This window comes from Mesorhizobium argentiipisi (SeqCode) (assembly GCF_037179585.1).
Lineage (GTDB): Bacteria > Pseudomonadota > Alphaproteobacteria > Rhizobiales > Rhizobiaceae > Mesorhizobium > Mesorhizobium argentiipisi.
Genome location: NZ_JAPYKO010000026.1, coordinates 1 through 57,097, shown reverse-complemented (window position 1 = coordinate 57,097; position 57,097 = coordinate 1). Strand labels below are relative to the sequence as shown.

Below are 57,097 nucleotides of genomic sequence, written 5' to 3'. Positions count from 1 at the left end.
GGCGCGGTGGTGAAGACGATCGGTGATGCGGTGATGGCGACCTTCGCGACCCCTGATCGTGCGATTGCCGCGGCCCTCAGGATACGCGATGCCATGCGTGCGCTCAACGACAAGAGCGGGCGCGAGGATCTGCTGCTCAAGATCGGAGTCCATGCCGGCCCCTGCATCGCCGTGTCTATGAACGAGCGACAGGACTATTTCGGCCAGACGGTCAACATTGCTTCGCGGGTCCAGAACCTTGCCAACGCGCAGGCGATCTTCGCCACCCGTGCGGTGGTCGACGACAATCTCACCGCCGATCTGTTGCGCAGCAAAGCGCTGAAGCCGGAGCCCCACGAGGTCTCGCTGCGCGGCATTGAGCGAGAGATAGCAGTATATACGATCCCCTGAAGACCTGGGCCGCTCCGACCCGTCAGACGCGCCTACAGAGAAAATAACGATCGGCGGGCTCCGAAGTCGGCGCCGGCAGGCGTTGCAGCTGCGGGTGATCAAGCGGCGTGCCGCTCACCGCGAAGCCGCCGACGCGAAGCAGACCCGCAATCAGATCGGGAAGCCAGGTGGCAGTTACTGCATCGCGATCTTCATAGCCGGTGCCGATGTCGGCATGGACAAGAGCGGCGTCGATGCCAATGAACCTCCTCGCCGTCTCGCGTATTTCACCGAGCACGAGGTTTTCAGCTTCGGGAATTGAGCTGGCGTGTGCGCCAACTTCGCGGTCGAACGCCACGATCCGGCGTCCGGGGAGGCGCTCGCGCAGGTGGTGGAACGTCCGGCCATTGCCGAGGCCGAGTTCGAGCACAAGCCCCTCCATCTTCGCCACCTCGACGCAGACATGATCGAGAATGTCGCGCTGTGCGGTCATCCTGCTGATGAAACTCTCGAGGCGACTCATCCGCGTTTGTGTGTCCTGAACCAGCTCTAGAGACCGACGATGCCCGCGACCAGGGTGGAAACCCAAAGTGGCGTGTTAAGCTTGGTCCCGGGCTCGCCGCATATAGAGGCGAATGGTGAGAACTGCAACAACCGGACAGGCCGACGGCAAGCCGGTTGGAGGCCGGCGGGCGGCGCAATGGTGATGTCACCTGTAGGGGTCCGCCGCGTCCCGCAAGCCGTCGCCGAGGAAGTTGAACGCCAGGATGACAAGAATGACGGGGAGGATCGGCAAAAGCAGCCAAGGATAGAACGCGATCACGCTGACGCTGCGTGCCTCGGTGAGCAGGATGCCCCAGCTGGTAGTCGGCGCCCTCAGCCCGAGCCCGAGGAAGCTCAACGCCGTCTCGCCCAGGATCATGCCGGGTATGGAGATCGTCGCTGTTGCGATCAGATGGGACATGAATCCGGGAATGAGATGCCGCCGGATGATGCGGCTGCTCGAGGCGCCCATCAATTGCGCGGCCAGAACGTAATCCTCCTCACGCAAGGCCAGAAGCTTTGAGCGCACGGCCCGCGCCAGTCCGGTCCAATGGAGCAGCCCGAGGATGACGGTGATGCCGAAATAGATCAGGATCGGACTCCAGGTTATCGGCATGATCGCCGCCAGAGCCAACCACAGCGGAATGCTGGGAATCGATTGCAGAACTTCGATTACCCGTTGAACGATCAAGTCGAAGACACCGCCATGATAGCCGGCCAGCCCCCCGATGACGATGCCAAGGACGAAGCTGAAAGCGATGCCGACGAGGCCGATCGTCAGTGAAATGCGTGCGCCGTAGATGATGCGCGAGAGCACATCGCGCCCCAGCCTGTCAGTGCCGGCCAGAAAGAGCTGGCCGTTTTCGGCAGGGCAGACAAGATGCCTGTCACCTTCGATCAGGCCCCAGAATAAATAACTGTCGCCCTTGCAGAAGAAACGGATCCGCTGAACATCATCCTGCTTGTCCATGTAGTTTCGCTTGAGCGTGTCCATATCGAGCGTCATCTGGCGGCCATAGACGAACGGCCCGACAAACTGGCCGTTGTGGAACAGATGCACCCGCTGCGGTGGCGAATAGATGTAGTCCATGTTTCGCGTGTGCAGATTGTAGGGCGCCAGGAACTCGCAGATCAGTATCCCAAGATAAAGCGCTGCCAGGAATATGCCGGATATAAGGGCAAGCCGGTGCCGTCGGAATTTCCACCACATCAGCCGCAACTGCGACGCCTGGAAAACTTTCGACTGCTCAGGCGTCATCGCCTCGACCGACTGCAGGTCGAAGGGCGCAATGGAAACGTAGTGTTGCAGTGGAGCACCCGGAGCGGGCAGCGGCGATTGCGTGTTCATTTGGTGCTTCCGCCCTGCAAGCGAATTCGTGGATCAAGCAGCGCCAGCGCCAGGTCGGAAATCAGAACACCGATGACCGTCAGGAAGGCGAGGAACATCAGGAACGACCCTGCCAGATACATATCCTGGCTTTGCAGCGCCTTGATCAGCATCGGTCCGGTCGTTTCCAAGGACAGCACTATCGCGGTGATTTCGGCGCCGGAGATGATGGCGGGCAGGATGGAGCCGATGTCTGAAATGAAGAAATTGAGCGCCATGCGCAGCGGATATTTGACCAGCGCCTTGAAGGGATGAAGGCCCTTGGCGCGCGCGGTCACGACATATTGCTTGTGAAGCTCATCGAGCAGATTGGCGCGCAGCCGCCGGATCATGCTTGCCGTGCCCCCGGTGCCGATGATCAAGACCGGGATCCAGAGATGGGCGAGGATCGACTTCGCCTTGGCCCAGCTCATCGGCTCGCTGAGATATTGCTGGTCCATGAGATGGCCGATGGACGTGCCGAACCAGATGTTGGCGAAATACATCAGGATCAGCGCCAGCATGAAATTCGGAATGGCAAGGCCGAGAAGGCCGAAGAAAGTGAGGCCGTAGTCGCCCCAGCTGTATTGATGGGTGGCTGAGTACATGCCGATCGGAAAGGCGATGAGCCAGGTGAACACGATCGTGACGAAGGAAACCAGCACCGTCAGCCACATTCGGTCCCCGATGACGTCGCGAACCGGCAGCTCATACTCGAACGAATAGCCGAAATCGCCATGCAGCATCCCGCCGACCCAGTAGAAGTAGCGAATGACCGGCGGCTTGTCGAAACCATACTCCTTGCGCATCATCTCGATGCGATCGGAATCCACCGCCTCGCCCTGAGCGCGCAGCTCGGAAACATAGCTGTCGAAATAGTCGCCCGGGGGAAGCTCGATGATCGTGAAAACCAGCGCCGATATGATCAGCAGCGTTGGAACCATCACAGCAATGCGCCAGACAATGTATCGAAGCACGCTCAGGACTCTCCAAGCCAGAATGTGTCCGGCATGTAGACCCCGAAATAGGCGGTCGGGTCGTAGCCGTAGAGCGCCTTGTCAGGCAGATTGCGCAGCCGCGAGGACGCCAGAACCGGCTGATACGTTCCATTCACCGTGCCGATCGAAAACACCTGATCCGCGTAGATCGACAGCATTGAATTCCAGATTTCGGCGCGCTCAACGGCTCCGGTCGAAGCGTTCCAGCGCTTGAGCAAAGCCATCAACTCGACGACAGGCGGAAGATCGGGCGCCTCGCCGAGCGTGCCATGAGACAAGTAGTGAGCACCCCAGAGCGGCCATTGCAGCTGGTCGTCGATGGTGGGGGCCAACTGGTACGGATTCATGTCGGCGGTCGGCACGCCATTGTCGATGCCCGACCATATCGACATCATGATCTGGCCGCCAAGCGCGCGGCTGCGGAAGATGTCGCGCTGCGAAGTCCGGACGAACAGGGCGATGCCGATCTGGCGCCAATGATCCGTGATGAGTTCGAGCGCGTCGGTTTCCAGTGTGCTTTCGCCGGCCGTTTCCACGATAATTTGCGCCGGGCGTCCGTCGGAAAGTATCCGCAGGCCGTCATCGTCACGCGTCTGAAGCCCGACGTCATCGAGCAGGGCATTGGCCTGGTCGGGATCATGGGCGACCCAGGCTTTTGCGAATTCCGGCCGGTAGAGCGGGCTCTCCGGCAGGACCGTATCGCCGCTTTCCTGCGCCAATCCGTAGAACACCGCCATATTGATCTCGCGCCTGTCCACAGCAAGCGAAAGTGCGCGACGCACGCGCACGTCACGAAAAAGGCCACGCCACACCTGGTCGGCACAATTCAGATTGGGCAGTAGCGCCAGCCGCGAACCCTGTGTGCGTTTCCACAGATGCATCTTCACCGGGTAACGCTTCTCCGCATCCTTCAGGAACGAGTAATCGGCAAAGTCAATTCCCATGCATTGCAGGTCGCTCTCGCCGGCACCGGTCTTGGCGGAAATGATCGCCGACGAGCTGACATTCATGACTACCCGGTCAACATAGGGCAGTTGCCGGCCATTCTCGTCTACTCGATGAAAGAACGGGTTCCGCTCGAAGACGAACTGCTCGGCCGGCGGCTTGGTCCGGTTCTGCCAGGGATCGAGTGTCGGCAGTTCCGGGTTCTCAGGGCGATACTGCCGCGACATGCGGATATGCAGGAGCGTCCATTTCCTGGCTCTGTTCTGCTCCATCAGGCCGGCGAGCCGGAATGGATCCTGGTATTTCTTGTGGAACTGCTTGAGGTAGGCGGCCGGCAGGACAAGCGATAGCGGCGAAGCGGCAGCGAGCTTGGGCAGGAAGTCGGGATTAGGCGCATCCCAGCTATAGCGGATCGTCAACGGATCGACGATCTCGAAGCGTGGCGGCTTGCCGCCCGCCAGCAGGGTCGGGACGAGCCCGCCTTGCGTAAGCTCATCGTTCAGCCAGACATCTTCCCAGCAATAGCGAAAATCCTCCGGCGTCAGCAGGCTGCCGTCAGACCATTTATGTCCTTCCCGTATCTTGAAAGTGAAGACGCGATCGTCCACCACGTCGAAACTTTCGAGAATGTCGGGTTGCAGGTTGAGCTTTTCGTCATAGCCGACCAGGCGAGCATATCCGTAGATGGTCATCATCCGGATATCCTTCTGGCTGCCGATGATCGTGCGCAGCGTGCCGCCATACTGGCCGGGCTGCCGGCCCATCGCAGCGAGGTTCAACACGCGCGGGCTCTTGGGTAGGCGTTCGGCGAGTGCCGGCAGCGCCAGGGCCTTCAGCCACGGCTGAAGAAATTCCGGCTCCAGATCGCCGGCGCGCAACGTGCTCGGCACAAATGCCGAAGCCATGAGTCCAAGGACGGCGCGCCGGCTGATCAATGGCGCAGCTCGCTGACATCGGCCGAACGTCGCGCCAGAACGAGGTGGCCACCGCCAAGATCGAGTGGCGACAGCATATCCTCTTCGCCCTCGTCGCGGAATTGCGGCCCCCATGCGCTGGTGTCGGAAGCGCCGCCGAGCTTCAGCGTCTTGAAATCCATCGGCCTGTCGAGATCGGGGAAAGGCACTGCGGCGACCAGTGAGCGCGTGTAGGGGTGGACCGGTTTCCTAAGCAGAATTTCGCGCGGCGCAAGCTCGACGATACGCCCGCCGCACATCACCGCGATGCGGTCTGCCATGTAGTCCACCACCGCCAGGTTGTGGGATATGAACAGGTAGGTCAGGCCCAGTTCCTTCTGCAGGTCCTTCAGAAGGTTCAGGATCTGCGCCTGGACAGAGACATCGAGCGCCGAAACCGGCTCGTCGCAGATCAGGAGTTCAGGCCCCAGCGCCAACGCGCGCGCGATGCCGATACGCTGACGCTGCCCGCCGGAGAAACTGTGCGGATAACGCTTGATGAAGCGCGGATCGAGCCCGATTGCCTGCATAAGGCTCTTGACCGTGGCGAGTCGGGACCCTGCATTGCCACGTTTATGGATTTCCAGCGGCTCGCTCAGGATGTTCTCAACCGTCATGCGAGGTGAAAGCGACGAAACCGGATCCTGGAAGACCATCTGGATTTTCGCGCGTAGGATGCGCAGGGCGTCTCCCTCTGCCTCTAAGACGTCGATCGGTCTATCGCGACCGTTGAAGACCACAGAGCCGCCGCTAGGGGTGACAGCCCGCATGAGGATCTTGCTGACAGTGGTTTTGCCGCAGCCGCTTTCGCCGACCAGACCCAGGCACTCACCCCGCCTGATATCGAAGCTCACGCCGTCCACGGCGCGAATAGAGGTTTGATGATCCCCGCCGAACCATCCGGACTTGCGGACGGTGAAGACCTTTTTCAGATCCCTGACCGACAACAGGATGTCGTTTGGCCCCCTCGATGCCGGCGCCGTCTGCTTGCCCAGCAGATTCCCGACATTCACCGGCACCTCGCGGAGCGCCTTTAGCCTTTCGCCGGGCTTCAGGTCGAAATGCGGAACGGCTGCCATCAGGCCCTTCAGGTAAGGGTGACCTGGCCGGCGGAATATCGCCTCGACAGGTCCCGCTTCCATGATCTCGCCATGGTACATGACCACCACCTCGTCGGCGACATTGGCGACCACGCCGAGGTCGTGCGTGATCAGCAGCATCGCCATGTTCAGCTTGGTCTGAAGCCCGCGCAGCAATTGCAGGATTTGCGCCTGGATGGTGACGTCCAACGCCGTCGTCGGCTCATCTGCGATCAACAGGGCGGGCCGGCAGATAAGCGCCATGGCGATCATGGCGCGCTGACGCAATCCTCCCGAAAGTTCAAACGGATACATGTCGTAGGCGCGCTTAGGACTGGGAAAGCCGACAAGGCTCAGCATTTCCTCGGTCCGTGCCTTTCGCTCCGCCCGAGGCATGGGCGTATGAATCTGCAAGGACTCGCTGACCTGGTTGCCGATCGTGTGCAGCGGCGACAGCGATGTCATCGGCTCCTGAAAGATCTTGCCGATGCGGCTGCCTCTCAACGCCCGGATTTCGGGTCCATCACGCGGCATCTTCAGGATATCTTGCGTCGTGCCGGGCTCTTCAGGATCGGAAAACAGGATACGGCCGTGAACATGGGCCGAACTCGGCAAAATGCCCATCACAGCCTGGCTCAGAACCGATTTTCCGGAACCTGACTCGCCCACAAGCGCGGTAACCTTGCCGGGCAGGACGCGAAGATTTGCACGCCTGACGGCATGCAACGGTCCCCCGATAATGGCAAAAGAGATGCCAACATCCTCGATCCGCAGCAGATCAACGCTCGAATTCATTCTCACACCAGCCCCACTCTGGCAGGTCCAGAAAGCGAGACTAGCGCATTGTCAGCCTAGAGCAACTTGGATTTGAACGGTCGCCAGTGGCGGAACTGGCGACCGGACTGCCTATCAAAGGCGTTGGGATCAGATCGTGGCGGTTACTGGAGCTTCCTCGGGTCGCCCGCCGGCAGCCGCGCGGCATCGCGGTGAAGCAGCATGACCTGCTCGGCGTCTGATCTTCGGTCGTAAATCGGCTCCAGCGCACCATCTTCATCGAGTGCGAGAGCACCCGACAGATCGGGTGAAAGCACCGTCAGTTTCTGCTTGATGCCCGCCAGTTCCTCGTTGCCGAGCGTCAGCCAGCTGTTGGTGCCGCAATAACTGGCGAAGTCCTTACTGGCGAGAACGCTGTGCGGATATTTCTTAGTTAGGGTCTGGAGGCGCTGGACCTCGTTTACAGCCGAGCCGAAGACAGAGAATGTGAGCCGGTCGGTAAGCCCGACATTTCCGAACATCACATTGCCCACATGTAGGCCGATGCCAAATTTTATGGCGGACAACCCCCTTTCCTTTCTTCGCAGGTTGAGATCCGCCATGCGCGCGGTGGCCTTCTGCGCTGCCGCAAGAGCAGCCTGGCAGGCGATCTCGGACTGCGAGCGGTGCCTTTCGCAAGGGTAGACGGCAATGAAGCCATCCCCTATGAAACTCATGATCTGCCCGCCCTTGCGATTGAAAGGTGCAGCAACGGCGTCGAAAAACTGGTTCAGCGTATCGATATAGATTTCGCGGCCGGAGGTTTCGGCAAGCCTTGACGACCCACGCATATCGCCCATGACCAATGCGGCCCGGATTGTATCGCCCTCGCCGCGCTTGATTTGACCGTCAAGCACGCGCCTGCCAGCGTCGCCGCCGAGATAAGTCGTCATCATGTTGTCGGCGAGCTTGGTGAGCACCGCCATCTTGGTTGCGATGGCGAGATGGCTCTGGATGCGCAGCAGCGCCGAAATCATGTTGTCGCTGAAGCCTCCAGCACTGTCGGTGGACCAAGACCCTAGCATGCCCTGACTGGTGTTGCCGCTGAAGTGATGAACGAAAGCCATGTAATCGCTGACGCCCATAAGACGAAGCTCATCGAAAACAGGAAACTCCGACGGCACCGACGGGTCGAGCCGGCGCCGCAGATGGTCGAGCTTGTTGCTGAGCAGATAGTAGTATGGGCTGGTCAGGAATCTGTCAGAATGAACGCCGTTCTCACTGCGGAAGCCTTCCACTTCCAGCCCCTGGCCGCGAAGCCAGGTGAAGCCAAGCGCGTCATAAAGCGGATGAAGCATCGAAAAGCTCAAATGCACCCGCTTCAGCGGCAGGCCGGCAGCAGCCAGCCGTTCACAAAAGCCTTTTACCAATGTTTCCAGGTCGTTGCCCGCTAGCGCCGATTGGGTCAGCCAATCGGCAACCTTGTCCATTAGAACGGTGGAAACTTCTGCTTGCGCTGTGCTCATGCTATCTCGAAACCGTTGAAGACGGAGCCATTATCCTTTGATCCGCCATAACACAGTCCGCCAACAACCCAAAGATAAGACCCTCGAAGTTAATGAAACCGGCTTCGGCGGCAGAAGCGGCGAAGAATTTCTCGAATGACTGTCCTTGCAGGCAAGGAGTAGGCGCAACTGCATCTATGTCCTGTGGCGTTATGTGGCGAGGCTGCCGGCGGAGTGCAATCATGATCCTGACATCGGGCAAAAAGTTCCCCAACTCAGACGCCGTCAGGCCTTCAAGACCGTCTCTCGGTCCAGCCCGAGGCGGCCAAAAACATTGCGTGTGTCGATGATCAGAAGGGCGTGATCAGCGATCGTCTGATAGTCGATCGCGTCGTGGTCAGTTGCAACGACGACAGCATCGAAATCCTTCAAGGCCGCCTCGGTCAGTTCGACCGAGCGGCGCCCCTTAATCGCCATATGCTCCCGTGTGGTCGGGATCTCGGTAATATGCGGATCGTGGAATTCCGCCTTGCCGCCCCATTCCTCGATGAGTTCAATGAGCCGCAATGAGGGGCTTTCGCGGATGTCGGGCACATTCTTCTTATAGGCGAGCCCGATAATGAGAATGCGCGAGCGGCTGAGCGCCTTGCCGCAGCGCCGGTCCAGCGCCTTCGCCAGTTCATCGACCACATGGCGTGGCATGGCCGTGTTGATCTCTGCCGCCAACTCGATGAAGCGAGTCGGCAGTTCGTATTCGCGCGCCTTCCATGTCAGGTAGAAGGGATCGATCGGAACGCAGTGCCCGCCAAGTCCGGGGCCAGGATAGAAAGGCATGTAGCCGAAGGGCTTGCTCTTTGCCGCCTCGATCACCTCCCAGATGTCGATGCCCATCGCGCCGAGCACGACCTTCAACTCGTTGACGAGGGCTATGTTGACCGAACGGAAGATGTTCTCCGTCAGCTTGACCGCCTCGGCGGTCGCCGTGGTGGAAACCGGAACGACGGTCTTGACCACGCCCTGGTAGAAAGCCTGGACGAGCGTCGCCGCTTCAATGCCGTCGCCTGCCACGACCTTGGGGATCGTCGCGACTTCAAAGCTGCGGTTGCCGGGATCCTCGCGTTCGGGCGAGAAGCCGAGGAAGAAGCCTATCTTCGACTGCAAGCCGGTTTCTTCTAGTATGGGCTTGATCACGTCGTCGGTGGTGCCGGGATAGGTGGTCGATTCCAGCACGATCAACTGGCCGAGACGCAGATGCTTCGCGATGGTGCCTGCCGTGTTCCTGACAAAGGAGAGATCCGGCTCACGGTGTTTCGTCAGCGGTGTCGGAACGCAGATGATGATGACATCGCAGACGGCCAGTTCGGCAAAATCCGCAGTAGCGCGGAACCGTCCGCTCGCCACCTGGCCGGCAAGGCATGTCGACGTCACCGCCTCGATGTAAGATTGGCCGTTGTTCAGGCTCTCGACCTTCTGGGCTTCGACGTCGAAGCCGAAAACCGGGAAGCCGGCGCGTGCGATCGCAACCGCCAGCGGCAACCCGACATAGCCTAGTCCGATCACACCGACTTGCGCGGTGCGCGTCGAAATCCGGTTTAGAAGACGGTCATATGTCGATCGTGAGGCGTCCAAAAATCTGCTTTCCCGTCAATTCGGACAGGCTGTCCGTTTCCATGGCGAGGCTCACTTGGTCCCAAGAACCATGGCCGAGGGATATTGCGGAAAACCAATTTCCGCAAGCTGTCATCAAAGCGGCACCTTCGCCTTCAGGCTTGCGGCAGCCATCGCATAGCCGCCAGCCGCACCATCGATGAAATGAAGGTGATCGCGCTGCAGCGGCGAAGCGACGAGGCATGTCATCAAGGCCGATTTCTGGCGGTGCAGGCCATAGTAGCAGATGCCAGCCTCTTCCGCCTGTTTCAGCCGGTTCTCGATCCGTTGCAACACATCCGCGTCAACGTCGATTGTCATCTTCAAGCCGTCGTCGAACTTCCGGAAATCCGAATTGCTGGCCACGTCGCGTTTGTAGATCTTCGGATCGAAACTGCCGATCGTCCAGCCATATCTATCGGTGACGGCCGTAAGCGTCATCAGGAACACTATCCACAGCTTCGACAGCCACCGCCGTCCTGCCGGCGCCACGGCCCGCGCCTCAATATCGATGCCGGCGGGCAGAAGACTGTAGTCCGGCCCATTCACCGGCACCGGGTGGCCATCGCGTTCCTGCCTGCCGGCAAGGGCGATGATGTCGGAAGTCAGAAACTGAAAACCGCGCAAGTCGCGCGACGCCCCCGGTATGGCTATGATCGAGACGATTTCGCCATGCCGGGCTTCGATCGGGTTCCAGCGGCAGGAGAGGCCGGTCAGATCCGGCCGCGCCCCGGCCGGTGCAGGATCGATGCGGTAGCGCCCCGCTTTCATCTCGGCTTCCGCCCAACTGCCGCCGCCGCCGGCGAACATGGCATAGAAGACTGCTTCGGAGGCTTGGAACCTCGCCACGCGAACGTCGAGGCCTTGCGCTCTTATATCTATTATCGGCACGATTGCGGCACGCAAGGTCAGGTCCAGTTCGTCCGCCACCCATCTCTGGACAGCCGCCAGCGCGTTGCGGGTGATCTCCAGCGCCGAGCCGGGAAACGCCACGAGCGCGCCGTCGCCGCCGAAAACAAAGGGAAAATCTTGCCGACCCAGCGCATTGAGCAGCGCCGAAATAACACTGGCACCGGCCATATTTACGGTTTTATAGCGCCCAGCCTCGATCGCCTTGGTCGAGCCGACGATGTCGGCGGTGGCCAGCGCCCAGCCATCGGGGAGAGGGCGATAGTTGTCGATATCGGCAACACTTTCGAACTTTGCGAAGACCGGCAGAGAAGCGACAAACGGGTCGGACGCGGCAGCTGTTTCCATGAGCATGAGATAGCACATTCCACTGCTTGAAGGTGAGGTCGATCACGCTTCGAAATTGACTTGCCCTGGCTTTCCGATGATAGGGTCCGGCGATGCGAATTGCCTTCTACGCGCCGCTGAAGTCACCCAATCATCCCGTTGCCTCCGGCGACCGCCAGATGGCACGGACGCTGATCAAGGCGCTAAAGCATGGCGGGCATAGCGTCGAACTGGCATCCGAATTACGCTTCTATCTACGCGAACCGGAGTCGAAAAGTTTCGATGCGCTCAAGATCGAGGCCCGAGAGGAGGCCGCGCGGCTGACAAAGCTTTGGGATCGTGACGGCAAGCCCGATCTCTGGTTCTCCTATCATCCCTATTACAAGGCGCCCGACCTGATCGGGCCCCAACTGGCGTCGGCCTTCGCTGTCCCCTATGTGACAGCGGAAGCCTCCTATTCGAGACGGCGCAACGCCGGTTTGTGGGCCGATACGCAAGCGTTGGTGGTGCGAGCCATCGAACAGGCGGCGCTGAACATCTGCTTCACACAAAGGGATCGTCAGGGACTGGCAGATGCGATACCCGGCGCCGCTCTCGGCATGCTTTCGCCCTTCATCGACACATCCCTATTCCGGGAAAAGCCGGCACGGGGTTGTCCGACGCGCCTCGTTACCGTCGCCATGATGCGCCCGGGCGACAAAGTCGAAAGCTATCGCATGCTGGCGCAGGCGCTCGGTTCGATCGGCCACCTGCCCTGGACCATGTCGGTCGTCGGGGACGGGCCTGCCCGTGAACAGGTCAAAGCGCAATTCGTCGGCTTGCCCGCCGACCGTATCGAATGGCTCGGAGCGATTGAGCCTGCCGCCGTGCCGGATGTCCTCTATGGTGGGGGAATTTACGTCTGGCCGGGTTTCGGCGAGGCCTATGGCGTTGCCTATCTTGAAGCACAGGCCGCCGGCCTTCCGGTGGTGGCTCAGGACATCGCCGGCGTGCCGGAGGTAGTGCGGGATGGCCAAACCGGGTTTCTCACCCCGCCGGGCGATGTGGCGGCGTTCGCTTCTGCCATTGAGCGGCTTCTGGTCCATAGCGACGAAAGAACCGTCATGGCCGCAGAAGCCAGACGTTTCATCCTCGAAGAACGTTCCCTCAGTGGTGCACCGGCGCGTCTGGCCGAACTTCTTGCGAAGATCGCGATTTCATGACATCCGATCAGATCTGGCAACCCTTGGTGGAAGAACTGGCGGCCCGGCAACGGGCGGGCCGTAAGGCAGAGTTCTGGCTGCGCGACGATGACGCCGTGGATCCGACGCTTGCGCTTGATCGGCTGCTCGACCTCACCGGTGAATTCGCGGTTCCCGTCGCTCTGGCCGTCATTCCGGCCCTGACTGATGAGAAGCTTGTCGCCCGGCTTGACGAGGCGCCGCATGCCACGGTCGCCATCCATGGCTGGGAGCACCGAAATCATGCGCCCGATGACCAGAAAAAGCAGGAGCTCGGCCCGCATCGGCCACGCGAGGCGGTGCTCGATGATCTGGCTCGCGGGCTGGCGCACATAACCGGCCTGCACGGCGCACGTGCCGTTCCGATGCTGGTGCCACCCTGGAACAGGATCGACGCCGGCTTGGTATCCGACCTTGGATCGATAGGATTTGCGGCATTGTCGGTCTATGGGCCAGCGAAGCCGGCTTCGCTGGCGGTCATCAACAGCAATGTCGACATCATGGATTGGCATGGCATGCGCGGTTGCCGCGATCATGGCCTGTTGGTCCAGGCTATCATCGCACAATTGCAGCATGCATTCGACGGCGGCGAACCCGTCGGCCTGCTCACCCACCATCTCGTACATGATGAATCGGCCTGGCTTTTCCTCGAACGGCTGTTCACAGTCACCGCACATACTGAAGCCTGCGCATGGCTTCCGATCAGAACATTGATCGGGCGCTACACCGGCAGGGGAAAATAACTCAGCGCTTTTTGTGCAATGAGACTGGAAATTTGAGCGTCTGGCCCTCCCGCGCGGCAAAAGCGCCGGCAAACCTGTCTTTGGCCAGTTTCTCGATCTCGTCCAGTTCCCGGTCGGTGCGTGTCGGATCGTGGTGGAACAGCGCAAGTCCCCGCGCACCGGCCGCCTCACAAAGCTTGGCGCCCTGTTGCCATGTCGAGTGCCCGTCACCGCGGTGGCGTTCCATTTCCCCCTCGGTGTAGGTGCAGTCGTAAATGACGAGGTCGGCATCTTCGATCAGGCCGAGCACCGCCCGATCGAGTTTGTCCGGCTCATGCTCCGTGTCTGTGATCATTGCCACGACACGGCCGCCCCATTCCACCCGGTAGCCTATGCAGCCGCCCGGATGGACAAGACTGCCGGTTTGGACCACTACCCCTTCGCGCGGCCGAAGCACGTCTCCGGATACGAAATCGCGGCAGTCGAGGCTTGCCTTACAGACATCCAGTTTCACCGGAAACCACGGCGGCCGCATGAACTCGTCGACCATCTGCCGAGTCGTCATACGTCCTGCAAGATGCCCAGACCAAAGCGTAACCTTGACGCTCCGGTCATAGATCGGCACAAAAAACGGCAGCCCGATGATGTGATCGTAATGGCAATGGGTGAAAAGCAGGTCGAAATCGGTTACGCCGGACGCCCGAAGCGCTCGGCCGGCAGGCCGCAGGCCGGAGCCCGCGTCGAAGAGAAGCGTATGCTTACCGCATCGCATCTCAATGCAGATCGTGTTGCCGCCATAGCGGGAGAATTCTGGCCCCGATACCGAAATGCTGCCGCGCACCCCCCAAAACCTGACCAGGAAAACGTCGTCCTCCATGCTGCTCCTTCGCGGTCCAGTCGCCCATGCTAGCCGGAGCCATCACGACGGCGAGGATTAAGTGCGCGTCACTGGTTACTTGGCGCTCCTTGCGTCGATCAGATCCGCGGTCGTATGGCTTAGGCGATCGGCGAGGACCCGCACCATTTCGATGGTCATTTCCGGGAACTCCTTCATAAGCCTTAGGAAATGATCCTTGCGAATTCTCAAGGCTTCCAACGGACTGGCGGCTCTGACGGTGGCCGTGCGGGAGCTGTTGCACAATATGGCGATCTCGCCAACGATCGAATTTGGCAGCAGTTCGGCAACTTTTATCGGTCCGCTGTCGGAATCGACCAGAATATCCGCCTTGCCTGAAAGGATGACATAGGCGGCGTCTCCCTCGTCCCCCTGCCGGAAAAGGATCTGGCCGGCGCTGTAGCTTACGCGATCGGATGTGAACGCAAGCAGCTTGAGCTTTGCCGACTCTATGCCGGAGAACAAGGGAACGCGTTGCAGCATTCCAACCTCATCCTTGAGCAGCATTGTCGCAAACCTCCCAAAATTCACGTCTGCCAGACTAGAACAACCGACCCCCAGATGAAATCAATTCCGTTTCCAGGTGGCAATACGAACCGCTTGAGGTGGCGAGCCCAACCAGCCGGAAAGCTCAATCCCTTGACCTTTGCAGCAAGGTCCCACCGGCGGAATGATCCCATCTGAATGTCCAATGCTCCTATGACAGCAGTTCCTTGAACATACCGCTCCCGGCCAAAAGCGTCTCGTGTGTTCCGTCTTCCACCAAACGACCCGAGTCGAAGACGACAACGCGATCGAACATCATCGCCATTGCCGGATTCGTCACGACCCACACAATTGCCGGCGAACGGCCGTCGCGTCTGGCTTCCTCGAGCACGTTTCGCAGCACCTTCTCCTGTACGCGCTGGTCGAGTGCCGACAGCGGCCGGTTGAGAATGAGAAAATCGGGCCGCTTGAGTAGGGCTCGGGCAACATCGAGCTTCTGTCGCTGCCCAGCGGTCAGCCGCCTGCCGCCGGCGCCGACGTTGAAGTCCAAACCGACATCCAGCAGTTCGGCATAAAGCCCCAATTCATCAAGAATGTCATAGACGATGGAGCGTATGCGGTCCGGCGCGTCGGGATGGTTGCTACCCAGACGCCCGAACAGGACATTGTCCATGACCGTAGCCGCGGCAATGTATTTGGCAGGATCGTAGCGTTCGACCGCATTTTGCAGCTCCGGAGGCAGGCCTTCATAGAACCGGTTGCGTGCGGCGACGATCTTGTTCATCAATTCGTCGCCCAGCAGGCCGAAGCGATGCCGGGGCTCGATATAGGCAAAGCTCAGGGTGACGATCATGGCGCGGTCGTTCTCCGAGACCGTCTCGTAGGGACGGTTCTTGAGCCGTTGCAGCAAGGTTTCGTAGGCGGGTATCTCCTCGGCGCTCATGAAGGCGAGCTGCTGGAAGAACTGGTGATCGGGCGGCAGATCGGCAAACAGCTCGATCGCTTGTTCGGCGATCTCCAAGCCCATTTCGTAGAGCGTGCGATCGAGGCCGGCTTGCCTCAGCACGGAAGCAAAATAGGGATTTGCCGCCAGAGCCCTGTCGGCCAGCTCCGGGCCGGCGGCAGCGCCGAAGAGCAGGTTCTGGCCGATCGTTGCTTCCTTATTGTAGGCGCCCGGTTCGAAAGGAACCACCAGTCCGCTCAATCCTTCGTGTTCCAGCCGGGTTCGCAGCGCCGCACGCAGTTCGACGATCCGCCCAGCAAGCTCCGTGTGACGCGTGAGGTCGGCCGAAGAACGCAAGCCTAGATCCAGAATGTCGCGCGAGAGAAGAACCGCGTCGAGCACCTGGCGCACGGCTTCAAAGAGGTCGTGCGGGCCGGTAGCCCCGACGGAAGCGTAGTCGATCCAGTCGCTGTGGATATCAAGGTCCGGGTTGCCCGACCGGCGCGCCTCGTGGATGTTCCAGCGGTGCTGGTCCGCCGCGGCACCGTCATAAGTCACCGATGTCAGCGGCGCATGCTTCAACCCGTAGAGCAGATTGTCGCGGAGGCTTGCCTGGAACAGGAAAACGTCCGACGAGGCATAGGACATCCGCCGGCCGGTCACTGCTTCGGGGAGTTCAAGCAGGTCGTCGGCACCCGAAGCGACCTTTCCGCTTTCCGGCCAGTTCAGCCGCGCGAAGGCCTCTGCAAGCGCCTCCGCTCCACCTGTTGAGGTGCTGACCAGCGCCACCGTCTCCCCCGGCTTGACCTGGAGAGAGATACGGTCGAGGAGCATTGCACCGCCATCGTCTGCCATGGACAGACCGATCGCCGACAGGGGGTTGGTCATCGGACCGGGATCGTCGATCGTCAGTGCCCCGATTCGCGGCGCAATGAGACCCTCGACGGTGAATTGTTCGACGACCTGCTGGTATTTGACCTGGACATCCTGCCGGTCCTGATCCCAGTCGATCAGTTCCTTCATCGGTCCGGGCAGGTCCTTGTAGGCGCCGATCACGGCCACGAGCTGACCGACGTCCAGCCGCCCCTGAATGACCAGATACCCGCCGACCATGTAGAACAGAAAGGGCGTGATCTGCGCGAGAAAATTGTTGAGGAACTTCACCATGAATTTCCATTGGTAAAGATCGAAGCGGATCTTGAAGATGAGCCCGAGCCGGGCGGCTATGTCGGCGCGCTCGTAGTTTGACGTATCATGGACGTGGACCGCGCCGATGCCGTCGACGATTTCGCCGACGCGGCCCGATAGCGCGCGCGCCGTCAACTGCCGTTTGCGCCCGAGCACGATCAGCCGCCGCCGCATTCGCGGGATCAGCACGATCTGGATCAAGACGATCACGGCGGCGATCATTCCGAGCCAGAAGTTCTGGACCACGATGAACAGCATGGCCGTCACCGCCTGGCCGCCGAGCAGCACCGGCTGCAGGAAAGCATCGCCGATGAAACCGCCCAGCGGCTCCACCTCGTCCTTCACCATGGTCGCCACCTCGGCGGATTTCACGCGCTTGAAATAACGCGGCGGAAACCGCAGCACACGATCGACCAGTTCGAAGCGGATACGGCGCAGCATGCGTTCGCCGAGGCGGCCCTTGTAGGTGTTGATGTAGAATTTGAACAGGCCGTTGATGATGACCAGCAGGAGGAACACAAGGCTCAGGGCAAGCAGCGTCGTCGTGCGGTCGAGCTGAAAGCCAGGAAAGAACTGGACCTCTCCGATGAACGGCAGGTTATAGTGTAGCCTCATGAATGGCTGGGTCGCGCCCGGTTGCTCGAAGCCGCGACCTTGGATCGGGCCGTTGACAATCAACTTCGGCAGGTCAAAGGACATGAAATACGGGATCATCGAAAGCAAGACGATAACCAATATCCAGAGCTGCTGCTTCTTGGTGTGCGTCCAGATATAGCGAGCCAGGCTGGGTTCCATATGCGACTGTGGACCTTCAGTTTAAAGAACAAAGTAAAAGCATCAGCTGGTGGACGGCGCATCGGCAATCATCGCCGGCGACATGTTCGAAGCCTGCGAGGCGGCTTGGCGGGGCAAGATTGCGTTGTGTCGCCCGAAATCCCAACGTACAAGGCGAATATGATGGATGTCACGCAACCGCGCAATGCCGGCATGGACGGGCACGAGCAGGCCTTGGACCTCGCGCGGGGAATTGCTGCCTATGTCAACCACCCTCTCGTGGCAGGGCTGGCGCGCGTCATCGCCAAACATCCGAAGGCCGACATCGCCAACGCCTTCAACAACAAGCAGGTGGCCTGCAAGATGTGGGCGCTCGACAGGCTGTTCGAAAGCTGCGGCGGGCGCTTCGGGCGCATATGGGTTCTGGGCGGATGGTACGGCATATTGCCGGCAATGCTTTTCAACGACCCCCGCTTCGATATTGCGGCAGTCGATAGCATCGACATCGATCCCGAAGTCGCGCCGGTTGCCCGGACCCTCAACCGGGAAGCCGGCGGCCGGTTCCGGGCGCTAACAGCAGATATGTACGCACTCGACTATGCGGCCGGGCCGTCCGATCTGATAGTCAATACGAGCTGCGAGCACATAGCCGATCTGCGCGCCTGGCTTGCCCTGCTTCCGCGGGGCACGACTGTACTGCTGCAATCAAATGACTATTTCAGCGAGCCGACGCACATCAACTGCGTGGCTTCACTTGCAGCCTTCGAAGCAATGGCGGCGCTGCGGGAGATACGATTCTCTGGCGAACTACCGACAAAAAATTATACGCGCTTCATGCTAATTGGGACTGTTTGATGCATTTCGCCCAAAAGCGCGTGGCGGCTTTAGGACAACGACATGCATCAAAACAAAGACTTAAAGCGCGGCGCCTGAATCCGGTTCAGCGCGACGCGCTTTAGGCCCCGCCATCTGCTTGATCATGTCCTATTCCGAGACCGGGCCCCATTTTAGGGACCGTGTTCGATGCCGCTCGCACAGGATTTGCGCCGAGTGACGCGCCCCTTCCAGATCGAGACGATGCGCGGACGGCCTCGGTGCCACAAGCGCCTGTTCGATCGCCTGCGCTAAACCTTCAGGCGTCAGGTCCTTTTCCATCAGCACCGTTGCAAGCCCGAGTTCTTCGAGCATCAGGGCGCGAACTGTTTGTTCGGTTTCCCCGCCGGCTGCAAACGGCACGAGCAGGGAGCGACAACCCGCGCGCAGGACATCGCAGACCGTATTGTAACCCGCCTGCGAGACCGACAGACGGGCGCCGGTCAGCAAGCTGGCAAAATCCTCGCGGAAGCGGAAGATGGACAGGCCCGGCGTGGCATCGCGTCCGATGGCGTCAAACTCGTCTTTCGGCAGGTTGGGGCCGGTGATCAAACACCATTTCCAGCCATTGTTGGCATTCCGCGCCGCTGCGATGGTGGAACCGACAAGGCCCCTTCCGGCAGCCCCGCCGCCAACCGACACCAGAATGTCGAAGCGCTCGGTGGCCGCGGGCGATGGCGGCGCGGCAACGAGCCCTGTGTAGGTGACCTCGGCCCTGATTGCCCCAGCCAGCGGAAATGTCTTGTCGATGGTTGCGAAAGCCGGATCGCCGTGGACCATGACAAGGTCGAAATGCCTGTTGATAAGATTGACCGTTTCCTCGTTTCGGCCCGGCTTGACGCGCTCCTGAAGGATATCACGGACGGACGTCACCAGCAGCGGTCTGGGCGACGTCGCGTCGATGGCCTCGATCAGCGGCAAGAGTTCGAACCGCATCTGCCGGCGTCCAAATGGAAACGCCTCGACAATGACGATATCAGGCCTGCAATCCAGGAATGCCTGCAGCAGCATGTCTGAACGCCGTTTCTTGAAATCATCGTCGATGGGTTTGCCCTGCAGGTCGACAAGTCCGGAAAATCCTTCATCACCGGAGGTGATAGGTGGCAGGGCCACAGATTTTACACCCAGTCCTGGAAACCCCGCGATCGGCGCTCCGCCAGTCACCACGGTTACGTCAAACCCGTCATCGACCAGAGCCACCGCAAGGCGGCTGGCGCGCGCGAGATGGCCGATACCGAGGAGGTGCTGGACATAGAAGAAAGCGCGCAGTCGCTTCATTCGGCGGCCCGCCACTCCCGCTCGAACAGTTCCTTGAGCTGTCCAATGCTAGCCATATGGTCGAAATTGCAGCGCACGCACTGCTCCGCGGCGTCGCCGAGGCGGGCGCGCAGCACGGGATCACGGATCAGGCGCTCGAGCGCCTCGGCCAGTGCAATTGGGTTTTCCGTCGGAACCAGCAGCCCGGTTTCATCCGGCGATAAAAGCTCCGGCACGCCGGAAATATCGGTCGACACGCAGGCAAGCCGCTGGCTAGCCGCCTCCACCAGAACATTCGGCAGACCGTCCCGGTCGCCATTCGCAGTGATCCTGCAGGCCAGGGCGAAGATGTCGGCGCGGCGGTAGTGCTCAAGCACCTCCTCCTGCGCAAGCGCGCCTTTCCAAGAGACACGACCATCCAGGCCGAGCTTTTGCGCCAGCGCCTTGAGCCGCTCCAGCTCCTCGCCGCCACCGATATGCTCGAAACGCCACGCCAAATCGCCAGGCAAGAGGGCAAGCGCCTGCAGCAAGGTATCGTAACCTTTCTTTTCAACGGCGCGCCCGACACTCAGAACGATAACCGGTTCGTCCGGTGCCGAGCCGTCATGCTGTTTGCGCGCCTCGCCGAAACTGCCGAAGCGATCAAGGTCGAGCCCATGGTAGCTCAGATGCACAGGCGACTTGCCGTTGGCGAGTTTTTTCAGGCGGTCGAAGCCGGTCTTCGTGCAAGTGACAGTCCAGCGCGCCGAGGAAAGCTTGCCAGCCAGATCCCAGTCCGCCGAAGTCCAGATGTCCTTGGCATGGGCCGAGCAACTCCAGGGCAGGCCACGAAGCTGGCTGGCATAGCGCGTCACCGATGCCGGTGTGTGCGCGAAATGTGCATGCAGCCAGGCCGCGTCTTCCGGCCATTCGGCCGCCAAGACGAGCGCTTGCCCGAAGCGGCGCACGCGATTGCGCGTAAAGTCGCGGGGGATATCGGTAGCCAGCGATCCGAGCGCCCGCCAGAAACCCGGGCGCAGCAGATAAGCACACAGCGAGCGAACCACGCGCAGCGGCTCTTCATGCAGATATTCCGGCAGATAATGGACGGGCGCTTTGATCTCGTCATGCACGGGGTGGCGTTTTGCGTCGGTCGGCCGCCTAAGCGCGACGAGCATCAGGTCGAACCCCGCACGCTCCAGACCGAGCAGTTCCTGCGCGATGAAGGTTTCCGACAGCCGCGGATAGCCCTTCAGAACCACGACGATCTTGCGATGCTGCAACTCAGTTCATGCCTTCAATGACCGAAAGGTGATGGCCGGTCCGCCGGTCGAGCAGTTCCGCGACGATTTCGGAAATATGAGGCAACCCTTCCAGCGTCAGATGCGGATTGCTCTGCGATGGGCGGGGCCGATCCGGCAAAACCTCCAGTGCATCGGCAAACCGCTGGGAATCCTGGGCTTCCTCCGGCAAAAGCATCTCGATGAGGCCGAGTTCGGCTGCGCGCCGTGCTCGGATCAGCTGTTCCTCGCGGGGCTCGACGCGCGGCACGATCAGCGCCGGCTTGTCAAAAGACAGTATCTCGCAATAGGTGTTGTAACCGCCCATCGCCACTACCGCCCTGGCGCCGGCAATCAGCTCTTCCATGCGGTTGTCGAAGTCGATGATCTTGATATAGGGGATCTTGGCCCCCTTCTTGCGCAGCTTGTTGCGCTTGCGCGCCGGCATGTAAGGCCCAAGCACGATCAGCGCCCTATGTTGCAATTGCGGATCCTGCTGATAGGCGTCTATGACGTTGTGGATCAGTTCGGCGCCGTCACCGCCGCCACCTGTGGTAACGAGGATATAGTCGCCCTCGGGCCGGTGGCCGGGCAACTCGTTTTGCGGCAGGCTCCGTTGCAGGAAGCCGACGAACTTCATCTTTGCCCCGACCGCCGGAGGGACATCCAAGCCAGTCAACGGATCGTAGAAATCCGGCGGACCATAGACCCAGACCTTGTCGTAGAATAGGCCTATCTTGCGCATCACATCTTTGCGTTCCCACTCTGCTTCGAGCAGATGCGGCGCGTCCATCACCTCGCGCAGGCCAAGCACGAGCGTGGTGCCTCGCGTTTTGAGGTAGGACAGCGTGTCCTCGATCTCACCGCGCAGGCCGAGCGGTTCCTTGTCGACGATGCAGATATCCGGCCGAAAGGTCTCGGCTGTGTGGCGGATGATCGACTGGCGCATCCTCAATGTCTCATGCAGATCGATATCCTTTTCCAGCGAGGTGTATTCGCCGTTGCGCAACTTTATGACGCTGGGAATCTTCACGAAGTCGACCCGGGCGCGGTAGTCGAAGGCGCCAGCGATAGTCGCACCCGAAATGATAAGCACCTGAAGTCCATGAAAATCCTCGACCAGCGAATGCGCGATCGTCCGGCAGCGCTGCAAATGGCCGAGCCCGAACGTGTCGTGGCTGTACATGAGAATTCGAGCGTTTTGTGCGTGCTGGGTCATTGTTGAACGTCTCTTAGAATTCTCGCTTTGAGGACCGTGGGCGAATCGAAGGGGAAAGCGGTGTCCAAGAGATCGGCAGAAGCCATCCCTCTTGATTCCAATGAGCTCCGGGCTCTCCGAACTTCATTGGTTTCTGAGCGGTGAAGGCGAATTCCGCCATCCTGTCAATATACCTAATTGCTTGATCGGCATACGAAAGGACAAGGTCGCCAGGCGTCGCACGGCGCATATTGTCGTAGAACTCACTTCGCGCGCCATTGCTCTCGGTCCTGGGGGACCAAAGGTGCTGCCCATCAATCTCTTGACGTGCGGTCTGTTTATGATTCACCCACCAGAACTGAGCCATCTATCGCCCAGGCTAGCCGGAAATTCGGTAGGAATCGAGTGGATGCCAGCGCTCACAACACACCCCCTGCGGCAGAGGTGTGCACACCGGTTGCTTGTCGATCTCTATTGCCTCTGGCTAATGCCTTAGCTGGGGCGGTGACGGTACTTTTTGAGATGATTTGGGCGCGGCGTCGAACGCCGCAAGGTGCAAAAAAATTGGCCGATTGGTTCCCGATGGTTGGTGAAACGTCAAAATTTTTTTGCGGCGATTTTCTATTTAAAATCCAAAGCGTAACTTTTTGACGGTTTTGATGACGGAGTTTGCGTGACGTTGAAGAATATTTGATCCTGATTTCAATTAGTTATCAGTTGTTTGAACGATCGAGTGGGAGTGACAGGGAGTGCCGTGGAGTAGCATGGGGTAGGAGAGGATGTGTAAGCGAATTGGTGGCCAGCGATAAGTCGAGCGACGCGGTTCCGCAGGCGGTAGTCGGCTAGGTCGTGTTCTCATCAGCCGACGGGCCGACTGTTGGCCGTGATCCCAATGCCAAGGAACCGGATTCGCATTGGCCGGTTCACTTTCTACGGTGAAAGGAGCACGGACCATGGCATCCATCCGATACATTGTGAGAGACATTGACAGTTCGGTCGCGTTTTATCACGATAAACTCGAGTTCAAGGTTGACATGCACAACCCTGGCAAGTTCGCAGCGCTCATTCGCGATGATCTCACGCTTTACCTTAGCGCTCCGGGCGCAGGCAGTGGAGGAACTGCTGGCGGTAAACCAGAGCCCGGCGGATGGAACCGGTTCATGATCGTCACAAAAGACATAGACGCCCTCGTCGGCCGGTTGAACGATGCAGGCGCCAAATTCAAAGGAGAAATCAGCGAGGCGGGAGCTGGTCGCGCCAGACTTCTGGAAGATCCGTCGGGCAATCTGGTTGAACTGTTTGAGTTCAAGAAGAAATGAACGGGCGCGCAGATCGTCAAGAACGACGTTCATGTTCATGCGCCTCGCAAAGCCCGACCGAATGCAGCTGTGACGGTCCGTAGAGGAATTGCGCTCATAAATCAGCGCCAATGCATAGAGACAATCGAGTACGGTGAAGTAGTGTCGGATGGCAGAGGACACTCCAGCCAATCCAGGCCATCGATAGAAGTCGACAGATTCTAGGCGACCTGCAGATCTGCCGCTCTGTCGAGCATTAGCGGTGCCGAAAGCAGCTAGGGGAACTTTCGCTCCGCTGGCGATTTTGGATATGCTGCAGGTCTCAATTACCCGGAAGGTCGCTGCTATGACGAAGTATTTTGCAATCGCCGCGCTCATGCTTGTCACAGCGGCCATGATGGCGGGCCCGGCTGCCGCCGGCGAACAGCATCGCTACCGCGTCGTCAAACACGAGCGTTATGTTCCGGCCAGCGACGACATCATCGAGACGCTGTTCGGCGGTCCGCGCTATTACGATCAGCAGATGACCACCACGGCGGCGGGCGCCTGCGCGTATCACCGCGTCGGACCGGACGCGAATGCGGTGAACTACATCAACGATAACTATTGCGGGAAGTAGGATTCCCTGGGGGCGGCGTTCCTCGGAGCGTTTTCGACAAGCCTCGACCCTCTTTGCGTTATGGTCTCTGCGAACTATTGGAGTTCGCCGGGGTGGCTGTGGTTGGCCGGACGTGGCCTCTTTTGAATACAAATCCTCTCGCGGGTCTGCGGGTCATCGCACACAGTCGATCCAGATATTGTATACAATAATAAAGAAAGATGTTGACAATCGACGTTGGCCGGTTTCCCTTACGCTATACGCGCAGCTTGCGAGCAAAACACAAAGCGCGATAACCAAGGGGAACTGAAGCTATGATCAACCGTCGCTCGACTCTGAAATCAATGGCGCTCGGCGCCGTCTCGACCCTGGCGCTTGCCGCTCTCGGCATTTCGTCCGCGCAGGCTGAAAACAAGGAACTGAAGATCGGCTTCGTCGGCGTTACCAGCGGCCCCGCTGCCGCCTGGGGCACGTCGAACGTGCGCTCGATGCAGACCCGCGCCGCCTGGATCAACGAGACAGGTGGCGTCAAGATCGGCGACGACACCTACAAGATCAATATCGTCACCTTCGACGACCAGAAGGATCCCAAGCGCGCCATCGCCGGCATGGAGAAGATGGCGCAGGAAGGCATCCACTATGTCGTCGGGCCGAATGTCGATGACGGCGCCGCCGCGGTGCGCCCTGTCGCCGAGGCCAACGGCATCATTTATTTTCCCTACGCTTTCCCCAAGGCGCTCTACCAGAAGCCCGCTTCCAATGCCGTGCTCGGGATGATCGCCAACTATCAGTCAGGCCCTGCGATCTACAAATATCTCAAGGAAAACAAAGGCGTGAAGAAGATCGCCTTTGTCGCGGCCAATGAATCCGACCCGCTCAGCCAGCGCGACAGCGGCGTCGAGGCGGCGAAGGCACTTGGACTGGAAGTCGTCGCCCAGAACGACACCTACCAGAATGACACCCGCGACTTCACGCCAGTGCTGACGCCGATCGTCGCCTTGAAGCCCGACCTGCTCGTCCTGTCCGGCGTGGCGCCGGCCAACGCGCCCCTGCTCATCCGTGCCGCCCGCGAGCTTGGCTATGAAGGCCTGATCTCGACGGAAACCGCGCAGGACGCCAAGGTCCTGGAAGAGGGCGCCGGCGAATACGCCAATGGCTTCATCTCCGTCGGCGGCGCCTCCACGCCGGAGATCGCCTCGGACGCGATGAAGGAATTCGTCGCCCGCTACACCAAGATGTTCGGCGAATACAACGACGAGTCCAACACCAAGGTCTATGCGCTCGAATACATCATCGAGACCTTGAAGGCCAATCCGGCGGCCATCAACGACGTCGAGGAATTCAAGAAGACCATGGACACTTTCTCGGCGCCCAATCCCTTCCTGAAGGGCGACGCGAAGCTCAGCTATGTCGGCATGACCTCCTTCGGCCAGAAGCGCCAGCTTTCGGTGCCGATGGTGGTCAACGAATATAAGGACGGCGCTTTCCAGACCTTGTTCGTCGGTTCCGTCGACTAGCGCCACCTTCGAGCGTCATTCCTCCAGCTTGCCGCGGGGTCCGATAGACCGGACCCCGCGGAAGATCGAAGGTATCCATGGAACAGGTCATCGCCAACGGATTGTATCTCGGTGCCCAATACGCGCTGATCGCGCTGGGCTTGACCCTGATCTTCGCCCTGATGAACGTGCTCAATTTCGCCCACGGGCAGATGTATGTGCTGGGCGGCTTCATCACCTACACCGTCTACGGCCAGCTCGGCCTGCCTTTCGTGGTGGCGCTGCTCGCCTCCGGCGTCACGCTCGCTATCATCGGCGCGCTGATGGAGAAATTCCTCTTCCGTACCGTCATCAGGCGCAGCCATCGCGAGGAAAGCACGATGCTGCTCGCCGCCGCGACGGCCTTTTTCTTCGACGCCGTCATCCTGCTTCTGTTCGGCGAAAAGCAGCGCGGCGTTCCCAAGATCGTCAAGGGCGTCTTCAACGACGCCGGTATCATCATGCCTTACGATCGTATGGTCGTCGGCGTGCTGGCGATCGTCTTCATCGCCGCCTTCGTGCTCTATATGCAGTACAGCCGGGTCGGGCGCGCCATGCGCGCGCTTGCCCAGGACCGCGTCGCGGCCCAACTGATGGGCGTCCGCGTCGATCGCTATTCGATGATCGGTTTCGCGATGGGCGCCATGCTCGCGGGCGTCGTCGGCGGGCTGCTGGTCACCATCACCGGCGTCAATTCCGGCATCGGCGGGCCGATCTCCATCAAGGCCTTCCTGATGGTGATGATCGGCGGCGCCGGCGTCGTCGGCGGGGCCATCGCCGGCGGCTTCATTCTCGGCATGATGGAGTCGGTCGGCCTCACCGTGCTGCGCGAATATGGCGACATCACCTATCTCGTCATCTTCGCCGCCCTGATGGTGTTCCTGTCGATCCGCCCCAACGGGCTGATGGGCAAGCCGTGGGGTTGATGGCGCCATGACCCGCAATCGCAATATCAAAATCGCATCGGTCGCGGCCTTCCTGGCGATCGTCTTCATCGCCGTGCCGGCCGCGATCTCGGCAAGCGGCCACTTCGACCTCTATTACACGCTGACCTCGGTGGCGTTGCTCAGCATCGCCAGCGCCGGTGTCTGGCTCACCTTCTACATCGGCCGCATCAACATCGGCCAGGGCGCCTACGCGCTGATGGGCGGCTATGTCTCGGCCATACTGGTGATGAACTATGGCTGGTCGTTCTGGTTGACCTTGCCGGTGGCCGGGCTTTTTTGTGCCGCTGCGAGCGTGCTCATCGGCCTGCCGATCCTGCGGCTGCGTGGCGTTTACTTCGCCATGGTCACGCTGGTGCTGACCGAGGTGGCGCGGCTGCTCGCGCTCGCGCTGCCGATCACCAACGGCGCCAAGGGCATCGTCAGCATCCCGCTGCCCGGCGCGCTGTCGGTCTTCGGCCTGACCATCATTCCGGATTTCGCCACGCTGCAGAATTCGCGGCTTGCCTTCTATCTTCTGGCGGTCACGCTGATGGTGGTCTGCTTCGGGGTCATGTACCGGCTGGTGAATTCGCGCATCGGCAAGCTTTGCCAGTCGCTGCAGCAGAATGAGGAGCTGGCCTCCTCGATCGGCGTCAACATCGCCTATCTGCGCATCATCGCCTATGCCGTGTCGTCCTTCTTCGGCGGCGTGGCCGGCGCCATCTTCGCCGCCATCTCGCAATCGATCTATCCGTCGAGCTTCACGGTCACCGATTCCGTCAACTTCATGCTGAACTGTTTCCTTGGCGGCCTCGGCTACGTGTTCGGGCCGATGCTCGGCACGCTGGTGCTCTATTTCGGCTGGGACCTCTTGTTCCAGACGGGCCAATTCCAACTGCTCATCTATTCCGGCCTGATGATCGTCCTGATGCTGGTGCTGCCCAACGGCCTGCTCAGCCTCTCGGCTTCGATCCGGAAGAAGGCTTGAGCCATGGCCGAAATGCTCGAAGTCTCCGGTATCACCAAGCGCTTCGGCGGTCTGGTCGCGGTCAACAACATCTCCTTCTCGGTGCGCGAGAAAGAAATCCTGTCGGTGATCGGCCCGAACGGCGCCGGCAAGTCGACTTTGTTCAAGCTGATCTCGTCCTTCCTCAAGCCCACGACGGGCGAGGTGCGCCTGAAGGGCGAACGCATCTCAGGCATGGCGCCGCATATCGCCGCTCGCAAGGGCGTCGTGCGCACCTTCCAGGAGACCACCATCTTCAAGAACATGAGCGTGCGCGACAACGTCGTCATCGCGCATCACCTGCGCTCGAAGGCAAGCCTTCTCGGCTTTTTCCTCGGCACCGGCGCGGCGAAGGCCGACGAGGTGGCCTTCGGCGCCTCCGCCGACGAAATCCTGGCGCTGCTCGGCCTCTCCTCGCTTGCCAATGAGACCGCCCGCAACCTGCCGCACGGCCATTTACGGGCGCTGGGCATCGCCATCGGCCTTGCCACCGATCCTTCGATCCTGCTGCTCGACGAGCCCTTCGCCGGCATGAACCATGACGAAACGATGCGCATGGTGGCGATGGTGCGGCGCCTGCGCGATCTCGGCCTCACCATCCTGCTCGTCGAGCACGATATGCCGGCCGTGATGAAGATCTCGGACCGCATCGTGGTCCTCAATTTCGGGCAGAAGATCGCCGAGGGAACGCCGTCGGAAATCCAGGCCAACGAGAAGGTAATCGAAGCCTATCTGGGCAGCGAAGACGAGGCGATCGGCCTATGAACCAGATCCTGAACTTCGCCAATGTCGAGCTCTATTACGATCACGTCTATGCGCTGAAAGGCGTCTCGCTCGAGGTCAACGAGGGCGAGACCGTCGCGCTGATCGGCGCCAACGGCGCCGGCAAGTCGTCGATCCTTCGCGCCATCACCGGCTTGCGCAAGATCAGGTCAGGCAAGATCCATTACGGCGGCAAGCGCATCGACGCCGCCGCCCCCGACGAAATCGTCAAGATGGGCATCGCCATGGTGCCGGAAGGACGCCGCGTCTTCCCCTTCATGTCGGTCAGGGACAACCTCCTGATGGGCGCTTTCACCCGCACCAGCAAATCCGAGATCGCCGCGTCGATGGAGATGGTTGTGGGGCGCTTTCCGCGGCTGAAGGAGCGCTTCTCGCAGGCCGCCGGCACGATGAGCGGCGGCGAACAGCAGATGCTGGTCATCGGCCGCGCGCTGATGGCGAAGCCGAAGCTCCTGCTGCTCGACGAGCCGTCGCTCGGCGTCGCGCCAAAACTCGTTCAGGACATCGCCCGCTCCATCGTCGCGATCAATCGCGACGAGAAAGTCAGCGTGCTGCTGGTCGAGCAGAATTCGCGCATGGCGCTGCGTATCTCGCAGCGCGCCTATGCGCTCACCACCGGCAGTGTCGCGCTGAGCGGCAACTCCGCCGAATTGCTGACCGACGACCGGGTCAAGCGTCTTTATCTCGGCGGCGAGATCTGAGGCTGATTCCAATGCGCATTCTCGTCATCAACCCCAACACGACCGCCTCGATGACCGCCAAGATCGGCGAGGCGGCGCAAAGCGTCGCCTCCGCGGGAACCGAAATCATGGCGGTCAATCCGGCCGATGGTCCACCAAGCATCGAGGGCTACTTCGACGAGGTCTTCGCCGTGCCGGGCATCATTGCCGAGATGGGCAAGGCGCCGGCAGCCGACGCCTATGTGATTGCCTGTTTCGACGACACCGGACTCGACGCCGCGCGCTGTGCCAGCGGAGCACCCGTCATCGGCATCGGCGAGGCGGCGTTCCATATGGCGAGCCTGATCGCCGGCAAGTTCAGCGTCGTCACCACGCTTGCCCGCTCGGTGCCCGCGATCGAGCACAATCTGGCGAAATACGGTCTCGCCTCGCGTTGCGCCAAGGTACGCTCGTCGGAAGTCGCCGTGCTCGAGCTCGAACGTCCGGGCTCGAATGCGAGGCACAGGATATCGCGGGAGATTGCGCGCGCCATAAGCGAGGATCACGCCGAAGCCATCGTGCTCGGCTGCGCCGGCATGGCCGACCTTGCCAACAGCCTGTCGGAGGAACATGGCGTCCCCGTGCTCGATGGCGTCGTCTGCGCCGTCACGCTGGCCGAGAGCCTGTGCAAGGTGGGCTTGAGGACATCGAAGATCGGCGGCTATGCCGCGCCGCGCCGCAAACAGTTCGCCGGCATGTTCGCACCGCTGTCGCCCACGGAAGTCGAAGTCGTCTAGAGCATGATGCCGAAAAGTGTGAAGCGGTTTTCGGACGACATCATGCTCTACCTCTTTGATTTAGAGCCGGATTCAGATTTCAGGTCGACTTGACCTGAAATCATCCGGCTCTAGGCGGCTTCATGCTGGCGGACGGCCGGCCGGCGCCCGGGCAGGTGGGATTGACCGCCGCGCGAGCGATACTAGATTGGACGGGCTGCCGGCGATTTGGGGGCAGATCGGGCCATTTCGGCCACGCGCATTGAAAGAATGTTGACAGTACTCAAGGAAGAAGATCGAGACGACAAGCCGGCGGCGCGCTGGTCGCCGATCTATTATGGGCTGAGGGACGCCATCGTCAGCCATCGCCTCGCGCCGGGTACCAAATTGCCGGAAGACGAGTTGGCCTCGATCTATTCGGTGAGCCGCACGGTGGTCCGGTCCGCGCTGCAGGCCCTTGCCCATGACCGGCTGGCGCGGCTGGAGCCCAATCGCGGCGCCTTTGTCGCGCAGCCGTCGAAGATCGAGGCGCGCGAAGTGTTCGAGGCGAGGGCGCTGATCGAACCCAAGGTGGCCGCGCTCGCCGCCAGGACGGCGGTGCCGTCGGATATCGGGCAATTGCGGTCACACCTGGAGAAGGAGCACGAGGCGCTGCATGCCGGCCGCGACAGCGACGCCATCATGCTGTCGGCACGCTTTCATGTCGGCATTGCCGAGATCGCTGCGCATTCGGTGTTCACCAATTTCGTGCGCGACCTCGTCTCGCACTCCTCGCTGATCATCGCGCTCTACTGGAAGCGCCGTGACGCCACCTGCGAGAAGCACGCCCACCACGCGCTGGTCGACGCCATCGAGGCCGGCGACAGCGCCGACGCTGCCGCCCTGATGAACAGCCATCTGGTCGACCTGCTGTCCGGACTCGACCTTACCGACAAGGTTGAGAAGTCCGACAGCCTGGCGGATCTGCTTCGAGCTTAGAGCGAACGGCGGTTCAGCCGGGTCGCTGAACCGCTGGAGGACTGGGCTAGGCCGCGGCGGCTTGCGAATAGTCCATCCGCTGGAGGTCGGCGATGAGGCCGGGTCCGGTCGGCTGCCAGCCGAGATGCGCGCGCGTCCATTCGCTCGACGCCGGCATGTCGAGGCCGGCGAACATGGCAAGCCATCCGAAATGGTCCGCAGCCTCTTCCTGCGAGAGCGAGACCACCGGCACGTTGAGACCGGCGCCGATCACTTCCGCGATCTCCCGCACCGGGATGCCTTCCTCGGCGACAGCGTTGTAGCGCACGCCGGCTTCCTGCTTGTCCAGCGCCAGACGGTAGAGCTTCGCGACGTCCAGCAAATGCGCCGCCGACCACCGGTTGCGGCCCTCGCCAAGATAGGCCGACACGCCCTTGGCGCGCGTCTGCGCGATCAGCGGTGTGATCAGGCCCTGTTTCACCGTGTCATGCACCTGCGGCAACCGCACCACCGACACCTTGACGCCCTTCTCGGCCATCGCCGCGCCGGTAAGCTCCGACAGGATGCGCGGATTGGGATGGTCGGTGTTGAACACGTCTTCTCTCGCCGGCTGTCCGTGTTCGGCGGAGCCCATGCCCACACCCGATGTAATGATGAGGAGCCGGTCCGAGCCGACGAGCGCCCCGCCCAGCGCTTCGATGACGCGTTTGTCCTTCTCGCAATTCGCGACGAAGTTCGAGAAATTGTGGTCGAAGGCGGTGTGGATCACCGCATCCGACTTCGCCGCGCCGTCTCGCAGGCTGTCGAGGTCTTCGAGGTCGCCGCGATGCGGCTCGGCGCCGGCGGCGACAAGCGACCGAGCGCCGGCTTCGGAGCGGGTCAGGCCGAGCACCTGATGCCCGGCTGCAAGAAGTTCGGGCACGATCCTGGAACCGATGAAGCCGGTCGCGCCGGTAAGGAATACACGCATGGGAAGGTCTCCTGTGGTTGTTCGGAGGCCTTATTTGCGCTATAAATCATTCTGTTAAAGTAGTGACTTTATCATGGTATAATGGCCAACAGGATCCCGATGGCGCTCGAAACGACCAACAAGCTTGGCACTTTCTTGCGAGATCGCCGCATGCGCCTCGATCCCGCCGCCTTCGGCTTCGCCACGGGGCGCCGGCGCACACAAGGTTTGCGCCGCGAGGAGGTGGCGCAGCGCGCCAATATCAGCCCGACCTGGTATACCTGGCTGGAGCAGGGGAGGGGCGGCGCGCCGTCCGCCGACGTGCTCAACCGCATCGCGACCGGGCTGATGCTGACCGAACCCGAACGCGAGCATCTGTTCATGCTGGGTCTCGGGCGGCCTCCGGAAGTTCGCTACAAAAGCGTGGACAGCGTGACGCCGCGCCTGCAGCGCGTCCTCGATGCCTTGGACCCCAGTCCGGCGATCATCAAGACCGCGACATGGGATGTCGTGGCGTGGAACCGTGCCGCGGCGGCAATGCTGACCGATTATTCCAAGCTGCCGCGCGAGCAACGCAACATCCTGCGCTTGATGTTCGGCAACCCGCGCGTGCGCCATGCGCAGGACGACTGGCAGAGTGTCGCGCGTTTCGTGGTCGGCTCCTTCAGGGCCGACGCCGTTCGCGCCGGCGCCGGCGCGGAGGTCACGGAACTCGTCGAGGAGCTTTCCAGGACTAGTCCGGAATTCGCGGCACTGTGGCGCGACAACGACGTCGTTGCGGCGCATGGCGAAGGCGTGAAGCGTCTGCGGCATCCCGAAATCGGGCTGATCGAGCTGGAGTTCTCGGTCTTCGCGGTCGACGGCCGCCCGGAGCTCGGCATGATCGTCTACAATCCGGTCACGCCGGCCGATGCGGAACGTATTCGATCACTGATCGCATCTCGCGCCGCAGAATGATGGCCGCCATGCGCGGTGTTCCGCCAAGGTGCGGCGAAGCGGAAAACAGGTCACAAAGGCGCGCTCTGTTCGAGCGGCTTATTGCCTGGCTCAACCGCCTTCACGGGCCTTCGAAGCGTCAGCTTTGCCGCCGCCTGCCCGATCGCTTCCGGGCAGCGTCGGCGCCGCCCGGCTGCCTGATATGGTCGATGAAAGCGCACAGCTTGGGCAGCACCTGGTGCCTTTCCGGATAATAGAGGAAAACGCCTGGCGTGGTCACCACGAAGCGACCGAGCAGCGCCTGCAGACGCCCGTCGGCGATCGGCGCTTCGGCAATCGGGCCCGGCACCTGCGCCAGCCCGACACCCTGGATTGCCGCGCCGAGCAGCGACGGATAGTCGTGCGCGATGAGCGGTCCCGACACGATTGCCTCGACGGCCTTGTTGCCGTCGACAAAAGACCAGGGCGCGACCGAACCATTCGAGCGGCGCAGGCGCAGGCAGGCATGGTCGCGCAGGTCCTCGATGCGCTCGGGCGCCACGCGCCGGCGCAAGTAATCCGGACTGCCGACCACCACCATCGGAAAGGACGGCGTCAGGCGAACCGCGACCATGTCGGGCGCGATCAGATCGCCCATGCGGATGCCGGCGTCGAACCCTTCGGCGGCGAGATCGGCGAGTTCGCCGCTGGCGACGATCTCCAGCTCGATCTCGGGATAGACCTGGCAGAAGGAGGCGACCATCGGCTCCAGCAGCATCGGCACCACGGCCGGCGGTACCGAAAGGCGCAACAGCCCCGCCGGCCGCTGGCCCATGCCGCGCGCGATCTCGCTCGCGGCGATCAGTTCCTCGAAGGCGGGCCGTGCGCGCGCGAAAAAGCGCTCGCCGGCTTCGGTAAGGCCGACGCTGCGCGTCGTGCGGATGAACAGCGCGGCGCCGATGCGCGCCTCGAGCGTCCGTATCGCCTGGCTGATCGCTGACGGGGTGACGGCGAGCTCGGCCGCCGCCTTGCGGAAATTGCGATGCCTTGCGACGCTCAAGAATGCTTCGACGCCGTCGAGCGCGCCGTGCCTGACTGTGAAGTTCTGCTTCATGACCCATCGACATTATCGTGGATAGTGGTTCGCGGAAAGCGGCCTTATTTCTTCCATGACTTTGGAAGCCTGAAGGGAAATGGCGATGACCGATGAACTCGATCGCGTGCGCGATCACTATCGCGCGACCGGCTTGACCGATCGATTGAAGACCGCACTGGCGGTGTTTGGGCCTGAGCAACAGCGGCTGAAGCCCGAGCAGCTGGCGACCCTCGACCAGTTCCATACCCGCGGGCTGGCCGCGACGGCGGAGCTCGCCACTCTGGCCGCCATCACCGCCGACATGTACGTGCTCGACGTCGGATCTGGCGTCGGCGGGCCGGCGCGGTTTCTTGCCGAAACCTATGGCTGCGCGGTGACCGGAGTCGACCTAAGCGAACCCTTCGTCGAGGCCGCGCGTTACCTGACCACACGCACCGGCCAAGACGACAAAGTGTCGTTCGAAACCGGCAGCGCGCTGGCACTGCCTTTCGAAGACAGCCGTTTCGATGCCGCGCTCTTGCAGCATGTGGCGATGAACATCGCCGACCGGCCGCTGCTCTACCGCGAGATCAGGCGCGTTCTGAAGCCGGGTGGAAAATTCGCGACATTCGACGTCGTGCTGAATGGTGGCGGTCCGCTCTATCCGGTGCCCTGGGCGAAGACGCCGGGCGAAAGCTTCCTGCTGACGGCGGAGGCGACCTGCGAGGCGATCGAAGCCGCCGGCTTCGGCGCGCTCGTCCGCCGTGATGACACGGTTGCCGCCAAGGCCTGGTTCGCCGAGCTCCGTGCCTCCGGCCCGCCGCCTTCGCTCAATCTCGGGGTGGTCATGGGCCAGGGTTTCGCCGAATTCGCCACCAATCTCGGGCGCAATCTCATGGAGGGGCGGCTGGGCATTCTGACGGCCGTGTTCGAAGCCGTTCCGGTCAATTGAGCAATTCCAGGAAAAGCGTTCGGCGGTTAGGCTCGGCGGCTTCGCCGTAGTCTTCCGTCCGGAATTGCGAAAAACCAACACAGAAGGAGGCGACGGTGTCACCTGCGATGATCTTCAACATCCATCTTGCGCTCGGCTATGTGCCGTGGCTGCTTTGCTTCGTCGCCTATATCTGGCCAAGGCTGAGGTCGATGGAGCCGATAGAGGCGCAGCGCGCCATCGCCACGCTGCACAGCTTCCGCTTCTTCGGCCTCGTCTTCCTCATCCCGGGCGTCGTCGGCCCCGACCTTGCTCCTGACTTCGCAAGCTTCGCCGCCTATGGCGACTTCGCCACTGGCCTGCTCGCCAAGCTGGCGCTGGTCGCGGTGGCGAGGCCCGCGATCTTCTGGCCGTTGGTCGTCGCCTTCAACCTCGCGGGCGTGGTGGACCTTGTCGGCGACTACTATCTCGGCACCGTGCTCGACCTTCCTGGCCATGCCGGACAGTTGGGCGCGACCTATGCGATCCCGATCCTCTACGTGCCGCTGCTTATGATCACGCATGTCGCGGCGTTCTATCTGCTGGCGCGTTCCAGGCGCCACCAGATCGCGGCGACTTAATAAACCGGCGTCGCCATATGCTTCGGCGCCGGCCATTCGTTCGTGATCTCGGGCTGCACTGGCCGCTCGAGATAGGTCGACAGCACCACATAGCTGCGCGTTGAGGTCACGCCGGGCGTGTCGTAGAGACGGGCCAGCAGGCCCTCCAGCGCGCGCGTATCCTCGGTGCGCACCTTGAGCAGCATGCAAGTGTCGCCGGCGACCGTGTGGATCTCCTCGACCTCCGGATATTTGGAGACCGCCATCAGCTCCGGCGTCTTGCCCCAGCCTCTGGTGTCGATATGCACGAAGGCGAGCAGCGGCTTCTTCACCGCCCTCGGATCGATGATCGCCGATGTGGCGCGGATGGCGCCGCTGCGCTTCAGCCGCTTGACCCGCTCATGCGCCGCCGGCGGCGACAGGCCGACGCGTTCGCCGAGCTCGGCATAGCTGATGGTCGCGTCCTCGACGAGGACGCCTAATATATTTCGGTCGATAGGGTCGACCTCGCGGGCCGGATGCTTGTTCCGCTGAATGTCATCTGTTTCTGTGTCCATATGGAAATTCTCCATTGCTGCGGAATTTAATTCGGCCATTATGGTGATATGTCGAACAGCAATCAATCAGCAATTATAACCGAAGCGCCCCGCGCGCCAATCCCGGCCACCGCCTATCTGCTGACCGGCTGCATTGCCGTCATCGGCTCCAATTCCCTGGTTCTGGGACCGATCGCGCCCGCCGTCGCGGCGTCGTTCGGCGCCAGCGTGCCGGCGGTGATGACGGCGGCCGCCGCCTTCGGCCTCGGCACGTCGGCCAGCGCGCTCTTCCTTGCCCGCTACATCGACCGGATCGGCGCGCGCCGCATGCTGCAGGGCGCATTGCTGCTGCTGGCCGTCGCGCTGGTCGCCAGCGCCTTGGCGCCGACGGTGACGATGCTGGTGGCCGCCCAGCTGGTTGCCGGCATCGCCGCCGGCATCGCCATGCCGGCGATCTATGCCAGCTCGGCCGCGATCGCGCCGCCCGGCCGCGAAAGCGGCACCATCGGGGTCGTACTGACCGGCTGGACGCTTTCCATGGTCGCCGGCGTCTCGCTGTCGGCCGTGATTGCCGATCTTATCCACTGGCGCGCCGTCTTCGCCGCCGTTGCGCTGCTCGCAGGAGCTGCCGTTGCCGGCTTGGCGATGAGTTCACTGCACGACACCGGGAAAAGCGGCCCCGCGCCGTCGCCACTCGGCGCGCTCGCCGTTCCCGGCATCCTGCCGCTACTCATTGCCTGCGGCGCCTTCATGACCGCCTTCTATGGCGTCTACGGCTATCTCGGCGATCATCTCCACCAAGCCCTCGGCGAGCCGGTCAGCGCCAACGGCCTGGCGGCGGTCGCCTATGGCCTCGGTTTCGGCGCGGCCGCCTTGCTCGACGGCGTCATCGACCGGCTCGGCGCCCGCCGCGTCATGCCCTTCGCCTATCTGCTCGTCGCCGCCGTCTATGTCGCGATCGCTCTGGCAAGCGGCGGCTTCGGCCTGCTGATCGCGACGATCGCCGTCTGGGGCCTCGCCAACCATTTCGGGCTGAACGTGCTGGTCATGCGCCTCACCGCGCTCGACCCGGCGCGGCGCGGCACCATCATGGGCCTGAACAGCGCGGTCACCTATCTCGCCGTCACCGTCGGCACGGCAGGCTTCGGCCCGCTCTACACGAACCTCGGTTTCGCCAACTGCGCCTTGATCGCCGCGGGATTGATGCTGGTGGCGGCGGGCGCAGCGGCGTGGCGGTCAGTCGGTCCTCGGTAACAGGCCTGCCTTACTCTTCGCTTGCGGCCGGAAACCGTTTCGCGCTTTCCCTGGAATTGCTCTAAGGCTGGCTCGCGAACCGGAGTCGCAGCCGATGAAGACGACACTCGAGATCACCGCCGAGCCCTCCCCGCAGGACCTCGCTTTCCTGAGCGGAAGCCTCACCGCTTTCAACGATGCCGATGTCGGAGCGTCAGGCCGAAAGTCACTCGCGGTTTTCGTGCGCGGGGAAACCGACGCCCTCGTCGCCGGCATTTCCGGCTACACCGCCTGGGGCTGGCTCTATGTGCAGTGGCTGTGGGTCGACGAAAAACTGCGCGGAAAAGGCATTGCCGCGAACATGCTCGATGCCGCCGAACGGGAAGCGATCGCACGTGGCTGCCACGGCGCCTGGATCGACACCTTCAATCCGATCGCCGAAAAGGTCTATCGGCGCCAGGGCTACAAACCGTTCGGCGAGCTGCCTGACTTCCCCATCGGCCGCAGTCGCATCTTCCTGCAGAAGAAGCTGCCGTCCTGATCAGCCAGCGAGCTTTCCGCCGCGCATCGGCGCGGGCGCGCCGGTGGTGCTTGGAAAGCTGATCGGCAGGCCGCGCAGCACGCGCACGGCGAGGAAAGCAAAACATTCCGCCTCCACCGCGTCGCCCTTCCATCCCAGCGCCTCGGCCTGCACCACTTCGACGCCGGCGCGGCTTTCGAGCATTGCCATCATCGTCGGATTGTGGCGGCCGCCGCCGCTGACCGCGAGCCGCTTCGGGCGACGCGGCAACAGGTCGAGCGCCTTGCCGACGGCCGAGACGGTGAAGGCCGTCAGCGTCGCCGCGCCATCCCCCGCGCCAAGCCCCTCGGCCATCGCCGCGGCAAAGTCGAAGCGGTCGAGCGATTTCGGGTAGGGCTTCGTCAGGTACGGATGCCGCAGGAGCCTGGCGAGCCGTTCCTCGTCGACCTTGCCGGCGGCAGCCAGCCTGCCGTCGCGGTCCATCTCGCCGAGGCCCTTCGCCCTGATGAAATCGTTCACCGGCGCGTTCGCCGGACCGGTGTCGAAGGCGACGATATTGTCCTTGCCATCCCACCAGGTGATGTTGCCGACGCCGCCAAGATTGAGGACGGCGGTGTCGCCGCTCGGATCGGCTTCCTTCAGCAGCGCTGCATGATAGGCGGCGGCCAGAGGCGCTCCTTGCCCGCCGGCCGCGACATCGGCCGAGCGGAAATCATAGGCGACCTTGGTGCCGAGCAGCGAGGCCATCAGCTCGCCATCGCCCAGCTGGCGCGTGCGGCCGATGCGTCCCGGCTGCGGAGCGCGATGCAGCACCGTCTGACCGTGGAAGCCGACGATGCCGATATCGGCCATGCTCATCCCCTGGCTCTCGACCAGATCCTTGACCGCCGCCGACTGCGCGCGCGTCAGCGCCTCCTCGGCTTCGCGGAAGATCTCCGGCTCCGGTCCCTCGAAATTCCAGGCGCGCGCCTGGCGCAGTGTTTCCTCGAGCAAGCTGCGGATCGACTGCGGGTAGGGGGCCAGCGTGTAGGTGCCGGTGTCGGCGATGCGCTCGCCGTCGGTCTTGATCAGCGCCACGTCGATATTGCCGTCGAGCACCGTGCCGGTCATCAGGCCGACGGCCCAGATTGGTTCCATGGTCGTTCCTCGAATCGGCCTTCATTCACGTGTCGGACGGATCGGCCCAGCAGGCAAGTGTCTCGCTACACCCGAGCAGGCCTGCGCATAGACCGACGGCTTTTTGCATCGAATGGTGAAAACGGAGCAACGCCGTTCTTGCCTCTCGGCGAAGAAGGCGCGAGGCTGCGAACAAAGACCATCGGCCGGGCGACTGCCCGGATGGATTATCGCAAGGAGGAAACGCCATGGCAGCCAATGTTGCAGTGATCGCGGGCGCCGGCTCCGGGTTAAGCGCCTCGCTGGCGCGGCTCCTCGCCAAGGAGGGTTTCCGTATCGTTCTTGCCGCCCGCAACGTCGACAAACTGGCGGCGCTGGTGAAGGAAACCGGCGCGCAGGCCGTCGAAACAGACGTATCGGACGCGGCCTCCGTGGAGCGGCTCTTCGAGGCGGTCGACAAGACCGGTCCGCTCGAAATTGCCGTCTTCAACGCCAGCGGCCGCACGCGCGGGCCGATCGCCGAGCTCGACGCGCAAGCGGTCAAGCAAGCCCTGCTCGTCGGCGCCTATGGCGGCTTCCTTGTCGGCCAGCAGGCGGCGCGCCGGCTTCTTGCACGGGGTTCCGGCTCGATCCTGTTCACCGGCGCCAGCGCAAGCCTGAAAGGGTTCTCCGGTTCCGCAGGTTTCGCCATGCCGAAATTCGGCCTGCGCGGGCTGGCGCAATCGATGGCACGCGAGCTCGGTCCGAAGAACATCCACGTCGCGCATTTCATCATCGACGGCCAGATCGAGCCGGCCGGGCAGGCCGACGACGCGGACCGTCCGGATCGTCGCCTCTCGCCCGATGCAATCGCCGAGACCTATCTCGTAGTCCATCGCCAGCATCGCAGCGCCTGGAGCTTCGAGGTCGAGCTGAGGCCTTGGGTCGAGACGTTCTAATGGTGTTACTGGGCGAGTCGGAACAGTAACACGACACCGCTGGCGCCGCTGACGGCCGCGGTCTCGACGCTCAACGCGCTCGGCGTTGCCTGCATCGCCATGCCCTGCAACACCGCTGACCATTGGTACGAAAAGCTGGCGGCGAACTCGCGCCGAGATCGTCCTTATCCGGCGCGCTTCATAGGCGCTGCCCGCGTTTGCCATATCGAACATCCGCTCGCCGGGTGTGCTCTAAGTCATCAAATCTTTGAGAGAATATTTCCCGCGCTCCGCTTCAGAGGAAATGCGCTTCGTTGCCCGATGAGGCAGCATTGATGATCCTGAGAACAAGGCTTCGCATTCCGCCGGGCCGAACTGATTTCAGGATTGCAAGGAACGCATCATGTCCGACGCTTCAAATTCTCTCGCTACGTCAATCACCAGGCGCGCCGGACTTGGCGTGCTTCTCGCCACGACATTGGCCGTTATCGGCCTCACTGCACCGTCGCCGTCCTTCGCCGAGGACAAGAAGTCGATCAAGGTCGGTATCATCAGCGGCGAGGATGAGGATGTCTGGCGCGTCGTCACCGCCGAGGCGGCCAAGAAGGGGCTGACGATCGAGACCGTCGTTTTCAACGACTACACCCAGCCCAACGAGGCGCTGGAGCGCGGCGAGATCGACGCCAACGCTTTCCAGCACAAGCCCTATCTCGACAACCAGATCAAGACGCAAGGCTACCACATCGTGCCGGTCGGCTATACCGGCGTCTGGCCGATCGGGCTTTACTCGAAGAAGCATGCCAAGGTCGCCGACCTGCCGGAAGGCGCGGTGATCGGCCTGCCGAACGACCCGTCCAACGAAGGTCGCGCGCTGCATGTCCTGGAACATGAAGGCCTGATCAAGCTCAAGGACGGCACCGGCATCCTGGCGACGACCGCCGACATTGCCGACAACCCGAAGAAGCTCGAGATCAAGGAACTCGACGGCGGCATCGTCGGCCGCTCGGTGGACGATCTCGACGCCGCCGTCGTCAACACCGACTGGGCGCTGAAGAGCGGCCTCGGCCCGGAAAACCGCATCGCGCAGGAGCCGGCGGCAGACAATCCCTATCGCAACTTCATCGCTGTCAAAGCGGGCAGCGAGAACGAGCCCTGGGTGAAGACGCTGGTCGCCTCCTACCAGAACGAGACCGTCAAGGCCGAGTTCGACAAGGTCTACAAGGGCACCGGGATCAGCGCCTATTGATCGGGGCCTGGCTGGCAACAACGGGCGGTCCGCTGCTAAGCGGGCCGCCGCCGCGTTTGCGCGGCACAGAAACGCACATAGAAATGAACCAGCATGTCACTGCCGAACCGCGCCGACCCGATCCACATCCAGCCGACCGGGCGGGAAGACGTTGTCCGCCTCGTCGGCCTGAAGCGCCGCTTCGGCGCGACGGCGGCGCTGGACGGCGTCTCGCTCACTGTGCGGAAGGGCGAGATCCTCGGCATCATCGGCCGCAGCGGCGCCGGCAAGTCGACGCTGATCCGCTGCCTGAACGGGTTGGAGCGGGCCAATTCCGGCGAGGTCTTCATCGAGGGCCGCGAGATCGGCCGTCTGAGCGAGCGCGAGCTGCAGCCGCTGCGTCGTCGCATCGGCGTGGTGTTCCAGCACTTCAACCTGCTGTCTGCCAAGACAGTCGAGGAGAATGTCGCGCTGCCGCTCAAGATCGAAGGCCGCCCGCGCGCCGAGCGCTTGGCGCGCGCGGCGGAACTGCTGCAGCTCGTCGGTCTGTCGGAGAAAGCCAGGGCCTATCCGGCGTCGCTGTCGGGCGGACAGAAGCAGCGTGTCGGCATCGCCAGGGCGCTTGCAGCCCGACCGGCATTGCTCTTGTCGGACGAGGCGACTTCGGCGCTCGATCCGGAGACGACGCGCTCGATCCTGACGCTGCTTAAGGACATCAATTCCAGGCTCGGTCTCACAATCCTGCTCATCACCCACGAGATGGAGGTGATCCGCTCGATCGCCGACCGCGTGGCGGTGATCGATGCCGGCCGGATCGTCGAGGAGGGGACCGTCTGGCAGGTCTTCGCCAATCCGAAATCGGAGATCACCCGCAGCCTGATCGGCAGCATCCGGCCGCAATTGCCGTCCGAGATCGCGAGCCGGCTGGTTCCGGGCGAAGGCGCGGAAACGATTCTCCGGATCGATGTCGCCGGCGAGGCAGCGCGCGGTGCTTTGCTTTCCGATCTTGCCGCGGCGGTGCCAGGCCAATTCCGCCTGGTGCAGGGCGGCGTCGATCATGTCCAAGGCCAGCCCGTCGGCACCCTGTTCCTGGCCGTTGCCGGCGCTGGAGCCGCGCATCTTGCGCAAGTGACGACATTCCTGAAGGACCGCGGCGCGCGGGTGGAGGTGCTTGGCCATGTCGCCGGTCCTGTTTGAACTCCTGCTTCGCTCGATCTGGGAGACGGTGCTGATGACCGGCGCGTCCGGTCTCATCTCGCTGGTCTTCGGCCTGCCGCTCGGCCTTGCCCTGGTCGCCACCGATCGCGGCGGCATCGCCGAAAGCCTTTGGGTCAACCGTAGTCTCGGCGCCGTCATCAACGGCTTCCGGTCGGTTCCTTTCATCATCCTGCTGGTGGCGTTGATCCCGGTGACGCGCCTGATCGTCGGCACCTCGATCGGCACCTGGGCTGCCATCGTGCCATTGTCGATCGCCGCCACACCCTACTACGCCCGGATCGCCGAAGTGTCGCTGCGCGAGGTCGATCACGGCCTGATCGAGGCGGCGCGCGCCATGGGCGGCAACCGCTGGACGATCATCCGCGAGGTGCTGGTGCCGGAGGCGCTGCCGGGCATCGTCGCCGGCTTCACGGTAACGCTCGTGACGCTGGTCGGCGCTTCGGCCATGGCCGGCGCCATCGGTGCCGGCGGTCTCGGCGACCTCGCCATCCGCTATGGTTATCAGCGCTTCGAGACCAGCGTGATGGTCGCCGTGGTCGTCGTGCTCATTGTGCTCGTCTGCGGCATCCAGTGGATCGGCGACCGCCTTGTCGCTCGGCTGGACCATCGCGGATAGAGCGCGGACACGGGATGGCGGCGCGAACGCAATTTGCCGCAAAACCGGGAATTGAGCGCCGGCTTGCTTCGTTTGCAGCGAGATTGGGTGGCGCGTTTCTTCACCCGCAATGGCGCACATGTCATCGTGACGCGGTCGGTACAGCAATCCCAGGAAAGGTGCGCAGCGGTTTTCCGTCCCGGATTGCAAAAGACTTACCGCCAAGAGGAGCCTGTGCATGGCAAGGATAATTCCGGTGCTCGATCTCGACCGCCTGGAGCAGGGCGCATCGGAACTGCGGACATTCTTGTTCGATCTGCGCACCGCCGCCCGCGATGTCGGTTTCTTCTATCTGAGCGGCCACGGCATCACCCAGCCGGAGATCGATGCGGTGCTGGGCGCCGCGCGCCGCTTCTTCGCCTTGCCGGAGACCGACAAGCTCGACATCGAAATGGTGAAGTCGCCGCAGTTTCGCGGCTATACGCGCGCCGGCGGCGAGCTGACCAGGGGCAAGGCCGACTGGCGCGAGCAGCTCGACATCGGCGTCGAACGCGCTACCATTCCGCAAGGGCCGGGCGTGCCGGTCTGGACGCGGCTGCAGGGCCCGAACCAGTGGCCGGCCGCGCTCCCCGATCTGAAGCCCGCGCTGCTTGCCTGGCAGGCCAAGGCGACCGATGTGGCGATCCGGCTGCTCAAGGCTTTCGCGCTCTCGCTCGACCAGCCGGAGGACGCTTTCGATCCGATCTACAGAAGTGAGCCCAACCACCGCATGAAGATCGTGCGCTATCCCGGCCGCAATGCCACCGGCGACGACCAGGGCGTCGGCGCGCATAAGGATGGCGGCTTCCTCACGCTTCTGCTGCAGGACGAGAACAAGGGCCTGCAGGTCGAATATGACGGCAGCTGGGTCGATGTCGACCCGATCCCGCGAACGCTCGTCATCAACATCGGCGAGCTGCTTGAACTCGCCTCGAACGGCTATCTCAGAGCCACCGTGCATCGCGTCGTCACGCCGCCGGCCGGCGTCGAACGGATTTCGGTGCCGTTCTTCTTCAGCGCCCGGCTTGACGCCACCATCCCGCTGCTCGATCTGCCCGAGGAACTGGCGGCCGAGGCGCGCGGCCCGGCCAGCGACCCCGACAATCCGCTCTTCCGCAATGTCGGGACCAACGTACTGAAAAGCCGGCTGAGGTCGCATCCCGACGTGGCGCGGCGTCACTATGCCGATCTTCTGGAAAAAGCATCGGTCGCCGACTGACGATTCCTGATGATTGAGCGAGATTTTTTCGCGATTGCGCTCTTTTTTGGAATTCCGTTCGTGGAAAATACGCCGTTCAGGCCCCAAATAAGGGGCATCGCTCGGTGTTTTCCTCCCATTGCGCCGGGCGGTGTTCCCCTCTGAAGGTTATGACCTTCATACTTTGGCCGGGCCGCTTTCGCGCCCGGCCTTTTTCTTTCTGCGTCGGGAATCCGCCGATCAGACCGGCGAGGCGCTCGGTCTGCATTTGGATGTCGACCTCTTCACCAGCTGCGGTCCCGATCGGCCGCCGCCTGCTCGAATACTTCGCGCTCGAACCTCAAGCGCATTTTCCTCGCTATCCATCCTGACATGAATGCGCGAACCGTTGTGTTACGGTGCTGATGATGTTCACGGCATCCGCTCGGGCCTGCCGTGAGATGAAGAGGAGAGTTCACCACGTCCAGGATCAGCCGTCGCGCCTTGCTCTTTCATTCCGGCTGCGCTGTCGTCGCCTCGACCGTCGCAGCGAACGGTCACGGCACAAAGGCGCTGAGGCGCAACAGGCAACCATCCGAGGACCTGGTCGCCCTGATTGAGGCGCACAAGACAACCTACGCAGCGTTCGGCAAGGTCGTCCACAAAAGGGGCAGCCATAGCCGTGACCACATCGAGGCCGGCCGAACGGAGGAGAGGGCGCTACTGGCCATCTGCGCCTATCGGGCGGTCAAGGAAGGCGACTGCTTGGCCAAGGCCCGATATCTTTTGGAGGTCGAGGCGCGCGGCGAGCTCGATCTGCCAGAACACATGCAGGCTCTTCTGCGCTCTACAGTGTGAAAGGTATGAGACTTCCCGCCGCATAGACCGTCGAACCCGCCGCAATGCTGATCATCATGCTGGCGATGCTGTTCCTGCTGAAGGTGCTGACGCGGTTCGGTGTGATGCAGCGACTGAAATCGGCGTGGACTTAGCTCATCATCTTCGGCAATCCCGCCGCCAGCGCGTCGACGGCCAGCCGCACTTTCAGCGGCAGGTGCGGCGTCTGCAGCCAGAGCGCATGGCAGTCATAGGGATAGTCCCGTTGCTCAGGCAGCAGGCGGACCAGTGTGCCGTCCTCGATGCGATCACGCACCAGCCAGTATGGCAGCCAAGCCAGCCCCATGCCGTCGGTTGCCGCATAGGCGATGGCGTCGAGGTCGTCGAGCCGCAGCCGGCCGGCCGGGATGATCTCCGCGACCGAATCCTCGTCGCGCGGAAACAGCCATGGCTGCAGCGCCTGGCCGAGCCGCCGGTAGATGATCGCCTGATGGCTGGCGATGTCTTCGGGCTGAAGCGGTCGGCCGAAGCTTTCGATGTAGGACGGCGAAGCGCACACGATCATACGCTGGCGCGCGACGCGGCGCGCGATGACGCCAGCCCTGTCATCCAGCGTGCCGGTGCGGATCGCCAGGTCGAAACCGTCCTCGACGAGATCGGCGAAACGATCGCTGAGCGACAGGTCCAATTCCAGCGTCGGATAACGCCGGGCAAACGCGAGCAGAATCGGCGTGACGCAGTGGCGGCCGAAATGCGCCGGCATCGTCACGCGCAGCTTGCCGCGCGGCTCGGATAATTGGTCGGCCGCCAGCGCGTCGGCGGCTTGCGCTTCGGCCAGCACGATCCGGCAGCGCTCGTAATAGGCGCGCCCGAAATCGGTCAAACTCTGCCGGCGCGTGGTGCGGTTGATGAGGCGCACGCCGAGCCGCTCTTCCAGGAAGCGGACATGCTTGCCGACCATTGGCCCCGACAGGTCGAGCGCCGCCGCGGCGGCCGCGAACGAGCCGAGATCGACAGCCTTGACGAACACGTCCATGCTTTCGAGGCGATCCATATTCAAAACCATTAGTTTCGACTGTTCTGCCTGCGCGCCCCTTTATCAGTTCTCGATACCTCTGAATAGTCCATTCCATCGGTTTGGTTTGGAGTTATAGGCATGGCAAGGGTTGTTCGCTTTCACAGTCACGGCGGTCCAGAGGTGCTTCGCATCGAGGATATGGAGGTTCCGCCGCCAGGCCCCGGCGAGGTACGGATCGGCGTCAGGGCGCTGGGCTTGAACCGCGCCGAAGCCTCGATGCGCAAAGGCTCTATATCGAGACGCCGACGCTGCCGTCGGGCCTCGGCCTCGAAGCGGCGGGGGCGGTCGAGGCGGTGGGAGCCGGCGTGGAAGTCTTCGCACTGGGCGATGCGGTCAGCATCATCCCGCCGCGCTCGATGGCGCGCTGGCCGGCCTATGGCGAGCTCGTGAATTTCCCGGCCGAGCTGGTGGTGAAACATCCGCCCTCGCTTTCGTTCGAGGCCGCCGCCGCAACATGGATGCAATATCTCACCGCCTATGGCGCGTTGATCGACATCGCCCGTCTCGGCCGCGGCGAGCCTGTCGTCATCACCGCGGCCTCGAGCAGCGTCGGGCTTGCCGCCATCCAAATCGCCAAAATGATCGGCGCCGTGCCGATCGCCGTCACGAGGACACCGGCCAAGAGCAGTGCCCTGCTCGATGCCGGCGCCGCTTATGTCTTGACCTCGCATGAGGAGGATCTCGAGACACGGCTAAGGGAGATCGCGCCGCAAGGCGTGCGCGTGGTTTTCGACCCGGTCGGCGGTCCTATCTTCACGCCGCTGACGGCGGCGATGGCGCGCGGCGGCATTCTCATCGAATATGGCGTCCTCAGTCCCGAGCCGACGCCGTTCCCGCTGTTCGAGGTCCTGGCGAAGACGTTGACGCTGCGCGGCTACCTCGTCCACGAGATCACCGGCGATCCCGCCCGGCTTGAAGCCGCCAAGGCCTTCATCCTCGATGGCCTCGCCTCAGGCGCGCTGAAGCCGATCATCGCGAGGACGTTTCCGTTCGAGCAGATCGCCGCGGCGCACCGTTTTCTGGAAGCAGGGGAACAGTTCGGCAAGATCGTGGTGACCGTTTGAGGCTCGCTTCGGCCGGAAAAGCGACTATCCGCTTGGCAAGCGGTGCTGCGCCGGGCCAAACTGGTCATTCCGCATGCCTGCCTCAAGGAGACTTCGAAAATGCCCGCCAATGTTTTTTCCGGCTGCATGCCGGCGCTGATGACGCCTTGCACCGATGACCGACTTCCCGACTTCGACGCGCTGGTGCGCAAGGGGCGCGAGCTGATCGCCGCCGGCATGTCGGCCGTCGTCTATTGCGGCTCCATGGGCGACTGGCCGCTGCTGACCGACGCGCAGCGCATGGAAGGCGTCGAGCGCCTGGTGAAAGCCGGCGTCCCGGTGATCGTCGGCACCGGGGCGGTCAACACCGCCAGCGCGGTGGCGCACGCCGCCCATGCGCAAAAGGTCGGCGCGCGGGGCCTGATGGTGATCCCGCGCGTTCTCTCGCGCGGGCCGTCGGTGGCGGCGCAGCGCCATCATTTCAAGGCAATCCTTGCCGCCGCGCCCGACCTGCCGGCCGTCATCTACAACAGTCCCTATTACGGCTTTGCCACGCGCGCCGACCTTTTCTTCGCGCTGCGCGCTGAGCATCCGAACCTGGTCGGCTTCAAGGAATTCGGCGGCCCGGCGGATTTGCGCTATGCGGCGGAAAACATCACCAGCCGGGACGACGTTGCGCTGATGATCGGCGTCGATACCGCCGTCTTCCACGGCTTCGTCAATTGCGGCGCTTCCGGCGCCATCACCGGCATCGGCAATGTCCTGCCCAAGGAAGTGCTGCATCTCGTGGGCCTCAGCCAGGCGGCGGCCAAGGGCGATGCCGAAGCGCGCCGGCTGGCGCAGGAATTGGACGCGGCGTTGGCCGTGCTGTCCTCTTTCGACGAGGGTCCGGACCTCGTGCTCTATTTCAAGCACATGATGGTGCTGAAGGGTAACCCCGAATACAGGCTGCACTTCAATGAGACGGATGCGCTGAGCGACAGCCAGCGTGGCTATGCCGAGCAGCAGCTCAAGCTGTTCGACACCTGGTATGCGCAGTGGTCGAGGCAGCCCGTCATGGCAAGATACGCGGCCTGAGCCGGCGATCGCGCTGACGAAATCTTCGGCGGTGCAAGCTGCACCGCCGCTCAGCCAAAGTGCCTAATAGGCCGCGGCGGAGTCCGGCATAGCCTGGAGCCGCTCGATGTCCTGACGGGGCGGGGCGCCGAACAGGCGCCGATATTCGCGGCTGAACTGCGACGGGCTGTCATAGCCGACCGCGTACCCTGCGTTGCCCGCGTTCGCTCCATCAGCAAGCATCAGCCTTCGCGCTTCCTGCAAGCGCAGCCGCTTCTGGTACTCCAGCGGAGTCATGCGCGTAATCGCCTTGAAATGGGCGTGAAGCGACGATGCGCTCATGCCTGACGCCGCGGCGATCTCGTCGATTCGCAACTGCCCTTGAAAACCTTTGCGGATCGCTGCGATGGCGCGGCTGACCTGGTTCAGATGGCTGTCCACGGACGCCATCTGGCTAAGCAGGCCGCCATGCGGGCCGGTGAGCAAGCGATAGAGGATCTCGCGCTCGATCAGCGGCGCCAGAACACGGATGCTTTCGGGCGATCGAGCAGCCGGACCAGCCTGCAGGCGGCATCTATCAACTCGGGATCGCCCGGATAGACGGCGAGCACCGGCAAGTCCGGCCTGGGCAGGGTTCGCCCGTCCGCCGCAAGCAGGTCCACCAGCGCGGCGGAATCGAGGTCGATCTTGCAGCAGAGATAGGGCACGGCGGGGCTCGCCTCCAGCACATGGCCGACCAGCGGCAGGTCGACCGAGACGAGAAGATAGCTCGACGCATCATAGGTGACGCTCTGGTTCGCCAGCCAAACACGCTTCGATCCCTGGGCGATTATGCAAAGCGAGGCTTCATAGACCGCCGGCACAGGCGCGCTCGGTTGATTGCAGCGAATGAGCGTCAGCCGTGCCACCGCGGTGCCGGACATGCCTGAGTCCGGGGCATGCCGCGCAATCAGCCTGGCCAGTTCGGTTATTTTTTCCATGCCGCATAAATCCGCATGGCGCGAAATGTTGCAAGGCGTGTCTGCTTCATTTGGAGGATCGTGCAAACTCTCTGGACGATCGCACTACCGGTCTTCGCCTGTGCGGCGCCATTTTCCATCCCGTCACCGCAAGCCAAAAAGGAACGATCATGACGGGACTGAAAGACAAAATTGTACTTATCACCGGCGCATCGAGCGGCATCGGCGAAGCGACGGTGCGGGAGCTTGCCGCGGCCGGCGCCAGACTGTTCATTGGGGCCCGACGCGCCGAGCGTCTGAAGGCGCTGGCCGAGGAAATCGGTGAACGCGTCGCCTGGCGCGAGCTCGACGTGACGGATGCCGAGAGCTTCGACGCTTTCGCTGATGCCGCTCATGCCCGATTCGGGCGGATCGATGCGCTGGTCAACAATGCCGGCGTCATGCCGCTGTCGCCGCTTGCCGCCCTGAAACGCGATGAGTGGGCGCGCATGATAAACGTCAACATCTTCGGCGTGCTGAACGGGATCGCTGCGGTGCTGCCGCGCTTCGTCGCGCAGAAAAACGGGCACGTCGTCAACGTGGCGTCCGTCGGCGCGCATCTCGTACTGCCCACCGCGGCGGTCTATTGTGGCACGAAATATGCGGTGTGGGCGATCACCGAAGGCCTGCGGCAGGAGCACGACGACATCCGCGCCACGATCATCTCCCCCGGCGTGACCGCGACCGAGTTGGGCGACGACATCAGCGACCCCCAAGTGGCAGCTGCTTTGAAAGAGTGGCGGCAAAAGTCGCTGACGCCGGACGCCATCGCGCGCGCGATCCGCTTCGCGCTCGAACAGCCCGACGGTGTCGACGTCAACGGAGTGATTGTGCGCCCGACCGCGGCCAACATGTAGAGGCTTATCCTGCTGGTCGGCTTGCGGGCGAGGAGCTCCCTGCATGCCACGCAGGAGCGCGTGCAAGCTGTCGGTAGGGATCAGTTCGCCCTCAGTGCACCACCGTGCGCACCCGCTCCCGTAGCTCCTTGGCGCGACCTCATACTTGCTTTTGAACAGCAGGGATTGGCAATGAACAGGCCGGAGTTTGTTGCCGGCCTGTTCGCACGCGCGGGTCAGGCGGCCTTGACCTTCAGTTCTTCGTCGCCGCGCACCATCCTGGTCACGCCGGCGAAGTCGAGCTTGCCGGAACCGAGCACCGGCACTTTCGCCACGACGCGCACTTCGGCCGGCACCATCAGCTCCATGGCGCCGTTCGCCTTGGCAAAGGCCAGGAAATCGGCGCGGGTGGCGTTGGGCGCTTCCGTGATCAGGATCAGCTTCTCGCCCTTGCGCGCGTCCGGCATCGTGGCCACGGCCGATAGCGAGCCTTTCCAGAGTTCGCCGGCCAGCGCCTCGACCGCCGCCAGCGATACCATCTCGCCGCCGATCTTGGCGAAGCGCTTGGCGCGGCCGCGGATCGAGATGAAGCCCGCGTCGTCGACTGTCACGACGTCGCCGGTGTCGTGCCAGCCGTCCTTCAGCGGCTCGATCACGCCCGGATTCTCGGTGCGCAGATAGCCGGCCATGACGTTCGGGCCGCGCACGAAGAGCCGCCCGCCTTCGTCGACGCCGGGCACCGGCTCGAGGCGGTATTCCATGCCAGGCATGATTTTACCGACGCTGCCCGACTTGTTGTACATCGGCGTGTTGATGGCGATCACCGGCGCGGTTTCGGTCACGCCATAGCCTTCCAGGATGCGCAAGCCGAACTTCTCCATGTAAGTCGTGCGCGTGGCGGCCTTGACCGGTTCCGCGCCGGCGAAGCAGTAGCGCACCGAACGGAAGTCGTAAGGGTGGGCCGTGCGGGCATAGCCCGACAGGAACGTGTCGGTGCCGAAGATGATCGTGGCGTTCGACGCATAGATCAGTTCCGGCACGATGCGGTAGTGCAGCGGCGAGGGGTAGAAATAGACCGGCACCCCGGAGATCAGCGGCAGCACCGTGCCCGCCGTCATGCCGAAGGAGTGGAAGATCGGCAGCACGTTGAACACCTTGTCGCCCGAGTGGAAGTCGATGCGCGAGGCGGCCTGGGCGGCATTGGCCAGGATGTTGCGGTGGGTGAGCACCACGCCCTTGGGCGTTCCTTCTGAGCCGGAGGTGAACAGGATCGCTGCCGGATCGTCCGCCTTGCGCGCCACCCGCGGCGTCGTCTTGCGCAACAGGCCGAGCAGCTTGTCCTTGAGTCCGATCGTGGCCCGCAGATCGTCGAGCCAGAGGATGTCGACCGAGCGGCCGATCTCCTCCACCACCGGCCCGAGCTTTGCCTGTTCGACAAAGGCGCGGGAGGTGAGCACGGTGCGCACCTCGGCCGCCTTGCAGGCCGACAGGATGTTCGCGGCACCGGCGGTGAAGTTGATCATCGCGGGGACCTTGCCGGCCGACATCACGCCGAGAAGTGCCGCGCAGGCACCATTGGCGTTGGGCAGCATGATCCCCAGCGTCTGGTGGCCGGCATAGAGATGCTCGAACTTCTCGCCGAGCACCGCGGCGGCGGTCAGCAGCTTGCCGTAGCTCAGCGAACCCGTGACCGGATCCTGAACGGCGAGCTCCTTCATGCCGCGCTCGTTGGCGGTCTCGATGATCTTCTCCAGTACGGTCTTGTCGATGTCCTGGGTGCGGAAGACGAGGTCCGACATCACCTGGTAGAGCGCGGAGCCCGCCGCGGCGCGGCGCTGGCGGCCCTTCAGTTCCTGCGCGACTTCGAGCTTCACCGGTTCCAGGATGGTCACCTTGACCTTCGGGAACAGGCGATGGCGCACATGCTGCGAGGTCAGCCGCGAGAAGTAGCTCTTCTCCAGCCCCTCGATGCGCACCGGCACCACCATCGAGCCGGTCTTGTCGGCAACCATGGCGGCGCCGTCATAGACCTTCATCAGGCCGCCGGTGACGGTGATGCGTCCCTCCGGGAAGATCACGAGCGGATCGCCGCCCTGCACGACCTTGATCAGCGTGCGGGTCGACATCGGCTTCGCCGGATTGAGCGGCAAAGCGCGAGCAAGCTTCATGAACGGCTTCATCCACCAGGCCTGGGCAATCGTGTAGTCGATGGCGAAGACCGGCTCCTCGTCAGTCAGCGTCAGCGCCAGCGGGCCGTCGAGGAAGCTGACATGGTTGAGCGCCAGGATCGGCGCCTTGCCGGCCGCCTTGAGGTTTTCGATGCCCTCGACCTCCAGCCGCAGGAAGGCGCGGAAGAGGATGGAGACGAAGTCCCGGAACGGGTTGGTTGGCAGGAATTTCAGCATCAGCCAGGCGGCGATCGCGTTGGCGACCACGAGGCCGAACAGGATGCCCGCGATCGAGACGCCCGCAGCCTGGATCGCGGCGACGAGGATGCAGCCGACCGTCATGAAGCCGGCATTGACGATGCTGACCGCGGCAACGACGCGGGCCCGGCGCGCCTCCGGCGACCAGGCCTGCACGGCGGCGAAGGTCGGCACCACCAGGAAGGCGGCGGCGATGGCCATGCCGGCGAGGTCGATGGCGACACGGATGGTGTTGGGCCCGGCGAAGAAGGCGGCAAGCGTCTCGGCCTTGGGCGAGGGCTGCATGCTGCCGATGGTCCAGGCAAGATGCAGGCCGAACAGCGCCAGCAGCGCGGTGCCGACCGGCGCCGGCAGCAGCACCATGCGCCCTTGCGACATCCAGGCGGCGATGGCCGAGCCGATGGCGATCGAGACGGCGAACACGGCGAGATAGGCGGTGACGGCGATTTCGTTGCCGCCGAGCGAATCCTTGATCAGCGTCGGCAGGATCGACAGCACGATCGCGCCGACCAGCCAGAACCAGGAGGTCATCAGGCCGGCGCGCCAGATGCGCCTGTCGGTGCGCAAATCCGCGACCTGCCGCCAGGTCGAGCGGAAGATGTTCTTGTCGATGGCAAGGTTGGGCGCGGCCGAACCGGTGGCGGGGATGTAACGGCTGACGAACCAGCAGCCGACCGCCAGCGCCATCATGATCGGTCCGAACACCGCGACCCCGATGCCGTCGGCGGAGACGACGCCGCCGGCGATGGTGCCGCCGAGGATCGCTGCGAAGGTGGCCGACTCGATCCAGGCATTGGCCTTGGGCAGTTCCTTGCGCTCGAGATGATCGGGCAGGATGCCGTATTTGATCGGCCCGAACAGCGCCGAGATGATGCCGAACATCAAGAGTGCCGTCATCAGCACCGGGATCGACGACAGCGCGATACCGACGACGGCGACGGCGGCCGCGGCGATCTCGGTGAACTTCAGCCGCCGCGCGATCAGCGCCTTGTCGAAGCGGTCGGCGATCTCGCCGCCAAGCGCCGATAGCAGCAGGAAGGGCGCCATGAAGACAGCGCCCGCCAGCGTCACCAGCGACGCGGCTTGGTCCTTGGCAAGCGTGAAGAGAATGAGGAACACCAGCGTGTTCTTCAGGAAATTGTCGTTGAAGGCCGAGAGGAATTGCGTCCAGAAGAGAGGCGCGAAGCGCCGCGACATCATCAGATGGGTGTTCATGGCAATTTCCATTGGGCAAGTCCGGCTGGCAATCCGATTGGACTGGGCGGACATTTGCGCGGTTTGAGCCTTGTTTATCGGAAAGCCGTTAAGCTTCGTTACTGCGATTCAATCCAATCCATTTATTTCTTGTTCTTGGTGCCTGGAATCTGTCGCCCATGATCGGCTTCCAGGCCTTCCAGGCACTCGACTGTTTGCGGGCTTGGCTGTCGGCGAGCATCGATATGATCCTTTCGTTTCAGGGTGAGTGTGGCTCGGCACAGGCGTGTTTCAGGTTGGATACATTTCTTGAACATCGTTCAAGGATGCACCATAGCATATCGTGAACGCCGTTCAAGGAAAAAATGAACGACGTTCACGTTGCCCGAAGCGTGGTTAATAAGCGAAGAGGCAGGTATGGAAGGGCAGGGCTTGTCTTCCGCGTTCTGGGGCAATCGCTTGGGGCGTTCCCCTTTCCGTCTCGGATTCGCCGGGGGAACCTTCTCATGGGGCGGGGAACCGCCGAGGACATCGCATCCTGCTGTCTGTCCTTGCCTCCGACAAGTGTCGTTCGTCACCGGGGCGGTGCTGGTCGGGGATCGTGGCCGCCGCGCACCGGTGCGGAAACAGGGCAGTGTGAACCCCTCAGAACGACCTCTCGCCGGTCATATCGAACCGCTCGACCGTGCAATGCTCGCCGACCACGCCCAGCACGTCGGTCGAGGGCTGGTCCGCTTCCGGCTGCTTCCATCGGATTTGGAAGGAAAACACGAAACGGTTGCCGCCGGCGTCATGCTCCATGCTGACAAGGCGAGCCTCGTAGCCGAGCGTCCGTATCATGCCCTGGAGATCGGGTGGCGAGTTCTTCGGCCATGAGACCGACAGGATCGCCTTGTGGTCGCGTGAAATCTTGAGGTCGACCCACTTCAAGCCCTGAAGCGTCACCAGTGTCAGCACCGTCGCGATCGCGCCGAGGCCGAACTGACCGCCGCCGAAGGCCAGCCCGATCATGGTCATGATCCACATCGTGGCGGCAGTGGTGACGCCGGTGACCAGATCGCCGCGCCGCAGGATGGCGCCGCCGCCGATGAAGCCGACACCGGTGAGCACGCCGAGCGCGAAACGCATTACGTCCATGCGCACGAAAGAGTCCGGCCCTTTGCCGGAAACATCGAGCAGCATGTTGGCCTGGACCATGGCCACACATGCCGCAAGACCGACCAGGATTGTCGTGCGCAGCCCGGCGGAATGGCCGCGCGCTTCGCGGTTCAAGCCGATGAGAAAACCTGCGACCAGTGTCGCCAACAACCGCGCGACGAGGTCCGGCCAAGTCGGATGAAGCGGCATGTCGCAGCAAAGCGGCTCGAACATCGTCGGTCAGGTCGGCCTAAGCCCCTCCGTTGCGTCTGGAACGTTCAACTAGGCTTGGCCGCCGATGGTTCCGTGGCCGCGCAGTTCGATCCCGGGGGGGCGCCTTGCCTGCGGGTGGGCATGGACGGTTGTCAGGGCAGGAACCGATCTGCCGGGATGTGGTTCCGCGAACCCACCGGCTGAAAGTGTTCCCGCGACCGGATTTGGTCGGCCGCGGGAAATTTGGCTCAGCCGAATTTCGGGTCGAGGCTGCCCGACTTGTAGCGCTTGGCCATGTCAGCCAGCGGGATCGGCTTGATCTTCGGCGCGTTGCCGGCGGTGCCGAACTGCTCGAAGCGCTCCTTGCAGAGCTTCTTCATCGCCGCCATCGCCGGCGTCAGATATTTGCGCGGATCGAACTCCGACGGGTTCTCGCTCAGCACTTTGCGGATCGCGCCGGTCAGCGCCATGCGGTTGTCGGTGTCGATGTTGATCTTGCGCACGCCATGCTTGATGCCGCGTTGGATCTCCTCCACAGGCACGCCCCAGGTCGGCTTCATCTGGCCGCCATATTTGTTGATGATCTCCTGCAGCTCTTCGGGTACCGAGGACGAGCCGTGCATGACCAGATGCATGTTGGGCAGGCGGCGGTGGATTTCCTCGATCACGTTCATCGCCAGCACCGCGCCATCCGGCTTGCGCGAGAATTTATAGGCGCCGTGGCTGGTGCCCATGGCGACCGCCAGCGCGTCGACATGCGTGTCGCGCACGAACTGCTCGGCCTGCACCGGGTCGGTCAAAAGCTGGTCGTGGCTGATCGCGCCCTCGACGCCGTGGCCGTCTTCCTGCTCGCCGCCGCCGCTCTCCAGCGAGCCGAGCACGCCGATCTCGCCTTCGACCGAAACGCCGCCCCAATGCGCCATATCGACGACGCGGCGCGTGATGCCGGAATTATAGGCGTAGTCGGCCGGCGACTTGCCGTCCTCCTTCAGTGAGCCGTCCATCATCACCGAAGTGAAGCCGTACTGGATCGCGGTGACGCAAGTCGCTTCGTTGTTGCCATGGTCGAGATGCATGCAGACCGGGATATCGGGATGGATCTGGACCAGCGCGTCGATCAGCTTTGCCAGCACCACGTCATTGGCATAGGCGCGCGCGCCGCGGCTGGCCTGCAGGATGACCGGCGACTTGGTCTCCTCGGCAGCCTCCATGATGGCAAGGCCCTGTTCCATATTGTTCATGTTGAAGGCAGGCACGCCATAGCCATGTTCGGCGGCATGGTCGAGCAATTGTCTCAGTGTGATGCGAGCCAACGAATAGTCTCCCGTATCTGGTTCGAGCCCGTGGTTGAAAAGGCCGCCCGGGCGTCGGGCGGCCCCGTAGCTTCTGGCCGGATTTCGGGCCCACCGCAACCTTTCGGAGCCTTTTCGGCCGCAATTCTTGTTGCAGGGCTGAAATCAGGCGCTTCGGACTTAGGCGGCGATGCGTGCGCGCGCGGCGAGGATTTCGACGCAGGCTTTCGCGGCTTCCTTGCCCTTCACGATGAAATGCTCGTGGAAGAAGCGGTGATGCTCGACGCTGTCATGGTAGTTGTGCGGCGTCAGGACGGCCGACAGCACCGGCACGTCGGTCGCGAGCTGCACATTCATCATCCCATCGATGACGGCGCTCGCCACGAAGTCGTGCCGGTAGATGCCGCCGTTGACGACGAAGGCGGTGCCGAGGATCGCGGCGTAGCGGCCGGTCTCGGCAAGCGTCTTGGCGTGCAGCGGGATCTCATAGGCGCCCGGCACGTCGAAGACCTCGACGACGAAACCGCCGAGCGCGGCAAGCTCCGCCTCGAAGGCCTGCACGCATTGGTCGACGATATCGGCATGCCAGCGCGCCCGGATGACGGCGACACGACGGGCAGTATGGTCTTTGGGGAAATGCTGATTCATGGGTCCTTCCTTCCGTTTCGAACCAGAATCAGGACGCACGACGCAAAAACGCGGCCCGCGCGAGCGGAACCGTCTCCTGCGATCGTTCTCTTCCATCCGGACTGTAACCGTCGGCTCCGGAATCGCACCGGATCTGCTGACCCCTCCGATAGGCTGGAAGGCGCTCGCGGGCTTGAGCTGAGGCTCTTACCGCCGGTGGGGACTTTCACCCCGCCCTGAGAACATTAACGCGGGTTTTATGGGAGAGTAGGGTGGTGCTGTCAATTGGCGACTAGCTAGTCTCCCCCCTTGAGGGGGAGATGCCCGGCAGGGCAAAGGGGGTCGCCGCGCGTGAAGCGCCAGCGTCGTCTCTCGCCGCGCAAAGCGCCGGCGCCTCTCGCTCGGCGACCCCCTCTGTCGCCTTCGGCGACATCTCCCCCACAAGGGCATAGGCGCTAAGATAGGGTATTGCGGCGCGGAATCGGTTGTGATTCTACGCTGGGGATGACACACGAATCGCTTGTTGATGATGGCTGGGCCGAGACAGTTAAGCTTCTCGGCGGCGAAG

General features: G+C 62.6%; 51 protein-coding genes, 2 pseudogenes and 1 riboswitch (1 of these 54 cut by a window edge). Of the genes and pseudogenes, 28 read left to right on the top strand and 25 right to left on the bottom strand.

The genetic code is table 11. The features are described 5' to 3' along the window. On the top strand, nt 1-390 hold the final stretch of the coding sequence (locus O7A05_RS27100; RefSeq protein ID WP_337096079.1) for an adenylate/guanylate cyclase domain-containing protein. 1,026 nt of this gene lie to the left of the window's left edge; only the last 390 of its 1,416 coding nucleotides appear in the window; its start codon lies beyond the left edge, outside the window; its stop codon occupies nt 388-390. 22 nt (nt 391-412) lie between these two features. Here the strand turns inward: O7A05_RS27100 and O7A05_RS27095 are convergent, their stop codons facing one another. From O7A05_RS27095 to O7A05_RS27060, 8 genes are all read right to left on the bottom strand, one after another. Beyond that, nucleotides 413-892: a class I SAM-dependent methyltransferase gene (locus O7A05_RS27095; RefSeq protein WP_337096078.1), complete on the bottom strand. Its 480-nt coding sequence runs from the start codon at nt 890-892 to the stop codon at nt 413-415. 186 nt (nt 893-1,078) lie between these two features. Beyond that, entirely contained in the window at nt 1,079-2,260 is a 1,182-nt protein-coding gene (locus O7A05_RS27090) for an ABC transporter permease (protein ID WP_337096077.1), read from the bottom strand. Then, complete coding sequence (locus O7A05_RS27085) at nt 2,257-3,255, bottom strand: ABC transporter permease (RefSeq protein ID WP_337096076.1); 999 nt, start codon at nt 3,253-3,255, stop codon at nt 2,257-2,259. Before O7A05_RS27085 ends, O7A05_RS27090 begins: the two co-directional genes overlap by 4 nt. A gap of 2 nt (nt 3,256-3,257) precedes the next feature. Beyond that, the gene (locus O7A05_RS27080) at nt 3,258-5,156 is read right to left on the bottom strand and encodes an ABC transporter substrate-binding protein (protein WP_337096075.1); all 1,899 of its coding nucleotides are present in this window, start codon (nt 5,154-5,156) and stop codon (nt 3,258-3,260) included. Then, nucleotides 5,153-7,048 (bottom strand): ABC transporter ATP-binding protein, encoded by a 1,896-nt coding sequence (locus tag O7A05_RS27075; RefSeq protein ID WP_337096074.1) that lies wholly within the window; start codon nt 7,046-7,048, stop codon nt 5,153-5,155. Before O7A05_RS27075 ends, O7A05_RS27080 begins: the two co-directional genes overlap by 4 nt. A 143-nt stretch (nt 7,049-7,191) precedes the next feature. Continuing rightward, the gene (locus tag O7A05_RS27070) at nt 7,192-8,532 is read right to left on the bottom strand and encodes an adenylate/guanylate cyclase domain-containing protein (RefSeq protein ID WP_337096073.1); all 1,341 of its coding nucleotides are present in this window, start codon (nt 8,530-8,532) and stop codon (nt 7,192-7,194) included. Nucleotides 8,533-8,796: 264 nt separating this feature from the next. Further along, nucleotides 8,797-10,140: a nucleotide sugar dehydrogenase gene (locus O7A05_RS27065; protein ID WP_337096072.1), complete on the bottom strand. Its 1,344-nt coding sequence runs from the start codon at nt 10,138-10,140 to the stop codon at nt 8,797-8,799. 114 nt (nt 10,141-10,254) lie between these two features. Continuing rightward, a complete protein-coding gene (locus O7A05_RS27060) occupies nt 10,255-11,415 on the bottom strand; it encodes a DUF3095 domain-containing protein (RefSeq protein ID WP_337096104.1) in 1,161 nt (386 codons plus the stop codon). 92 nt (nt 11,416-11,507) lie between these two features. On the opposite strand from O7A05_RS27060, the gene O7A05_RS27055 reads away from it, so the two are divergent. Both O7A05_RS27055 and O7A05_RS27050 read left to right on the top strand, forming a co-directional pair. Continuing rightward, nucleotides 11,508-12,596 (top strand): glycosyltransferase family 4 protein, encoded by a 1,089-nt coding sequence (locus O7A05_RS27055; RefSeq protein WP_337096070.1) that lies wholly within the window; start codon nt 11,508-11,510, stop codon nt 12,594-12,596. Then, nucleotides 12,593-13,357: a polysaccharide deacetylase family protein gene (locus O7A05_RS27050; RefSeq protein ID WP_337096068.1), complete on the top strand. Its 765-nt coding sequence runs from the start codon at nt 12,593-12,595 to the stop codon at nt 13,355-13,357. The genes O7A05_RS27055 and O7A05_RS27050 overlap by 4 nt, the downstream gene beginning before the upstream one ends. Nucleotide 13,358: 1 nt before the next feature. Here O7A05_RS27050 and O7A05_RS27045 read toward each other — a convergent pair whose 3' ends face one another. The 3 genes from O7A05_RS27045 to O7A05_RS27035 all read right to left on the bottom strand — a co-directional run bounded on the left by O7A05_RS27045 (nt 13,359) and on the right by O7A05_RS27035 (nt 17,643). After that, nucleotides 13,359-14,213 (bottom strand): MBL fold metallo-hydrolase, encoded by an 855-nt coding sequence (locus tag O7A05_RS27045; protein ID WP_337096066.1) that lies wholly within the window; start codon nt 14,211-14,213, stop codon nt 13,359-13,361. Nucleotides 14,214-14,288: 75 nt separating this feature from the next. After that, a complete protein-coding gene (locus O7A05_RS27040; protein WP_337096064.1) occupies nt 14,289-14,738 on the bottom strand; it encodes a cyclic nucleotide-binding domain-containing protein in 450 nt (149 codons plus the stop codon). Nucleotides 14,739-14,928: 190 nt separating this feature from the next. Further along, nucleotides 14,929-17,643, bottom strand: coding sequence for an ABC transporter ATP-binding protein (locus O7A05_RS27035; RefSeq protein ID WP_337096063.1), 2,715 nt, complete (start codon nt 17,641-17,643; stop codon nt 14,929-14,931). Between the two features lie 162 nt (nt 17,644-17,805). Here O7A05_RS27035 and O7A05_RS27030 point away from each other — a divergent pair, with 162 nt between their 5' ends. Further along, entirely contained in the window at nt 17,806-18,477 is a 672-nt protein-coding gene (locus O7A05_RS27030; protein ID WP_337096062.1) for a class I SAM-dependent methyltransferase, read from the top strand. 129 nt (nt 18,478-18,606) lie between these two features. Here O7A05_RS27030 and O7A05_RS27025 read toward each other — a convergent pair whose 3' ends face one another. The 3 genes from O7A05_RS27025 to O7A05_RS27015 are packed head-to-tail and all read right to left on the bottom strand — an operon-like array spanning nt 18,607 to nt 22,230. Next, entirely contained in the window at nt 18,607-19,773 is a 1,167-nt protein-coding gene (locus O7A05_RS27025) for a glycosyltransferase family protein (RefSeq protein ID WP_337096061.1), read from the bottom strand. Then, entirely contained in the window at nt 19,770-21,014 is a 1,245-nt protein-coding gene (locus O7A05_RS27020; RefSeq protein WP_337096060.1) for a glycosyltransferase, read from the bottom strand. The genes O7A05_RS27025 and O7A05_RS27020 overlap by 4 nt, the downstream gene beginning before the upstream one ends. Nucleotide 21,015: 1 nt before the next feature. Continuing rightward, nucleotides 21,016-22,230 (bottom strand): glycosyltransferase family protein, encoded by a 1,215-nt coding sequence (locus O7A05_RS27015; RefSeq protein ID WP_337096059.1) that lies wholly within the window; start codon nt 22,228-22,230, stop codon nt 21,016-21,018. A gap of 384 nt (nt 22,231-22,614) precedes the next feature. Between O7A05_RS27015 and O7A05_RS27010 the strand changes: the two genes are divergently transcribed. The 10 genes from O7A05_RS27010 to O7A05_RS26965 all read left to right on the top strand — a co-directional run bounded on the left by O7A05_RS27010 (nt 22,615) and on the right by O7A05_RS26965 (nt 30,768). Next, nucleotides 22,615-22,860, top strand: coding sequence for a hypothetical protein (locus O7A05_RS27010; protein WP_337096058.1), 246 nt, complete (start codon nt 22,615-22,617; stop codon nt 22,858-22,860). A gap of 302 nt (nt 22,861-23,162) precedes the next feature. Next, entirely contained in the window at nt 23,163-23,528 is a 366-nt protein-coding gene (locus O7A05_RS27005) for a VOC family protein (RefSeq protein ID WP_337096057.1), read from the top strand. Nucleotides 23,529-23,817: 289 nt separating this feature from the next. Then, a complete protein-coding gene (locus O7A05_RS27000) occupies nt 23,818-24,126 on the top strand; it encodes a hypothetical protein (protein WP_337096056.1) in 309 nt (102 codons plus the stop codon). Between the two features lie 293 nt (nt 24,127-24,419). Beyond that, nucleotides 24,420-25,622, top strand: coding sequence for an ABC transporter substrate-binding protein (locus tag O7A05_RS26995; protein WP_337096055.1), 1,203 nt, complete (start codon nt 24,420-24,422; stop codon nt 25,620-25,622). A gap of 77 nt (nt 25,623-25,699) precedes the next feature. Then, the gene (locus O7A05_RS26990) at nt 25,700-26,566 is read left to right on the top strand and encodes a branched-chain amino acid ABC transporter permease (protein ID WP_095768826.1); all 867 of its coding nucleotides are present in this window, start codon (nt 25,700-25,702) and stop codon (nt 26,564-26,566) included. Nucleotides 26,567-26,573: 7 nt separating this feature from the next. Continuing rightward, nucleotides 26,574-27,554 carry a branched-chain amino acid ABC transporter permease gene (locus O7A05_RS26985; RefSeq protein ID WP_337096053.1) on the top strand — a complete coding sequence of 327 codons (981 nt, stop codon included), beginning with the start codon at nt 26,574-26,576 and terminating at the stop codon, nt 27,552-27,554. 3 nt (nt 27,555-27,557) lie between these two features. Next, nucleotides 27,558-28,337 carry an ABC transporter ATP-binding protein gene (locus O7A05_RS26980; protein ID WP_337096052.1) on the top strand — a complete coding sequence of 260 codons (780 nt, stop codon included), beginning with the start codon at nt 27,558-27,560 and terminating at the stop codon, nt 28,335-28,337. Continuing rightward, on the top strand, nt 28,334-29,056 hold the full coding sequence (locus O7A05_RS26975; RefSeq protein WP_337096051.1) for an ABC transporter ATP-binding protein: 723 nt from the start codon (nt 28,334-28,336) through the stop codon (nt 29,054-29,056). The genes O7A05_RS26980 and O7A05_RS26975 overlap by 4 nt, the downstream gene beginning before the upstream one ends. 11 nt (nt 29,057-29,067) lie before the next feature. Further along, a complete protein-coding gene (locus O7A05_RS26970; RefSeq protein WP_337096049.1) occupies nt 29,068-29,811 on the top strand; it encodes an aspartate/glutamate racemase family protein in 744 nt (247 codons plus the stop codon). Between the two features lie 249 nt (nt 29,812-30,060). Next, nucleotides 30,061-30,768, top strand: a complete 708-nt coding sequence (locus O7A05_RS26965) for a GntR family transcriptional regulator (protein WP_337096048.1) — start codon at nt 30,061-30,063, stop codon at nt 30,766-30,768. A gap of 46 nt (nt 30,769-30,814) precedes the next feature. Here the strand turns inward: O7A05_RS26965 and O7A05_RS26960 are convergent, their stop codons facing one another. Continuing rightward, nucleotides 30,815-31,717, bottom strand: a complete 903-nt coding sequence (locus O7A05_RS26960) for an SDR family oxidoreductase (RefSeq protein ID WP_337096047.1) — start codon at nt 31,715-31,717, stop codon at nt 30,815-30,817. Between the two features lie 99 nt (nt 31,718-31,816). Between O7A05_RS26960 and O7A05_RS26955 the strand changes: the two genes are divergently transcribed. Next, a complete protein-coding gene (locus O7A05_RS26955; protein ID WP_337096045.1) occupies nt 31,817-32,653 on the top strand; it encodes a helix-turn-helix transcriptional regulator in 837 nt (278 codons plus the stop codon). Nucleotides 32,654-32,771: 118 nt separating this feature from the next. Here O7A05_RS26955 and O7A05_RS26950 read toward each other — a convergent pair whose 3' ends face one another. Then, nucleotides 32,772-33,725, bottom strand: coding sequence for a LysR family transcriptional regulator (locus tag O7A05_RS26950; protein WP_337096044.1), 954 nt, complete (start codon nt 33,723-33,725; stop codon nt 32,772-32,774). 85 nt (nt 33,726-33,810) lie between these two features. Between O7A05_RS26950 and O7A05_RS26945 the strand changes: the two genes are divergently transcribed. Both O7A05_RS26945 and O7A05_RS26940 read left to right on the top strand, forming a co-directional pair. Next, a complete protein-coding gene (locus tag O7A05_RS26945; protein WP_337096043.1) occupies nt 33,811-34,638 on the top strand; it encodes a class I SAM-dependent methyltransferase in 828 nt (275 codons plus the stop codon). A 95-nt stretch (nt 34,639-34,733) separates the two neighbouring features. Beyond that, the gene (locus O7A05_RS26940) at nt 34,734-35,237 is read left to right on the top strand and encodes a hypothetical protein (protein WP_337096041.1); all 504 of its coding nucleotides are present in this window, start codon (nt 34,734-34,736) and stop codon (nt 35,235-35,237) included. On the opposite strand, the gene O7A05_RS26935 is transcribed toward O7A05_RS26940, so the two are convergent. Beyond that, nucleotides 35,234-35,773: an Lrp/AsnC family transcriptional regulator gene (locus O7A05_RS26935; protein ID WP_337096040.1), complete on the bottom strand. Its 540-nt coding sequence runs from the start codon at nt 35,771-35,773 to the stop codon at nt 35,234-35,236. The two genes, O7A05_RS26940 and O7A05_RS26935, sit on opposite strands and share 4 nt — an antisense overlap. Nucleotides 35,774-35,821: 48 nt before the next feature. Between O7A05_RS26935 and O7A05_RS26930 the strand changes: the two genes are divergently transcribed. Both O7A05_RS26930 and O7A05_RS26925 read left to right on the top strand, forming a co-directional pair. Further along, nucleotides 35,822-37,006: an MFS transporter gene (locus O7A05_RS26930; protein WP_337096039.1), complete on the top strand. Its 1,185-nt coding sequence runs from the start codon at nt 35,822-35,824 to the stop codon at nt 37,004-37,006. Between the two features lie 94 nt (nt 37,007-37,100). Then, nucleotides 37,101-37,526 (top strand): GNAT family N-acetyltransferase, encoded by a 426-nt coding sequence (locus O7A05_RS26925; protein WP_337096037.1) that lies wholly within the window; start codon nt 37,101-37,103, stop codon nt 37,524-37,526. Here O7A05_RS26925 and O7A05_RS26920 read toward each other — a convergent pair whose 3' ends face one another. Further along, entirely contained in the window at nt 37,527-38,642 is a 1,116-nt protein-coding gene (locus O7A05_RS26920) for an anhydro-N-acetylmuramic acid kinase (RefSeq protein ID WP_337096036.1), read from the bottom strand. It abuts the gene before it with no gap. A gap of 227 nt (nt 38,643-38,869) precedes the next feature. Here O7A05_RS26920 and O7A05_RS26915 point away from each other — a divergent pair, with 227 nt between their 5' ends. From O7A05_RS26915 to O7A05_RS26890, 6 genes are all read left to right on the top strand, one after another. Next, the gene (locus O7A05_RS26915) at nt 38,870-39,559 is read left to right on the top strand and encodes an SDR family NAD(P)-dependent oxidoreductase (protein WP_337096035.1); all 690 of its coding nucleotides are present in this window, start codon (nt 38,870-38,872) and stop codon (nt 39,557-39,559) included. 382 nt (nt 39,560-39,941) lie between these two features. Next, nucleotides 39,942-40,784, top strand: coding sequence for a MetQ/NlpA family ABC transporter substrate-binding protein (locus tag O7A05_RS26910; RefSeq protein WP_337096033.1), 843 nt, complete (start codon nt 39,942-39,944; stop codon nt 40,782-40,784). A 93-nt stretch (nt 40,785-40,877) separates the two neighbouring features. Next, nucleotides 40,878-41,960, top strand: a complete 1,083-nt coding sequence (locus O7A05_RS26905) for a methionine ABC transporter ATP-binding protein (protein ID WP_337096031.1) — start codon at nt 40,878-40,880, stop codon at nt 41,958-41,960. Further along, a complete protein-coding gene (locus tag O7A05_RS26900) occupies nt 41,941-42,597 on the top strand; it encodes a methionine ABC transporter permease (RefSeq protein ID WP_040998199.1) in 657 nt (218 codons plus the stop codon). The genes O7A05_RS26905 and O7A05_RS26900 overlap by 20 nt, the downstream gene beginning before the upstream one ends. 217 nt (nt 42,598-42,814) lie before the next feature. Continuing rightward, nucleotides 42,815-43,834 carry an isopenicillin N synthase family dioxygenase gene (locus O7A05_RS26895; protein ID WP_337096029.1) on the top strand — a complete coding sequence of 340 codons (1,020 nt, stop codon included), beginning with the start codon at nt 42,815-42,817 and terminating at the stop codon, nt 43,832-43,834. 462 nt (nt 43,835-44,296) lie between these two features. Continuing rightward, nucleotides 44,297-44,650 carry a hypothetical protein gene (locus O7A05_RS26890; protein WP_337096028.1) on the top strand — a complete coding sequence of 118 codons (354 nt, stop codon included), beginning with the start codon at nt 44,297-44,299 and terminating at the stop codon, nt 44,648-44,650. A gap of 130 nt (nt 44,651-44,780) precedes the next feature. On the opposite strand, the gene O7A05_RS26885 is transcribed toward O7A05_RS26890, so the two are convergent. Beyond that, nucleotides 44,781-45,683, bottom strand: coding sequence for a LysR family transcriptional regulator (locus O7A05_RS26885; protein ID WP_337096026.1), 903 nt, complete (start codon nt 45,681-45,683; stop codon nt 44,781-44,783). 102 nt (nt 45,684-45,785) lie between these two features. On the opposite strand from O7A05_RS26885, the pseudogene O7A05_RS26880 reads away from it, so the two are divergent. Next, nucleotides 45,786-46,771 (top strand): annotated as a pseudogene (locus O7A05_RS26880) (zinc-dependent alcohol dehydrogenase family protein). Nucleotides 46,772-46,870: 99 nt separating this feature from the next. Next, on the top strand, nt 46,871-47,827 hold the full coding sequence (locus O7A05_RS26875) for a dihydrodipicolinate synthase family protein (protein ID WP_337096024.1): 957 nt from the start codon (nt 46,871-46,873) through the stop codon (nt 47,825-47,827). A 63-nt stretch (nt 47,828-47,890) separates the two neighbouring features. Here the strand turns inward: O7A05_RS26875 and O7A05_RS26870 are convergent, their stop codons facing one another. Next, entirely contained in the window at nt 47,891-48,247 is a 357-nt protein-coding gene (locus tag O7A05_RS26870) for a helix-turn-helix transcriptional regulator (protein WP_337096103.1), read from the bottom strand. 81 nt (nt 48,248-48,328) lie between these two features. Next, a pseudogene (locus tag O7A05_RS26865) lies at nt 48,329-48,729 on the bottom strand (AraC family transcriptional regulator); the annotation flags it as partial. A 206-nt stretch (nt 48,730-48,935) separates the two neighbouring features. Between O7A05_RS26865 and O7A05_RS26860 the strand changes: the two are divergent. Next, nucleotides 48,936-49,661, top strand: a complete 726-nt coding sequence (locus tag O7A05_RS26860; protein WP_337096102.1) for an SDR family oxidoreductase — start codon at nt 48,936-48,938, stop codon at nt 49,659-49,661. Nucleotides 49,662-49,876: 215 nt separating this feature from the next. Here O7A05_RS26860 and O7A05_RS26855 read toward each other — a convergent pair whose 3' ends face one another. The 4 genes from O7A05_RS26855 to O7A05_RS26840 form a co-directional block, all read right to left on the bottom strand. Next, entirely contained in the window at nt 49,877-53,281 is a 3,405-nt protein-coding gene (locus tag O7A05_RS26855) for an acyl-[ACP]--phospholipid O-acyltransferase (RefSeq protein WP_337096022.1), read from the bottom strand. A 624-nt stretch (nt 53,282-53,905) separates the two neighbouring features. Further along, nucleotides 53,906-54,631, bottom strand: coding sequence for an MgtC/SapB family protein (locus tag O7A05_RS26850; RefSeq protein WP_337096021.1), 726 nt, complete (start codon nt 54,629-54,631; stop codon nt 53,906-53,908). 227 nt (nt 54,632-54,858) lie between these two features. Then, nucleotides 54,859-55,923, bottom strand: a complete 1,065-nt coding sequence (gene fba / locus O7A05_RS26845; RefSeq protein ID WP_337096020.1) for a class II fructose-bisphosphate aldolase — start codon at nt 55,921-55,923, stop codon at nt 54,859-54,861. 159 nt (nt 55,924-56,082) lie between these two features. Then, nucleotides 56,083-56,550: a 6,7-dimethyl-8-ribityllumazine synthase gene (locus O7A05_RS26840; protein WP_337096018.1), complete on the bottom strand. Its 468-nt coding sequence runs from the start codon at nt 56,548-56,550 to the stop codon at nt 56,083-56,085. Nucleotides 56,551-56,630: 80 nt separating this feature from the next. Next, nucleotides 56,631-56,777, bottom strand: a riboswitch (FMN riboswitch). Nucleotides 56,778-57,097: the final 320 nt, after the last annotated feature.

Coding starts and splice junctions, on each gene's coding strand:
- O7A05_RS27095 (WP_337096078.1), bottom strand. CDS start 892: ATGAGTCGCCTCGAGAGTTTCATCAGCAGGATGACCGCACAGCGCGAC.
- O7A05_RS27090 (WP_337096077.1), bottom strand. CDS start 2,260: ATGAACACGCAATCGCCGCTGCCCGCTCCGGGTGCTCCACTGCAACAC.
- O7A05_RS27075 (WP_337096074.1), bottom strand. CDS start 7,048: ATGAATTCGAGCGTTGATCTGCTGCGGATCGAGGATGTTGGCATCTCT.
- O7A05_RS27070 (WP_337096073.1), bottom strand. CDS start 8,532: ATGAGCACAGCGCAAGCAGAAGTTTCCACCGTTCTAATGGACAAGGTT.
- O7A05_RS27060 (WP_337096104.1), bottom strand. CDS start 11,415: ATGGAAACAGCTGCCGCGTCCGACCCGTTTGTCGCTTCTCTGCCGGTC.
- O7A05_RS27055 (WP_337096070.1), top strand. CDS start 11,508: ATGCGAATTGCCTTCTACGCGCCGCTGAAGTCACCCAATCATCCCGTT.
- O7A05_RS27050 (WP_337096068.1), top strand. CDS start 12,593: ATGACATCCGATCAGATCTGGCAACCCTTGGTGGAAGAACTGGCGGCC.
- O7A05_RS27045 (WP_337096066.1), bottom strand. CDS start 14,213: ATGGAGGACGACGTTTTCCTGGTCAGGTTTTGGGGGGTGCGCGGCAGC.
- O7A05_RS27040 (WP_337096064.1), bottom strand. CDS start 14,738: ATGCTGCTCAAGGATGAGGTTGGAATGCTGCAACGCGTTCCCTTGTTC.
- O7A05_RS27035 (WP_337096063.1), bottom strand. CDS start 17,643: ATGGAACCCAGCCTGGCTCGCTATATCTGGACGCACACCAAGAAGCAG.
- O7A05_RS27030 (WP_337096062.1), top strand. CDS start 17,806: ATGGATGTCACGCAACCGCGCAATGCCGGCATGGACGGGCACGAGCAG.
- O7A05_RS27025 (WP_337096061.1), bottom strand. CDS start 19,773: ATGAAGCGACTGCGCGCTTTCTTCTATGTCCAGCACCTCCTCGGTATC.
- O7A05_RS27015 (WP_337096059.1), bottom strand. CDS start 22,230: ATGACCCAGCACGCACAAAACGCTCGAATTCTCATGTACAGCCACGAC.
- O7A05_RS27005 (WP_337096057.1), top strand. CDS start 23,163: ATGGCATCCATCCGATACATTGTGAGAGACATTGACAGTTCGGTCGCG.
- O7A05_RS27000 (WP_337096056.1), top strand. CDS start 23,818: ATGCTGCAGGTCTCAATTACCCGGAAGGTCGCTGCTATGACGAAGTAT.
- O7A05_RS26995 (WP_337096055.1), top strand. CDS start 24,420: ATGATCAACCGTCGCTCGACTCTGAAATCAATGGCGCTCGGCGCCGTC.
- O7A05_RS26990 (WP_095768826.1), top strand. CDS start 25,700: ATGGAACAGGTCATCGCCAACGGATTGTATCTCGGTGCCCAATACGCG.
- O7A05_RS26985 (WP_337096053.1), top strand. CDS start 26,574: ATGACCCGCAATCGCAATATCAAAATCGCATCGGTCGCGGCCTTCCTG.
- O7A05_RS26980 (WP_337096052.1), top strand. CDS start 27,558: ATGGCCGAAATGCTCGAAGTCTCCGGTATCACCAAGCGCTTCGGCGGT.
- O7A05_RS26975 (WP_337096051.1), top strand. CDS start 28,334: ATGAACCAGATCCTGAACTTCGCCAATGTCGAGCTCTATTACGATCAC.
- O7A05_RS26970 (WP_337096049.1), top strand. CDS start 29,068: ATGCGCATTCTCGTCATCAACCCCAACACGACCGCCTCGATGACCGCC.
- O7A05_RS26965 (WP_337096048.1), top strand. CDS start 30,061: ATGTTGACAGTACTCAAGGAAGAAGATCGAGACGACAAGCCGGCGGCG.
- O7A05_RS26960 (WP_337096047.1), bottom strand. CDS start 31,717: ATGCGTGTATTCCTTACCGGCGCGACCGGCTTCATCGGTTCCAGGATC.
- O7A05_RS26955 (WP_337096045.1), top strand. CDS start 31,817: ATGGCGCTCGAAACGACCAACAAGCTTGGCACTTTCTTGCGAGATCGC.
- O7A05_RS26950 (WP_337096044.1), bottom strand. CDS start 33,725: ATGAAGCAGAACTTCACAGTCAGGCACGGCGCGCTCGACGGCGTCGAA.
- O7A05_RS26945 (WP_337096043.1), top strand. CDS start 33,811: ATGACCGATGAACTCGATCGCGTGCGCGATCACTATCGCGCGACCGGC.
- O7A05_RS26935 (WP_337096040.1), bottom strand. CDS start 35,773: ATGGACACAGAAACAGATGACATTCAGCGGAACAAGCATCCGGCCCGC.
- O7A05_RS26930 (WP_337096039.1), top strand. CDS start 35,822: ATGTCGAACAGCAATCAATCAGCAATTATAACCGAAGCGCCCCGCGCG.
- O7A05_RS26925 (WP_337096037.1), top strand. CDS start 37,101: ATGAAGACGACACTCGAGATCACCGCCGAGCCCTCCCCGCAGGACCTC.
- O7A05_RS26920 (WP_337096036.1), bottom strand. CDS start 38,642: ATGGAACCAATCTGGGCCGTCGGCCTGATGACCGGCACGGTGCTCGAC.
- O7A05_RS26915 (WP_337096035.1), top strand. CDS start 38,870: ATGGCAGCCAATGTTGCAGTGATCGCGGGCGCCGGCTCCGGGTTAAGC.
- O7A05_RS26910 (WP_337096033.1), top strand. CDS start 39,942: ATGTCCGACGCTTCAAATTCTCTCGCTACGTCAATCACCAGGCGCGCC.
- O7A05_RS26905 (WP_337096031.1), top strand. CDS start 40,878: ATGTCACTGCCGAACCGCGCCGACCCGATCCACATCCAGCCGACCGGG.
- O7A05_RS26900 (WP_040998199.1), top strand. CDS start 41,941: ATGTCGCCGGTCCTGTTTGAACTCCTGCTTCGCTCGATCTGGGAGACG.
- O7A05_RS26895 (WP_337096029.1), top strand. CDS start 42,815: ATGGCAAGGATAATTCCGGTGCTCGATCTCGACCGCCTGGAGCAGGGC.
- O7A05_RS26885 (WP_337096026.1), bottom strand. CDS start 45,683: ATGGATCGCCTCGAAAGCATGGACGTGTTCGTCAAGGCTGTCGATCTC.
- O7A05_RS26875 (WP_337096024.1), top strand. CDS start 46,871: ATGCCCGCCAATGTTTTTTCCGGCTGCATGCCGGCGCTGATGACGCCT.
- O7A05_RS26860 (WP_337096102.1), top strand. CDS start 48,936: ATGACGGGACTGAAAGACAAAATTGTACTTATCACCGGCGCATCGAGC.
- O7A05_RS26855 (WP_337096022.1), bottom strand. CDS start 53,281: ATGAACACCCATCTGATGATGTCGCGGCGCTTCGCGCCTCTCTTCTGG.
- O7A05_RS26850 (WP_337096021.1), bottom strand. CDS start 54,631: ATGTTCGAGCCGCTTTGCTGCGACATGCCGCTTCATCCGACTTGGCCG.
- O7A05_RS26840 (WP_337096018.1), bottom strand. CDS start 56,550: ATGAATCAGCATTTCCCCAAAGACCATACTGCCCGTCGTGTCGCCGTC.